Raw genomic sequence first — 54,781 nt, 5'->3', positions numbered from 1 at the left:
TGGGAAGAGGTCATCATCCACCTCGCCGATTCGGTGCGGGTGGTGGCGCTGTCGGCGACCGTGTCGAACGCCGAGGAGTTCGGCGAGTGGCTGAAGGCGGTGCGCGGCGACACCACGGTGATCGTGGACGAGCACCGGCCGGTCCCGCTGTGGCAGCACATGCTGGTCGGCACCCGCCTGTACGACCTGTTCGTGGACGACCCCCGCGAGAGCCGCGCCAAGGTCAATCCCGAGCTGCGCCGGATCTCCCTGGACGACGTCCGCAAGGCCAAGATCAATAACGGGAGGCGGTCCGGGCGCCGTCGCGACCACCGTCCCGTCAGGTTCCGGCCGCCGTCGCGGCCCGACGTGATCGAGCGGCTCGACCGGGCCGGGCTGCTCCCGGCGATCACCTTCATCTTCTCCCGCAACGGCTGCGAGGCCGCGGTCTCCCAGTGCCTGCACTCGGGCCTGCGGCTGACGTCCCGGGAGGACGCCCAGCTGATCCGGCGGATCGCCGAGGAGCGCACCGCCGACATCCCCGAGGCCGACAAGGCCGTCCTGAACTACCACGACTGGCTGACCGGCCTGGAGCGCGGGATCGCCGCGCACCACGCGGGCATGCTGCCGGTGTTCAAGGAGGTCGTGGAGGAGCTGTTCGCCAAGAACCTCATCCGCGCCGTCTTCGCCACCGAGACCCTCGCGCTCGGCGTGAACATGCCCGCCAGGACCGTCGTCATCGAGAAGCTCGACAAGTGGAACGGCGAGACCCACGCCGACCTCACCCCCGGCGAGTACACCCAGCTCATCGGCCGGGCGGGGCGGCGCGGCATCGACGTCGAGGGCCACGCGGTCGTGCTGTACCAGCCGGGCGTGGACCCGGGTGCGGTCGCCGGGCTCGCGGGGACCCGCACCTACCCGTTGAACTCCTCCTTCCGCCCGTCGTACAACATGGCGGTGAACCTCGTCGGCGCGGTCGGCCGGGAGCGGGCCGGCACCCTCCTGGAGGAGTCGTTCGCCCAGTTCCAGGCAGACCGGGCGGTCGTCGGGCTGGCCCGGCAGCTGCACAAGTCCGAGGAGGCGATGGCCGGGTACACCGAGGCCGCGACCTGCCACATGGGCGACTTCATGGAGTACGCGGCGCTGCGCCGGACCCTGTCGGACGCCGAGGCGAACCTCTCGCGCAGCCGGGCGGGCTCCCGCAGGCTCGAGGTCGCCAGGTCGCTGGAGCGGCTGCGGCCCGGCGACGTGGTGATCGTGCCGTCCGGGCGGACCCAGACCGTCGCGCTGATCCTCGACACCGGCCTGGCCAAGCGGTCCGACGGCCCGGCGCCGCTCGTGCTGCTGGACAGCCGCCAGGTCAAGCGGCTCACCCTCGCGGACTTCCTCGTGCCCGTCGAGCCGGTCGAGCGGGTGAAGATCCCCAAGTGGTTCTCACCGCGCAACCCCCAGCACCGCAAGGACATGGCCGCGACCCTGCGGAACAAGGTGCCGCACGCCGACGTCAAGCGGCACGGCGGCCGGGGCGGCGGCACCGAGGGCGACGACACCGAGATCCAGCGGATCCGCGCCGCGCTGCGCGCCCACCCCTGCCACGGCTGCGCGGACCGGGAGGATCACGCCCGCTGGGCCGAGCGGTACTTCCGGCTGGAGCGCGAGGCCGCCGGGCTGCGGCGCCGCGTCGAGTCGCGCTCCCAGGTGATCGCGCGGACCTTCGACCGGGTGTGCGGGGTGCTGGAGCAGCTCGGCTACCTCAAGGACGGCGAGGTCACCGACGCCGGGCGCAGGCTCGGCAGGATCTACTCCGAACTCGACCTGCTGACCGCCGAGTCGCTGCGCGAGGGCCTGTGGGAGGGCCTGTCCCCGGCGGAGCTGGCCGCGTGCGTGTCGGCGCTGGTGTACGAGTCCCGCCAGCCCGAGGACGCCGCGCCGCCCCGCATCCCGCCGGGCAGCCGCGACGCCCTGACGGCCATGGTCCGGGTCTGGCGCGAACTGGAAGGCGTCGAGAAGGACAACGACGTGGCCTTCCAGCGCGAACCCGATCTCGGGTTCGCGTTCGCCGCCTACCGCTGGGCGGGCGGCGAGGACCTCGACGAGGTCCTCGGCGAGGCCGGGATGACCGCGGGCGACTTCGTCCGCTCGGTCAAGCAGCTCATGGACCTCCTCGGCCAGATCGCCGACGCGGCGGGGGACGGCCCGGTCCGCCGCACCGCCCGCCAGGCCGCCGAGGCCATGCGCCGCGGCGTCGTGGCGTACTCCTCGGTCGCCTAGCGAGAACGTGGAACGGCCCGTCCGGAGGGACGGGCCGTTCCCGTTCGCGGGGGCACGACGGTGTGGCCGAAGATCGTCGCTCGAGATCGTCTTTGTGGCCGGGGCGCGCTAGAAGTCGTCGCGCAGGGCGCCCGCGTGGGCGCGCAGGGCGGCGGGGTCGCGGATGACGGTGCGGCGCCAGCCGGTCTCGACGAGGCCGAGGGCGCGCCAGTCCCGGAGGGCTCGGGCGACGGTCTCACGGGAGGCGTCGATGCAGCTGCCGAGCTCGGTCTGGGAGAGCGGCGGGATGAGGACGCCCCCGCCGGACAGGGGACGGCCGTTGTCGGCGGCCTGCTGGAGCAGGAACGCCGCGAGACGGCCCGCGAGATGGGGGCCGCCGCCCCCGGTGAGCCGCCCGTCGGACTGGGCGAGGCGCCGCGCGACCGTGCTGGACAGCTGGTGCCAGCCGTCGGGGGCCTCCTTGAGGAACGTGGAGAACCGCAGCCGGGGTACGGACAGCGCCTGGAGCGCGTGCAGCGCGGTGACGGTGGCGGTCCGCGGCTCACCGGTGATGAGTCCGGCCTCGCCGATGAGGTCGCCGGGGCCGCGGACCGCCACGACCGACTCGCGGCCGTCCTCTCCCGCGATGGTGACCTTGGCCCAGCCCTCCTTGATGACCAGGACGTGGTCGGGCACGTCGCCTTGGCGGCACAGGTGCTCGCCCGCCTTGAAGCGGCGGTGGCGGCCGCCGCGCTGGAGCGTGAGGCGGGACGCCTCGTCGAGACTCGTCCAGAAGGTGGGCCGGGGGGCGTCAAGCGGCATGGACTGCCTCCTGAGAGGGGGCGCCGGAATTCTCAGGCCTCCAGGAGAAACCAGGATGTGCCGGTCTGGCAAGCCGGAGGCTTCACCGGGCGAGGAACTGGACCGCGATCGTCCAGCAGCAGAAGAGGGCGGCGGTGCCGTAACTCCACAGCCGCGCCCGGAAGGTCCACATTCCGCGGGTCTCCAGTCCGGCGAGGATCTGACTGGCGTTCGCCGCCGCGCCGAGCGCGCCCGAGGCGCGGTCGAGCAGCAGCACGATCCGGGTGCCCGCGGCCAGCAGGGGCAGCAGCAGCACCGTCAGCGCGAGCTGGGCGAACGACGGCTCGGCCGAGGCGAGCATGCCGACCTGGACGAGGACGCCGACCGCCATCGCCGCCACGGTCGCGGAGGCCAGCGAGGTGTCGTGGTTGGAGGCGCGAACCGCGGCGGACAGTTCGTCGTCGGAATAAGGGCGATCGGGGAGAGCGGTGGGTCGGCTGTCGATGAGTGCCATGACGGGCCTTCCGTGAGGGGTCTCGGCGGGGCTCCCCAAAGGGAACACCGGTCCATGCCCTCAGCGTGCGCCTGTTCGCGTGCTCAGCGTGTGCCCGTTGACACAGGGCGGCGCACGTTCCCGATCACAGTGCGGCCAGGAGCCTGTTCACCGGTGACGCGAGGTTCCACCGGTCACTGAGCGCCAGGAGCGCCTCGGGGTCCTTCGGCGCCTTGGGCAGCGCGTCGGCCACGTCGAGCGGGAGGTCGGTGACGACCCGGCACACGAGCTCGGCGGGGCCGAGGTAGGCGCGGGCCGCCTCGATCTTCTTGCGGGCGCCCGCGGGGAAGCCCTCGGTGGTCCCGGCGTCCACCGCCTCCAGGATGCCCGCCAGCGAGCCGAAACGCGAGACCAGCGCCGCCGCGGACTTCTCGCCCACGCCCGGGACGCCGGGGAGGCCGTCGCTGGGGTCGCCGCGCAGCGTCGCGAAGTCGGCGTACGCCCGGCCCGGAATGCCGTACTTCTCCGACACCTCCGCCTCGCCGAACACCTGGAGGTTGCGGATCCCGCGCGCGGTGTAGAGGACCTTGACCTCGCGGGCGTCGTCGATGAGCTGGAACAGGTCCCGGTCGCCGGTGACGATGTCGACGGGGCCGGGGTCCCGGTGCGCGAGCGTGCCGATCACGTCGTCGGCCTCGTAGCCGGCGGCGGACGAGCGGGCGATGCCCAGGGCGTCCAGGACCGCGTCGATCACCGGGAGCTGGGGCAGCAGCGTGTCCGGGGTCTCCTCCACGTCGCCCGCGGGGCGCTCCTCGGCGACCCGGTGCGCCTTGTAGGAGGGGATCGCCGCGACCCGGAACGCCGGGCGCCAGTCGGCGTCGAAGCAGCACACCAGCCGCTCGGGGCGGCGGTCGGCGACCAGCCGGGCGATCATGTCGATCAGCCCGCGTACCGCGTTGACCGGGGTCCCGTCGGGGCCCTTCACCGACTCGGGCACCCCGTAGAACGCGCGGAAGTACAGCGAGGGGGTGTCGAGCAGCATCAGGCGGGACATGCGCCCCAGCCTAGCCCAGGAGGCGTCGCGGGCCCGGCCGCTCGATCACAGGTCCGGCTTGATCACGTCCGGCTTGATCGCCTCGGCTACCGTGGGGAGATGGACAACGACGCCACAGCCGTCGCGACGACGGCGCTGTACCCGTCCGAGCGGATCTCCAGGGTGCGCGAGGCGGTGGGGAAGGCCGGGCTCGGCGCGGTCGTCCTCACGCCCGGCTTCGACCTGCGGTACGTCACCGGCTACCCCGGCCATCTCTCCGAACGGCTCATGTGCCTCGTCGTGCCCGCCGAAGGCGAGGCGTTCCTGGTGGCGCCCCGCCTGGAGGTGCCGATCGTGCGGGTGTCGCCCGCGGGCTCCCTCGGGGTGGAGATCCTCGGGTGGGACGAGACCGACGACCCCTTCGCGCTGGTCGCCTCCAGGCTCGGGAAGGTCCCGAGCGTGGCGGTGGCCGACCAGATGTGGGCCGCGATGGCGTTCCGGCTGCGCGACGCGCTGCCCGGCGTCCCGCTCAGCGCGGCGGGCGGGGTGCTGCGGACCCTGCGGATGCGCAAGTCCGCCGCAGAGATCGAGGCGCTGCGCGAGGCGGGCGCGGCGATAGACAGGGTGCACAGGCTGGTGCCGCAGGTGCTCAAGGCCGGGCGCACCGAAGCGGAGGTCGGCAGAGACCTCGCGGAGGCGATCCTCGCGGAGGGCCACGTGACGGTCGACTTCACCATCGTCGCCTCGGGACCGAACGGGGCGAGCCCCCACCACGAGCTGTCGGACCGGGTCATCGGCCGCGGCGAGCCCGTCGTCGTCGACATCGGCGGGACCATGCCCTCGGGCTACTGCTCGGACTCCACCCGCGTGTACAGCGTCGGCGAGCCGCCGAAGGAGTTCCGCGACTACTACGCGGTCCTGCGCGCCGCCCAGAAGGCCGCCGTCGAGGCCGTCCGCCCCGGCGTGACGCCCGAGGCCGTCGACGCCGCCGCCCGGGACGTCATCACCGCGGCCGGGTACGGGGAGTTCTTCGTGCACCGCACCGGGCACGGGATCGGGCTGGAGACCCACGAGCACCCCTACATCGTCGAGGGCAACACCGAACCGCTCGACGCGGGCATGGCGTTCTCGATCGAGCCGGGCATCTACCCGGGCGCGCACGGCGCCCGCATCGAGGACATCGTGGTGTGCACCGCGACCGGGGCCGACCGGATGAACCTCACCACCCGCGATCTCGTCGTCATCGACGGCTGACCGCGGTCGTCGACGCGGAGCGTCCGGACACGGCACGGCCCGGCCGCCCCCGAGGCGACCGGGCCGTGTGCCGCCGGGACGTCAGACCTTCGCGACCTTCGAGACGCCGATCCGGGCCGCGGCGGCCACGGAGTCGGGGTGCCCGATCGCCAGGCCGGTGGCCGGGTCGAAGAAGTGCAGGCGCGAGCAGTCGATGCCGAGCTCCAGGGTGTCGCCCGGACGGGCGTGGGAGCGGGCGTTGACGCGCGCGGTCCAGAGCGTCTTGTCCTCCAGCAGCGGCAGGGTGCCGTCGCCCTCCTCGCCGTCGGTGGCGTCGCTGGCGAGGTCGGCGGTGTCCTTGTGCTGGACGGGCGGGCAGTCGATCGGGAAGATCACGTTGATCTCCGAGCCGAGCTCCTCGGTGACGCTCGCGGTGATCGAGACGCGCGGCCACTCGGGCTTGGCGTGCGAGGTGTCCTCGAAGTCCGACGGGCGGATGCCCAGGATGATGTCGGTGCCGACGTGGGAGGCGAGGTCCGGGCGGGCCTCGAACGCCTCGGCCGGGACCGGCAGGGAGAAGCCGGCGAAGTCGACCGTCCCGGAGCCGTCGGCGGCGCGGGTCAGCCGCGCGGTCGCGAAGTTCATCGACGGGGAGCCGATGAACCCGGCGACGAAGAGGTTCACGGGGTTCTCGAACAGGTACTGCGGGGTGTTGACCTGCTGGAGCTTGCCGTCGCGCAGCACCGCGACGCGGTCGCCGAGGGTCATCGCCTCGATCTGGTCGTGCGTGACGTAGATCGTGGTGACGCCGAGGCGCTTGTGCAGCTGCGACAGGGAGGCGCGCATGGACACGCGGAGCTTGGCGTCGAGGTTCGACAGCGGCTCGTCCATGAGGAACGCCTGCGGCTCGCGGACGATCGCGCGGCCCATCGCGACGCGCTGGCGCTGGCCGCCGGACAGGGCGGCGGGCTTGCGGGTCAGGTAGGGCTCGAGGCCGAGCATCTTGGCGGCCTCGCCGACCCGCTTCTTGATCTCCGCCTTCGGGGTCTTGCGCAGCTGGAGGCCGAAGGCCATGTTCTGCTCGACCGTCATGTGCGGGTAGAGCGCGTAGTTCTGGAAGACCATGGCGATGTCGCGGTCCTTCGGCGCGAGGTCGTTCACGACCTTCTCGCCGATGGTCAGGGTGCCGCCGGAGATGTCCTCCAGGCCGGCGATCATCCGCAGCGCGGTGGACTTGCCGCAGCCGGACGGGCCGACGAGCACCATGAACTCGCCGTCCTGGACGTCCAGGGACAGCCCGTCGACGGCCTTGACCCCGCCTGAGTAGATCTTGTCGATGCCGTCAAGGACGATCTGCGCCATCGTGCGGCCCTTCTTCCGTCTGTCCGATCGCCGCCCCAGGATGGAAACGTTTCCAATGGGGGTTTCGGCGGTGTGTCGCCCTATGTCTAATCGCAGTCGAGGTGGTTATGCAAGTCATCGTCCGGATTCTCAGTGATTGGAAACGTTTCCAATTCGGGAGGCGGGCGCCGCGTGGGAGGATGAGCCGAGGAGGTGGCCGGTGGCCGGAGTGACGATCAAGGACGTGGCGGCCGCCGCGGGCGTCGGCGTCGCCACCGTCTCCCGGGTCCTGTCGGGCACCGGCTCGGTCAGCGCGACCACCCGCGAGCGCGTCCAGGCCGCCGCGGCGACCCTCGGCTACCGCCCCAGCGCGCTCGGGCGCAGTCTGAAGACCCAGCGCACCGGCGGGATCGGCCTCATCGTCCCCGACGCCGCCGACCCCTTCTGCGCCGACTTCATCGCCGGGGTCCTGGAGACCGCCCGCGCCGAGAACTGCCACGTCCTCCTCGACGCCGCGGGTGAGGACCCCGCCCTCGAAGCCGAGATCGTCGACAGGTTCGCCCAGCAGCGCGTCGACGGGATCATCGCCATGCCCGTCCACGGCGACGCCGACACCTGGGCGGGGCTGGCCCGGCTCGGCGTGTCCGTCGTCTTCGCCGGCCGCGTCCCGTCCGGGGTCACCGGGGTGCCCGCCGTCCTGGCCGACGAGGCCGAAGGGGTCCGCACCGCCGTCGACTACCTGACCGGCCTCGGGCACCGCCGCATCGCCCACCTCGACGGCGACGCCACCCTCGGCGGCGCCCGGGAGCGCCGCGCCGCCTTCCGGGCCACCCTCGAAGAACACGGCATCGTCCCGGACGAGGGCCTGCTGGTCCGCGCCCGCGGCTCCGCCGACGCCGCCTACGCCAGCGCCGCGGGCCTCTTCCAGAGCCGGCCCGACCTCACCGCGATCGTCGCGGGCGGCCACCGGCTCGGTGAGGCCGCGATCCTCGCCGCCCGCGAGCTGAACCTCCGCATCCCCGCCGACGTGTCGATCATCGTCGTGGACGACGTGCCGTGGGCGGAACTGTGCGACCCGCCCCTCACCGTCGTGGCCCGCCCCGCCCGCGCGATGGGGGAGCGCGCCTGCGAACTCGTCCTGCGCGCGCCCGCCCGGCGCGCGGGCCGCCCCGTCGTCCTGCCGACGGAACTCATGGTCAGGGCGAGTTGCGGTCCGGTCACTCCTTCCGCCCGCCCAGGCCGATCACGGTAGATTTCTCCCGTGGAGGACACCGACCGGCAGATTCTGCTCCTGCTCGCCCAAGACGGCCGCATGAGCTTCACCGACCTGGCCAAGGAGACCGGCCTGTCCGTCTCCGCCGTCCACCAGCGGGTGCGCCGCCTGGAGAAACGCGGCGCCATCCAGGGCTTCACCGCCCGCCTGGACCCCGACCAGATCGGCCTGCCGCTCACCGCCTTCATCTCCATCAAGCCCATCGACCCCGCCGCCCCCGACGACGCCCCGGAGCGCCTGGCCCATCTGACGGAGATCGAAGCCTGCCACTCCGTGGCCGGCGACGAGAACTACATCCTCAAGGTCCGCGTGGCCACCCCCGCCGACCTGGAGGAACTCCTCAAGCAGATCCGCTCCGCCGCCAACGTCAACACCCGCACCACCATCGTCCTCAGCACCCCCTATGAAGGCCGCCCACCCCAACTCTGACGGCCCGGTCGGCGCGAGCCGACGGCGATCTCCGCGTCGGGGCGCCGGAGGACCGCGTCGCGGCGGGCTTCGACCCGCGGAGCGCGGACGGGCGCCGCGGCGTCCTCGATCGGGTGCGGACCCGGAGAGCCCCTCGGGCGGGCATCTGAGCCTCACGGCCGGTCGATGCGCGGCGCTGCGCCGTCGGCCGTCGGGCCCGCGCGGGTGGCCGTCCGCGGTCGGTTCGGGAGGCGGGTGGCGAGGCCGTCGAGGAGGGTTTCCAGGCCCCAGGTGTAGGTGTGCTCGGGGGAGGAGGCGGCGTTGAACTCGGCGCCTACGGTGGAGCCGACGCGGGCGGAGACGGTGAGGTCGGGGTCGGTCATGACCTGGGTGAGGGCCGGGGTGACGGCCTGCCACCACTCGGCGTCGGACATGCCGGAGTCGGTCTCGGTGCGGGTGGCGGCGCGGTGGGTGCGGGCCGAGCCCGCCACGTGGGTGAGGACCAAGGTGAGGGCGGTGTCCATCTCGACGTCGGACAGGCCGAGGCCGTCGAGGGCGCGGAGTTCGGCCTCGTACTTGCGGGCGGTGTGGGGTCCGAGGTTCGGGCGGGTGGCGTGCACGTCGAGCAGCCACGGGTGGCGCAGGTAGAGGTCCCAGTTGCGGGCGGCGACGTGGCGCAGGGCCTCGCGCCAGCCGTCCCGGTCGGCCGCGGCCCCGACGTCGTCGCCGTAGGCCTCGGCGTGGACGGCGTCGACCATGAGCGCGGTGAGGTCGTCCTTGCCGGGGACGTGCCGGTAGAGCGACATCGCGCCGACGCCCAGGTGGTCGGCGACCCGGCGCATCGAGACCGCGTCCAGGCCCTCGGCGTCGGCCAGTTCCAGCCCGGCCACGATGATCTTCGGCACGCTGAGGCCGGAGCGTCCGGGCGCTGGGTGGTGGCCCCACAGCAGGTAGACGCTGCGAGCCAGGTCCTGGACCGGCGGGCGTGCGGACACCGGGCGGTCTCCTCCGAGCGGGTTGCGTCTTGCGTACACCGTACCCTAGCCTGTCTTGCGTACGCCGTACCCGACGGTGTACGCAGGGGGGGCAGATGGAAATCGCGATAGATCTCGCGAACGTGCGCAAGTCCTACCCGTCCGGTCCCGCGCTGGCCGGACTCGACCTCCGGGTGCCCCGCGGCACCGTCCACGGGCTGCTCGGCCGAAACGGCGCGGGCAAGACCACCGCCGTGCGGATCATGGCCACGCTCCTGCGGCCCGACTCCGGGACCGTCCGCGTCGCCGGGCACGACCCCGTCCGCGAGGGCCGGGCGGTGCGCGCCAGGATCGGGCTCGTCGGCCAGGACGCCGCGGTCGACGAGGAGCTCACCGGACGCCAGAACCTCGTGATGTTCGGGCGGCTGTCCCGGCTCGGCCGCCGCCAGGCCGCGCGCCGGGCCGCCGAGCTGCTGGCGCGGCTCGGCCTCGGCGAGGCGGCCGACCGGGGCGTCGCCGGGTACTCCGGCGGAATGCGGCGCAGGCTCGACCTGGCCGCCGCCCTCGTCGTCGCCCCCGAGGTGCTGTTCGTCGACGAGCCGACCACCGGCCTGGACCCCGCGGCCCGCCGCGAGGTCTGGGACACCGTGCGCGAGCTCGCCGAAGGCGGCACGACCGTTCTGCTCACGACCCAGTACCTGGAGGAGGCCGACGCGCTCGCCGACCGCGTCTCGGTGCTCGCCCGGGGCCGCGTCGTCGCCGAGGGCACGCCCGCCGAGCTGAAGGCCGGGCTCGGCGCGGACGTCCTGCGCCTCGTCCCCCGCGATCCCGCCGACGCGGCCCGCGTCGCCGACCTGGCCCGGCCCTTCGCCTCGGGGGAGGTCGACTCCTGCGGGGAGGCGGTCCGGGTCCCCGTCGCCGACCGGGCCCCGGCGCTCCTGGCCACCGCGGCGGCCTTGCACGCCGCGGGCGTCGCCCTCGCCGACATCGAGGTCCGCACGCCCACGCTCGACGAGGCGTTCCTGCGGATCGTCGGCGACGCCGACGCGAGTGCCGACCCGAGTGCCGACGCGAACGCCGACGCCGCGAAGGGAGCCTGACATGACCGCCATGACCGTCGAAGCACGCGCCCTGCTCGCCGACAGCCGCACCCTGGCCGGGCGCCAGCTGCTGCACTGGCGCAACCGGCCCGGCGCCAAGGTGTTCGGGTGGCTGTTCCCCGTCCTGCTCATGGGCATGTTCACCGCGCTGCTCGGCGGTGCGGTCGGGGGTGCCACCGGCGGCTCCTACCTGGAGTTCGTGATGCCCGGCGTGCTCACGATGACCGTGTTCTTCGGCCTGGAGGGCACCATGCTCGGCGTCGCCTCCGACGCGGCCCGCGGCGTCAGCGACAGGCTCCGGTCCCTTCCGGTGAGCGGCCTCGCCGTCGTCGCCGGGCGCTCCGCGGCGGACCTGCTCGACTCCGTGATCGCCGTCGCCGTCGTCACCGCGACGGGCCTGGCGTTCGGGTGGCGGCCCGATACCTCGTGGGGGGCGGTCGCCGCGGCGGCCGGGCTGCTGCTCCTGCTGCGGGCGGCGATGCTCAGCGCCGGGGTGTGGCTCGGGCTGCGCGCGGGCGACCCGCAGACCGTCCAGACGGTGCAGGTCGCGGTGTGGCCCGTGCTGTTCCTCTCGGGGGTGTTCATCGACACCGCGACCATGCCGGGCTGGCTCGCCGCCGTCGCCGACGCCAACCCGCTGTCGGCGACGGCGGCGGCCCTGCGGGACCTGCTCGGCGCGCCCGCGGCGGGCGGCACCTCGTGGTCCGCCGACCACGCCGGAGTCCTGGCCGTCGTGGGCCCGGTGGCGCTGACCGCGCTGTTCGCCCCGCTCGCGGCCACCGCCTGGCGCGCCTCCTCCCGCTGATCCCGGGGTGCCGCGCGGGCGGGCCCGCCCGCGCGGGGTGGCCGACCAAGGTCACAGTCGTGCAGCCGGGTGGGCGCGCGGACGGTTCTGCGCGTCTAAAAGGTCGCGGTGCACACCCCCTGCGGCGGTCCTCCCACATCCGGCCGTCGCCACCGAGAATGGAGCGGCATTGAGATACTTGAAGGGGATCGGCGCGGTCGTCGCGCTCGTCGTCGCGGCCATGGTGCTCAGCGGATGCTCGGCCAGCATCGCGCCCGATCAGAAGGGGCTGGAGTACAACGCCGGTCCCTTCTCCTCGACCGAGTTCGACGACTGCGGAAGCGGGCGGATCTGGCACGGGCCCGCGGACAAGGTCTTCGCCTACCCCGTCGGGCAGCGGACGTACAAGTTCGGCAACAAGGGCGAGAGCGACGCCCTGAAGGTCGTCTCCCGGGACGACCTGGAGCTGACCGTCGAGGGCGTCGCCACGTTCTCTCTCAACGACTCCTGCGACACGCTGCGCAAGTTCCACGAGGAGATCGGCCTGAAGTACGAGGCCTACGAGGAGGAGGGCTGGTCGGAGATGCTGCGCACCTACATAGGCGCGCCGCTCGACCGCGCGCTGGACGAGGTGTCGAAGAAGTACCCGTGGCAGGACCTTTACTCCGACCCCGAGACCAAGCGCAAGTGGGAGACCGAGGTGGGCGCCGCGGTGGCCGCCCAGGTCAACGCGACCGCAGGCGACAACTTCTTCTGCGCCCCCACCTACACCGGCAGCGGTGACTGCGGAGCCTTCCTGCTCACCCTCCAGCAGCCCGTCCCGCCGGACAACGTGCGCAACGCCCTCGCCGCGGCCCAGCAGGCCATCGAGGACAACAACACCCAGGAGAACCGCAACAAGCAGATCAAGACCGAGATCCAGGCGCTCAAGGAGCTCGTGAAGGTCCTCGGCCCGAACGGCGCGGTCCTCTACCAGGCCATCAAGGACGGCCGCATCAGCGTCGTCCCCGTCCCCCAGGGCGGCAACCTCAACATCACCCCGTAACCCCGCGTACCGCCCGCCGCGGCACCCGCGCGGCGGGCGGCCTCACCTCTCCTTCCCGAACAGCCGGACGGTCCTGTCGCGGTAGGTCGTCACGGCGAGCATCGCCGCCCTCGGGTGGAACGCCACGGCGGTGGCGTCCGGGACGTCGAGACCGCCCAGTTCCGTCCCCGACGCCGCCGCGAACAGCCGGACCGGCCCTTCGCCGCAGGCCGTGGCGAGGGTCGCGCCGTCGGGCGAGAAGGCCAGGTCGTGGACGACGCCCGCGTGCCGCAGCGTGCGGACCCGGCGCCGCGTGGCGACGTGCCAGAGCCCTACGGTGTGGTCCTCCGACGCCGTCGCGACGAGGCTCCCGTCAGGGCTGAACTCGATCGCGCGGACCGCCTTCGTGTGCCCGGACAGCGGCCTGCCGGTCACCCGGTAGGTCGCCAGCGACCTGAGGTCGACGACGGGGCCCGCCGAGGTGGCGTACAGCCGTTCGGTCGGGTGGACGGCGACCTGCGAGTACCCGGGGTGCCCGCCGATGCCCCGGGTGAGGTTCAGCCGCACGCCGTCGCCGACGCGGAACACCGCGGCCTCGCCGAGGTCGTCGCCCGACACCAGGGTCCCGCTGTCGGCGGAGAAGGCCAGCGAGCGCACGCCGGAGCCCGTCCGAAGGGTCCGGACGCGACCCAGCGTCGTCGCGTCCAGCAGCCGGATCTCGGCGCCGCCGCCGATCGCGAGAAGGCGTCCGTCCGGGCTGTACTCCACGGCCCACACCCACGCGGAGTGGCGTCTGAGGCCCGGGATCGCCTTGCGGGTCGTGGTGTTCCACGCGCGGGCCCGCAACCCCTCGCCTCCGGCGACCGCGAACGCGCGCCCGTTCCTGCTGAACGCCACGCCCCTGCCCGCGAACTCGAGCGCCGGGATCTCCGCGATCTGGCGCAGGCCCGCGTACGAGCGTCCCGGGACGCCGGGAGGCGGCGGCGCGGACGACGTGGTGTCGCCCGGCGCCGTGCCGCCGGACCGCCCCCGGTCGATGAGGACCGAGGCCCCGCCTGCGGTGAGGACCGCGCCCACCGCGGTCGCGCCGGCGACCAGGACCTTGCGCCGGTCGAGCGGCGCGGACACCGGGTCGGCGGTGCGGGCCGCGAGGATCGCCGCCAGCCGCGCGGCGGTGTCGTCGAGCGAGGCCCGCTTCTCCGGGTCGCGCCTGAGCAACGCCCTGACGACGGGGGTGAACTCGGGGGACCTGGCGCATCGGACGCGGCGGCGCCCGGCGACCTGGGCGAGGACCTTCTCGTAGGACGTGCCGAACGGGGGGCGTCCCTCGACCATGTGGAACAGGGTGGCGCCGAGCGACCACAGGTCGGTCGCCCCGGTCACCGGCCCGCCGTGCAGCTGCTCGGGCGACCTGTAGGCGGGGGTGCCCATCACCCGGCCGAGCGAGGTCGTGGCCGGCTCGTCGTCGAGGTGGGCGATCCCGAAGTCGGTGAGCCTGGCCCGGGGCTCGTCGTCCTCGCGCCCGGGGTCGGGGAGCCGGTTCAGGATGCTGGAGGGCTTGACGTCCCGGTGGACGACGCCCATGCCGTGGCAGTACTCCAGCGCGCGCACCACATCGAGGCCGATGCGGGCGGCCTCGGCCGGATCGAGCGGGTTCTCCCTGATCAGGGACGCCACGGTGGGGCCTTCGACGTACTCCATGCTGATCCAGCAGGCGCCGTCCTCGATGAAGGCGTCGTAGACCGGCACGACGTTCTCGTGCGTCATGCGGCCCGCCGCCTTGGTCTCGCGGTGGATCCGCTCGCGCAGCCGGTCGCGGACGCCGGGGGAGAGGTCCGCGGGGATCTCGATCCGCTTGAGCGCCTCGCGCCGGTCGAGCGCCGGATGGGCGGCCAGCCAGACCTGCCCCGTCCCGCCCTCGCCGAGGAGGCGCAGCCGCTGGTAGCGATCGGTGATCAGGGGGTTCTTCTCGGTCACAGACGCACTGTAGTCGCAGCTTTACCGAGAGAGAGGGGAAATATGCGGACCGGTCGGGCCGGGCGCCGCCGCGGAGCGGTCAGGCGAGGGTGGCCGCCACGACGAAGGTGAGGTCGCCGAAGCCCAGCTGGTCGCCGGGGCGGACGGCGACGGGGCCGGTGAGGCGCCAGCCGTTGAGGCGGGTGCCGTTCATGGAGCCGAGGTCGCTGACGATCCAGCCGTCCTCGTTCGCCCGGATCTCGGCGTGGAAGCGGGAGACCGTCAGGTCCGTCAGGACGAAGTGGCAGCCGGGGGCGCGGCCGACGAGCACGCGGGGCTGCTGGGAGCCGGGGAGGATGAAGCGGGGCAGGCGGGGGGCCCGCCAGGCCGACTCCACCCGGGCGGTCGCGGCCGACAGCGACGACACGAGGCCGGTCAGCCGATCGACGACGCGGTTGCGCGGGGGCAGGTCGTGCAGCAGCTCCGCGAGCTCGGCCTCGTTGCGCGCCCTGAGCGCGCGTTCGACCCGCTGCTCGTAGGTGCCCTGCGACATGCGCCCCTCGACGAGCCTGTCGCGCAGCTCCTCGATCACCCTGTCCCGGCGGGTGTCGGAGGCCCGTACCGGGAATGCGGGCGGTCCGTCCATGAACGCGAGTATCCAGATCAATTCCCGCGATGTCCAGCGACCGCCCGCCTCCGGTTCACCGGCTCAGCAGGTCGCGGGCGATGTGCGTGATCTGAAGCTCGTCGGTGCCCGCGTAGATCTGGAAGACCTTCGCGTCGCGGGCGAGCTGCTCGACCCGGTACTCGGCGATGTAGCCGTTGCCGCCGAAGAGCTGGACGGCCTCCATGGCCACCTCGGACGCGGCCTGCGCGGAGTACAGCTTCATCGCGCTCGCCTCGGCCAGGGTCGGGTTCCGGCCCGCCTTGGCCAGCTCGATGTGCCGGAAGACCATGTTCTGGACGTTGATGCGCGCGACCTCCATCTTGGCCAGCTTGAGCTGGATGAGCTGGTAGTCGCCGATCGGCTTGCCCCACGCCACGCGGGACTTGGCGTAGTCGATGGACAGCCGCAGGCACTCCTCGATGACGCCGAGGGACATCGCCGCGACGCCCGCGCGCTCGGTGGTGAAGTTCTGCTTGGCCGACTCCTTGCCGCTGCCGCCGCCCGACAGCAGCCGGTCCCGGCCGACCTTGACGTCCTGGAGGAACAGCTCGCCGGTGGGGGAGGAGTGGCAGCCCATCTTGCGCAGCGGCTTGGACTGGACGAGGCCGTCCATGCCCTTGTCGAGCACGAAGCAGAGGATCTCGCGCTCGCGCATCGGACGGCCGTCGTCGAGCTTGGCGTAGAAGACGATCGTGTCGGCGTCGGGGCCGTTGGTGATGAAGGTCTTGTTGCCGTTGAGGAGCCAGCCGTCGCCGTCGACACGGGCCGAGGCCTTCATGCCGCCGAACGCGTCGGAGCCGGAGTCGGGCTCGGTGATGGCCCACGCGCCGACCTTGTCGAAGGTGAGCAGGTCGCGGCCCCAGCGCTCCTTCTGCTCGACGGTCCCGCGCTTCATGATCGTGCCGGCGGCCAGGCCGAGGGAGACGCCCATGGCGGTGACGAGGCCGGGGGCGACCTTGCACAGCTCGATGATGGGCAGCATGGTGAAGGAGGCGCCCGCGTCGGGGCCGCCTTCCTTCTTCTCCGGTGCGGGCTCGCCGGCCTTCTCCTTGGCGATGCGCTTGTCGAAGGAGGACGCGGCCATGTCGGCCATGCCGAAGGTCCGGTAGAGGTTCTGGATGATGGGGTACGGGGACACGTCGCCCGAGTCCAGGCCGTCCTGGTGGGGCCGGACCTCCTTGGCCACCCAGTCGCGCACCGCGTCGCGGATCATCAGCTCGTCCGCGGACCACTCGATCATGTGTGCCTTCCTCGGGCTCGTCGTTCCCGCAGCTCAAGCGAGCCGCCGTCGCGCAAGTTAGCGCTTACTGACAGTCTTTCACACTAGGGTCGGGGGATGAGCGTCTACGACCCCTGGCCGAGCGTCCGCCGCTTCGCCGCCCATCTGGACCAGGTGAACGGCACCGGCGACCACGAACGGGCGATGCGACTGGTGAAGCTCACCGAGGAGATCGGCGAGGTGTCGCAGGCGTATATCGGACTCGTTGGCCAGAACCCCCGCAAAGGCAGGACCCACACCCGCGAGGACGTCGCCGCTGAACTGTGCGACGTGGTGATCACCGCGATGGTCGCCCTGTGCTCGTTCTCCGACGACCCCGCCCGCGCCCTCCAGGACAAGATCGAGAAAGTGGACGCCCGGTACATGGAGGCCTGAGGCGAATCACGCCGCACAGGGCGCGCAGGAGCGGGATGATCTGGTCATACCGCGAAAGGAACCCCCTACCCATGACCGACCTCGTGGCCGCGCTCGGCGCGGCCGAGCCCAAGGAACGGCAGGCGCGCCTCATCGACGTCCTCGTCGACGCCTTCGCCCCCCTGATGCGGCGCAGCCCCGCCGAGTTCCGCCGCCGCTTCCGCAAGATGGCCTCCGACCCGTTCGCGTTCTACCGGGGCAGCGCGCCCATCTTCTACGCCGACATCGCCGGCGACGCCGACCCGTGGGCCAACGAGCGGACCTCCCGCGTCTGGATCCAGGGTGACCTGCACGCGCAGAACTTCGGTACGTACATGAGCGACGACGGCGTCTTCACCTTCGACGTCAACGACTTCGACGAGGCCTACATCGGCGCCTTCACCTGGGACGTCAAGCGGTTCGTCGCGAGCCTCGCCCTCCTGGCGTGGAGCAAGGCCATCTCCGACGCCGACATCACGCGCCTCATGGAGACCTACGTCCGCGCCTACGTGGACCAGGTCCGCTTCTACGCCAGGCACGACCCCGACGAGAGGTGGGCGCTCACCCTCGACTCGGCCACCGGGCACGTCTACGACGTCCTCGTCGAAGCCGTCTCCTCCACCCGGGTGGAGCTGCTCAACAGGCACACCGTCGTCGACGGGCACGTGCGCCGCATCCGCGACGGCGCGCACATCCGCCGCCTGGACGAGGCCGAGCGCGCGAGGGTCGAGGAGGCCTACGCCCACTACCTCGACACGATCCCGCAGGACAAGCGCTTCGGCAGCCTCACCTACAAGATCAAGGACGTGGTCGGGGCGTCCGGGTTCGGCATCGGCTCCGCGGGCCTGGCCGCCTACAACATCCTCGTCGAGGGCCACAGCCAGGCCCTGGAGAACGACGTCATCCTCTCGGTCAAGCAGGGCAACGTCGCCGCCCCGTCCCGCGTCGTGCCCGATGAGCGGATCGCCGCCTATTTCGAGCACCACGGCCACCGCACCGCGCTGTCCCGCAGGGCGCTCCAGGCCAACTCCGACCCCTGGCTCGGCCACACCGAGATCGACGGCGTCGGCTTCGTCGTCCAGGAGTTCTCGCCGTACGAGGCGGACCTCGACTGGGGCTCGCTCACCGAGCCCGACGAGATGATCACCCTCCTGGACGACCTGGGCCGTGCCACCGCGAAGATCCACTGCGTGTCGGACAGCGACTCCGACCACACCCTCGTGCCCTTCCAGGTCGAGGACGCCATCGACAAGGCCATCGGCGACGACGAGTCCGCCTTCGTCGCGGCGATGGTCGCCTTCGGCCACGGCTACGCCGAGATCGTCCGCCACGACCACGCCCTGTTCGTCGACGCCTTCCGCGAGGGCCTCATCCCCGGCCTCCAGCCCTCCGCCGACGCCTGACCACGACGGCCCTTACGGCCGGGACCCCATGGTCTCGGCCGGGGGCGGCGCTCAAGGAGCGTCGGGGAGCCAGTCGCGGGAAGGGGAGTGGTCCAGCCAGCGCCGGTCGCGGGCGCCCGAGGCGCACGCGGCGGCCAGCGCCGGCAGGCCGGGGTGGGCAGACCCGGCGGGGAACAGCAGCGACCAGGCGTACAGGGGCGTGGGCTCGACCAGGGGCACGGAGCGCAGCGCGGAGGTCCGCGGCAGGGGGAGGTCGGCGGGCAGGAGGGCGAAGCGGTCCGGATGGGCCGCCAGCCCGGCGAGATAGGGGGACAGCCCGAGGTTGGTGCCCTCGGCCCGGCGCCGGACGCCGAAGCGCTCGGCGAAGCGGTGCAGGAAGTCGAGGCGGTCCAGCGCGGCGGGCGCCCACAGGACGCCGTCGCGGAGCTGCTCGGGCCGCAGTGCGGGCTCGTCGGCCAGCGGATGGGCGCGGCTCAGCACCGCGTCGACGGGTTCGAGGCGGACCAGCCGGTGGGCCAGCCCGGCGGGCAGCGGCGGATGGACCCTGCCGAAGGCCGCGTCGATCTCCCCGTGCAGCAGCGCCGCGGTCACCGACGGCAGGTCGCGGCCGTGCCCCAGCACCAGCACGGGCGCCTCGGTCCGCTCCGCGACCAGCGCGAGCGTCCGCATCGGCGCGAACAGATGGCCCCACACGTCGACGCGCAGGGGCCGGTCGGTCCGCGCGACCGCCGCCACCGCGGCGTCGGCCGCGGTGAGGGTCCGCCTCGCCGGTTCGAGGAACCGCAGTCCCGCGTCGGTGAGCGCCACCCCGTGGCCGCCCCGCTGGAACAGCGAGGTCCCGAGCAGCGACTCGAGCCGGGCGATCCGCTTGGACAGCGCCTGCTGGGACACCGCGAGCGTCGCGGCGGCCCGGCCGAAGTGCAGTTCCTCGGCGGTGCGCACGAACGCGCGCACCTGCGCCAGGTCGAGATCCACCCGCTCACCATAGGCGACAACCGATGGTTGTCGGATATGCCCGGCGGTTGTTGGACCGGAGGGAGGCCGCGCCGCTTCGGTGGTCCCCATGCGAAGACTGATCCCCACGGGAGACGCGGCACGGCCCGTCGCGTTCACCGAAGCACCCCGGCCCGTCCCCGGGCCCGGCGAGGCGCTCGTCAAGGTCGAGGCGTTCGCGCCGAACCGCGGCGAGACCTTCCTGCTGGAGCGGCCCGAGCCCGGATTCCTGCCGGGCAAGGACCTCGCGGGGCTCGTCGTGCGGCCCGCCGCCGACGGCTCGGGACCCGAGGCCGGTGCCCGGGTCGTCGGGCACCCTCCGTACGGCGGCTGGGCCGAGTACGCCGCGGCGCCGACCCACTCGCTGGCCGTGCTCCCCGACGGCGTCGACGATGTGCGGGCGGCGGCCCTGCCGCTGGCCGGGATCACCGCCCTGCGGCTGCTGCGCGCGGCGGGCTCCCTGACCGGCCTGCGGGTGCTGCTCACCGGCGCCTCGGGCGGCGTCGGGCACTACGTCACCGAACTCGCGGCCGCGGCCGGGGCGGGGGTGACCGCGGTGACGGCCACCCCCGAGCGCGGCGCGCGGCTCCTCGAGTTCGGCGCGGCGCGGGTGGCGCACGACGTCGCGAAGGCGGACGGCCCGTTCGACGTCGTCCTGGAGTCCACCGGCGGGCCGCACCTGGCGGCGGCCCTCGCCCGCACGCGTCCGGGCGGCCTGCTCGTCTGGTTCGGCCAGGCCTCCCGCACCCCGGCGGCCCTCGACTTCTTCGACCTCCTCGGCGGCCCGGAGCGCGTCATGATCCAGCACTTCCACTACGCGGGAGCCCCCTACGGCGCCGACCTCGGGACGCTGGTCCGGCTCGTCGCCGAGGGAAGGCTGCATCCCGAGATCGGCCGGACCGACGACTGGTCGGACAGCGCGCGCGTCCTGGTGGACCTGCGCGAACGCCGGATCCGCGGCAAGGCGGTCCTGACGACGGGGGACGCCCGATGAGCGCCGCGGAGTTCGCCGCCATGCAGTGGACGCGCGCCACCGGCGTGGGTCTCGATCCGCACGAGTACCAGCAGGTCACCGGGAACCTGGCGGACCCGGCCGACTGGACCCCGGCGTTCGTGCGCGCCGCGCGCGGTCACCTCGCCCGCGCCGAGGCGGCCGGGTCCCCGCCGTCGGCGGGCGCGCACCTGCGCACCGCGGCCCGCTGGTTCCACATGGCCACCCTCGCGCCCCTCTGGACGGCGGGCGTCGGGGAGGCGGCGGCCGAGGCGGACGCGGCGCTGGCGGCGGCGCTGGCGCTGCTGGAGCCGGCGGCCCGGCGGATCGAGGGCGACGGGTTCACCGGCTGGCTGCGCGGGCCCGCCGACGCGGCCGCGACGGTGGTCGTCGTGCCGGGGCTGGACTCGGCGAAGGAGGAGTTCCTCGACGTGGCCGACGCGCTGCTCGCCCGGGGGCTCGCGGTGTTCGCGATGGACGGCCCGGGCCAGGGCGTCCTCGCGGCGGATACGACGGTCCAGGCCGACTGCCACCGGGTCGTCGGCCGCGTCCTCGACGCGCTCGGCGCCGAGCGCGCCGGGGCGGTCGGCCTCAGCCTCGGCGGCTACTACGCGGCCGAGACCGCGGCGCGCGAACCCAGGATCGCCGCGGCCGCGACCGTCAGCGGCCCCTTCCGGCTCGACTGGGACGACCTGCCGGCCTTCCTCCAGGGCGTCCTGGCCCGGCGCGCGGGCGGGGAGGCGGAGGCCGCGGAGTTCGCCCGCAGGATCGACCTGGCGGAGCTCGCGCCCCGGATCACCGCCCCGCTGCTGGTCGTCGACGGCGGCCGGGACGTCGTCCCCGGCGTGACGAACGGGGCGGTGCTGGCCGGGGCCGCCCCGCGCGGCGAGTACCTGTGCGTCCCGCACGGTGACCACCTCCTCGGCAATGCCCGCCCCGACTGGCTGCCCCAGCTGGCCGACTGGATCACCCGGGCGCTCACCGGAGCGCCGAAATGAACCGCCGCACTGGTAGGAAGCCTGACTTCGAGTCCGTATTCTGAGACGCCTCCGGAGTCTTCGCAGGCCCCGTCCGCATCACGCGGGCGGGGTCTTCGTCATGTGCGGGAAACACGGCGCGGGCGGCTCTGTCACGGGTTGGTTGCGAACGTGTCGGAGGGATGTACGCGCGCTTGACGGTCGGCCGATCGGGATCTACCTTCACCTCAATGATTAGGACACTTTCCTAATAGTTAATCTTCCGGGTGTGAGAGGAGGCAGGTCATGAGCGCGCACGTACCGGGCACACCGCAGCTGCTGCGCGCCATCAACGACCAGGCGGCCCTCCGCGCCCTCCTGGAACACGGGCCCCTCACCCGGCCCGAACTCGGCGACCTCATCGGCCTGTCCAAGCCGACCGCGCACCAGCTCCTCACCCGCCTGCGGGACTCCGGGCTCGTCGTGCGGGAGGGACGGCGAGGGGGAGGCCCCGGCCCGACCGCCGAGGAGTACGGCATCAACCCGTCCGCCGCGCACGTGTGCGGCCTCGACATCACCCCCGGCCGGATCGAGGCGGTCGTCGCCGGGCTCACCGGCCAGACCGTCGGCCGGTTCCGGCTGCCCAGCCCGTCGCGCGCCGGGGGCAAGGCCGCCGCCGAGGTGTCCACCGCCGTCACCGGGGCGTGCGCCGCGGCCGGAATCGACGTGCGCGGCCTCTCCCGGGTCGTCGTCGGCGTCCAGGGCGTCGTCGAACCCGGGACCGGCCGCCTCGGCTACTCCCGTCACCTGCCCGGCTGGCGCATCCCCGACCTCGCCGACCGGCTGCGCGCCGCGCTCGGCACCCGCGTCGAGATCGAGAACGACGTCAACCTCGCCGCGCTCGCCGAGGCCGAGCACGGCGTCGCCCGCGGCCACGCCGACTTCGTCGTGCTGTGGGCGGGCGCCGGCCTCGGCATGGCGCTGGTGCTGGGCGGCCGGCTGCACCGGGGCGCGGGCGGCGGCGCGGGGGAGATCGGCTTCATGCCGGTGCCCGGCGCGCCCACCGCCCGCGAGACCGGCCGGTTCGCCCCGCACGGGCTCCAGGCGCTCACCGCGGGCGCGGCCGTGCGGACCGTCCTGCGCTCGCACGGCTTCCGCGGCACCGACGCCGCCTCCGCGGTCCGCGCCGCGGCCGCGCGCGAACACGACCCCGCCGGACGCGACGCGCTCCGCGACGTCGCCGTCCGCCTCGCCACCGGACTCGCCTCCGTCACCGCGCTCCTCGACCCCGCCCTCGTCGTCCTCACCGGCGACGTGCTGATGGCCGGGGGAGAGGCGCTGCGCCGCCACCTCGAACACGAACTGCACCGGCTGACCATCCCCCGGCCGCCGCTGCGCCTGTCCACCGTCGGACCCGACCCGGTCCTCACCGGCGCGGTCGAACACGGGCTCACGCTCACCCGCGACGAGCTCTTCGCCTCGACCGTGCCGCCATGAACGCGCGGCGACCCCGCGTGACCCCGCATCCCTTGCCCCTGTCCCGTCCTCTTTTCCCCCTAGGGAGACAGCACTCATGACCGAGATCACCGGCCTCCTTCGCCGCGACGTCCTGAAGCGGCTCGGCCTCGTGGCCGTAGCCGCGCCCGGCCTGTCCCTGCTGAGCGCGTGCGCGACCGGCGGCGGCAGCGAGGAGGGCGGCACCGACGTCGCCTCCGACGGCGACGCCAAGAACCCGTTCAAGGTCGACGCGGCCAAGCCGCTCAACGTCGTCATCTTCAAGGGCGGCCTCGGCGACGACTACGCCACCCAGGTCCACGAGCCCATGTACGTCACGGCGTTCCCCGGCGTGAAGATCGAGCACGAGGGCATCGTCGAGATCGGCAAGGCCCTCCAGCCGCGGTTCTCCAGCGGCACCGACATCCCCGACGTCGTCGCCAACTCCGGCACCGACCTCATGGACACCGGCGCCCTCGCCGAGGCCGGCCACCTCCAGGACCTCACCGCCCTGTGGGACGCCCCCTCGGTCGACGACCCCGCCAAGAAGGTCCGCGACACCATCATGCCGGGCGCGGTCGAGGCCGGCCTCGTCGCGGGCAAGCCGTACCTGCTCCCGTACGTGTCCACCACCTACGGCCTCTGGTACGACGCCGAGCTGTTCAAGGCCAAGGGCTGGACCCCGCCGAAGACCTTCGAGGAGTTCAAGACCCTCGCCGAGACGATCAAGGCCGCGGGCCTCACCCCGTTCGCCTACGCGGGCAAGAACGCCTCCTACTACGCCTACTGGATGATCCTCATCTCGGCGGCGAAGATCGGCGGCAACAAGGTCCTGCTGGACATCGACAACCTCGTCGACGGCGCCTGGACGAACCCGGCCGTCGAGCAGGCCGCGGCCGCGTGGGCCGAGATCAACACCAAGTACTCCGACAAGTCCTTCGAGGGACTCATCCACACCGAGGTCCAGACCCAGCAGAACCAGGGCAAGATCGCCTTCTACCCGTCCGGTTCCTGGCTGGAGAACGAGCAGGCCCCGTCCACCCCGAAGACGTTCAAGTACGGGCTCGCCCCGACCCCGTCCGTCAGCTCCGCCGACGCGATGCCCTATGAGGCCGTCCGGGTCGCGGCGGGCGAGTACTACTTCGTGTCGGCCAAGGGTGAGAACCCGCAGGGCGGCATGGAGTACTTCCGCCAGATGCTGTCGAAGGCCGGCGCGAAGGGCTTCACCGAGAAGTCCGGCTCGCTCACCATCGTGAACGGCGCCGCCGAGGGCCTCACCCTCTCGCCCGGCCTCACCTCGGTGTTCGCCGCCCAGCAGGCCGCGGGGCAGAACGTGGTCACCACGAGCCTGTTCGAGAACTGGTACAAGGAGCTGGAGACCGAGCTCCGCCGCCAGACCAACAACCTCATGTACGGCCGCAACGACGCCAAGACGTTCTGCGCGGAGATGCAGAAGGCGGCCGACAAGGCCAAGGAGGACGCCGGCGCCGACATCCAGACCCGGGCGTCCTGACCTTATCCCCCCTGAGATCACGCCCAGATTCCGGAGAACCAGCCATGCGGCAGGGTAGATATCCCTTCATCATCGGGTTCCTCGCGATCCCGGTGGTCCTGTACGCCGTCTTCGTGATCGGCCCGTACGTCCAGGCCTTCCAGATCGCGCTCACGAAGTGGAACGGCTACAAGGCGCCCGAGTACGTCGGACTGAAGAACTTCCGAGACCTCTTCGAGGACGAGGCGTTCACCTCGGCGCTCTGGCACCACCTGTGGATCCTCATCACCCTGCCGCTGGCGACCCTCGTCATCGCGCTGTTCTTCTCGTTCCTGCTGAACGTCGGCGGGGGCGCGGGCAAGAGCGGCACGATGCGGGGGGTCCGGTTCTCCGGCTTCTACAAGGTGATCTTCTTCCTGCCGCAGGTGCTGGCGGTGGCGATCCTCGGCGTGCTGTTCCAGGCCGTCTACCGGCCGAACGAGAGCGGCATGCTCAACGGCCTGCTCGCCAAGGTCGGGGTCGCCCCCGTCCAGTTCCTCAACGACCCGAAGCTCGCCCTGTGGTCGATCATCGGCGTCGTCGTCTGGCAGGGCGTCGGCTTCTACGTCGTCCTGTTCTCCGCCGGGATGTCCTCCATCCCCAAGGACGTGTTCGAGGCCGCGGCCATCGACGGCGCGGGCAGGTTCACCCTCTTCTTCCGGGTGACGCTCCCGCTGCTGTGGGACACCCTCCAGGTCGGCTGGATCTACCTCGGGATCGCGGCGTTCGACATGTTCGCCATCGTGCAGGTCCTGTCGGTCGACCAGGGCGGCCCCGACAACTCCACCACCGTGGTGGCGCTGGAGATCTACCGCCAGGTCTTCCGCTACTCCGAGCTCGGCTACGCCTCGGCCATGGGCGTCGTCCTGTTCTTCATGACCCTGACCTTCGCGGCGCTCACCCTGCGCGTCACCCGCCGCGAACGCATCGAGTTCTAAGGCCGGCCGATGAAGACCAACGCAGAGACCACGAGCACCGATCTGCCCGCCCTGCCCGCGGACGCGCAGCCCGTTCGGAAGGGCGCCGCTTCCGGCCCGGGCGGAGGCAAGCCCGCCGCCAAGGTGGCGTCCGGGGTGTTCTCCGGGCTGTCCCATGTCGCCCTGGCGGTCTGGGCGCTGCTGGTGATCGTCCCGATCGTGTGGACGTTCGTCGCGGCGTTCAAGACCAACGCCGAGATCTTCGGCGACGCCTGGACGCTGCCGGCCTCCTGGCACTTCGACGCCTGGGGCCGCGCCTGGAGCGACGCGAACATCGGCCGCTACCTGCTGAACAGCGTGTTCGTCGTGACCATCAGCACGTTCCTGACGATGCTGCTCGGCGCGATGGCCGCCTACGTCCTCGCGCGGTACGAGTTCCGCGGCAGCAAGCTCATCTACTTCATGTTCGTGTCCGGGATGATGTTCCCGGTCTTCCTCGCCCTGGTCCCGCTGTTCAAGGTCGTGCAGAACCTGCACGTGCACAACACCTACCAGGGCCTCATCCTCGTGTACGTCGCCTACTCGCTGCCGTTCACCGTGTTCTTCCTGACCGCGTTCTTCCGGACCCTGCCGACGTCGGTGGCCGAGGCCGCCTTCATCGACGGCGCGGGCCACATGCGCACGTTCTTCCAGATCATGATGCCGATGGCCCGCCCCGGCCTCGTCTCCATCACGATCTTCAACGTGATCGGCCAGTGGAACCAGTACCTGCTCCCGATCATCATCGTCCCCGCCGACCAGGACAAATGGGTCCTCCCGCAGGCCATCGCCACCATCAGCACCTCGGCCGGCTACCGCCAGGACTGGCCCGCCCTGATGGCCGCCCTCAGCATGGCCATCATCCCGGTGATCATCGTCTACATCATCTTCCAGCGCCAGATCCAGGCCGGCCTCACCGCCGGCGCCGTCAAGTAGCCCTGACGACGACCGCTCCTTCGCGGCCCCGTGCCCCCGGACAGGACGGCATGGGGCCGCCGCCTCGGGCCGATGACCGGGCACGTCATCACCGGCGGCTCAGAGCACCGGTGGCTGCTGCGACGCCGCGAGTGCCGCGCCATGGGCCCGCCCGACGGAACCGACTTGGGCGGGGTCCGACCTTCGCAGGACGAACAGCGTCGCGAGCGCGAGCACACTCGGGCCGGCCAGCATGGCGGCGAGCCAAGGCTGGTCGTTGATGCCGACGATGACGGCTCCCGTGAGCATGCCGACGGCGATGAGGAAGCCCGTGATCAGACCCGCCATGTAGAGGCGGTGGGTCCTCTGCTCCGACTCGCGGCGCGCGCCGAGCCTGAGCTCCTCCATCCGGTACTCATGCGCGCGGACGTCCCTGGTCTCGACGGCCCGGACGGCGATCCTCAGATGGCCGACGGGCAACTCCGCCCACTGCTTGGCGATGTCGAACCACTCGTCCGGCCGGGGCTCATCCGGTGTCCGGTTCATCTGGCGGCCCCATGGTCGTGCGGCGTCGGGTCGGGTGAAGAATCGGCGGTGTCCTCCGATGGCGGAGGGCCGAGGTCGAGGAAGAACCGGGAGACGTCGGCGGCGAAGGCCGTTGCGGACTCGGCGGAGAGCGCCTGGGCAGGGCCTTCGGCGGTGCTCTGCGCCGAAGGCGCGTCACGCGGCGTCGCCCGCTCCTGCCGAAGAGGAGCCTCGGGCCGCTGGACGCGTCCTTCGATGGGCCACCGGGATCCGACCGGCAGGGGTTCTTTCAGACCTGATGGTCCCCAGGGTGGGGTGACGGGTTGCCGGCCGGGTCTGCTGAGGAGTAGTGCTTGGCGGGCGACGGCCATGAGGTTGAGCAGTTGGGTGCGGCGGGTGGTGAAGAAGTCGGTTTCGATGACTCCGGCGTCCAGGCGTTTGTGGAGCAGGACGAGTTCGGTGGCGCCCAGTTGGTAGTCCGACATGGCGCGGGCTGCGCCTTTGCCGCCGACTTTTCTGGCCCAGCGGCGGGCGTCGCGGCGGCGCTGGATGTGGCCGAGCATGACGATGTCCTGTGGTGAGACCAGGCCGGTCGGGACGTAGGCGGGCAGGTGCCTGCCGATCTGGTGCACCAGCGCGCGGCGTTCGAAGAAGACCAGTGTCAGCAGTACCAGCAGCAGGCAGAAGTCCAGCACGTACACGACCGCGAGGCCCCTGACCCCGTAGGCCGCCGCGCCGTTCCACAGCGCGTGCAGCAGGATCGCTCCCGCCAGCCCCGCCATGACGGCCGGGATCCGCCCGCGCCGGTGGTTGGCCGCCCACGCCACGCCCAGGCCCGTCATCGCGGTGAACAGGGGGTGGCCGAGGGGGGAGATCAGCCCCCGGAGGATGAACACGGCCTCCAGACGGCCCTGGCCCCCGGCGTCGATGGCCTGCATGTAGTAGGAGATGTTCTCCATCATCGCGAAGCCGAGCGCGACCATCGCGGCGTAGACGATCCCGTCGGTGATCCCATCGATCTCGTTGCGCCGGAACCACAGCAGCACGAACAGGACCGCGCCCTTCAACGACTCCTCGATGACCGGAGCGCCCACCGTCGCGGTCCACACCAGGCCCTTGTCGTCGCCGAAGAAAGACACGGAGGCGAAGCTGTAGCCCAAGGTGTTCAAGATCAGCCCACCGACCGCCGCCGCGCCCGCGCCCCACAGGAACGCGGACACCAGGCCTCTGACGGGCTTGGGTTCGAGTCTGTCGAGCAGCAGGACCGCCGACAGCAGGATCGGCACCGGCAGCAGGGCCAGCGCGAGCCCGACGAAGAAGGTGCCTCCATCGCCGAGGAAGGCGAAGACCGCGAGCGCGGCGAGGGCGCAGGTCGAGGTGACGACCATCCCGACGATCAACTTCAGCGAAGGACGGCCGGGGGTCCGGCCGTCCAGGATCGCCTGGGGATCGAGCGTCGTCATCCTGCTCATGGTAGGACGCCGTTCGAGGGCGAATCAGAGCCATTCATGAATTTCGCGATTTAGCCGGTTTCGGGCAATATCAAGCCGATGTTTCGGCTCATGGGAAAGGGCCTGCGGCCTCTTCCCCGGATCAGGGGCGGGAGATGCGGTGGTGGGCGAAGGCGCGGATGGACTGGAGGTCCTCGCGGTAGGTGGGGGAGTCGGAGCGGGGGGCGGGGAGGCGGTAGGCGGAGCCGTCCTTGAGGTGGAGGGCGGGGACGTGGAGGACGCCTGAGGCCTGGGCATAGGAGCCCTCGCCGAAGCCGGAGACCGTGGGCCAGGCGGCGGAGCGGGCGCGGAACATGCGGGAGGAGACGCCCTCGGCGTCGAGACGCAGGTACATGCGGCGCAGCAGCCGGTGGAGGAAGGCGGTGAAGGCCGCGCCGATGAGGAGCATGATCCCGAGCGTCGCCACCGATCCGTCGACGACGGCGAAGAGCAGGCCGACCCCTGCGCAGAGCTCGACGGGCAGGAGCACCGGCTTCCAGAACTGCTTGCCGGTCAGGCGGAATTCGAGGGACGAGGGGACTTCGGTCACGGTGATCACTCCGGAGAAGGAGGCGCTTTTCCGGAGGATCGCACGGGAAAGGAAGGCGTGTCGCCGCCTCCCGGAGGAGACGGGACGGTGCTCCCAGAAAGGGGGGACGGTCAGCGGCCGAAGCGCGAGCGGATGCCCCAGGCGGTGACGCGGAGCATGGACTCCGCGATCACCGAGCTGTTCATCTTGCTGGAGCCGTGCACCCGGTCGACGAAGGTGATCGGGACCTCGGCCACGCGCAGGCCCGCCCGGTGGGCGCGCAGCGCGAGATCGACCTGGAAGCAGTAGCCGCGCGAGTCGACGTCCTCCAGGTCCAGCTTCTCCAGGGTCTCGCGGCGGAAGGCGCGGTAGCCGCCCGTGGCGTCGTGCAGGGGCATGCCGAGCATGAGGCGGGCGTAGGTGTTGGCGCTCCGGGAGAGGATCTCGCGGCGCTTCGGCCAGTTCTCGACCTCGCCGCCGGGCACCCAGCGGGCGCCGATCACCAGGTCGGCCTCTTCCAGCGCCTCCAGCAGCCGGGGGAGCTGCTCGGGCTGGTGGGAGCCGTCGGCGTCCATCTCGACCATGATGTCGTAGCCGTGCTCGATCGCCCACCGGAAACCGGCGAGGTAGGCGGCGCCCAGGCCGTTCTTGGCCGTGCGGTGCAGCACGTGGACGTGGTCGTCGGCCGCGGCGAGCTCGTCGGCGAGGAGGCCGGTGCCGTCGGGGCTGTCGTCGTCGACCACCAGCAGGTCGGCGCCGGGCACCGCGGCCCGGACCCGCGCGGTGATCAGGGGGAGGTTGTCCCGCTCGTTGTACGTCGGAATGATCACGACGATCGCGTTCATGCTGCCTCTCCGGGGCCTGTTCTCGAGGCCCGCCTCCGCGCGGTGAGCGCCAGGCCCACCCCGGCGACGCCGACCAGAGCGAGCAGCCATTCGGGCAGCCCGCCGAGGCGGTCACTGATGGTAACCGAGGTGCGGAGCGGCACGGAGGCCACCTGCACATCGGGGGTGAATTCGCGGGACCGGTCGATCAGGGTGCCGTCGGGGGCGACGATCGCGCTGATCCCGCTGGTGGCCGCGACGAGCACCGTCCGGTCGTGCTCGACGGCCCGCAGCCGCGACATGGCGAGCTGCTGCCACGGCAGGCTGGTGTGCCCGTAGGTGGCGTTGTTGGTCTGGACGACGAGGATCCGAGCCTCGGCCGCGTCCCGGACGATCCCGTCGTAGGCGACCTCGAAGCAGATGACGTCCCCGACGGGGACGCCGTCCATGACCAGGGTGTTGTCCTGGGTGCCCCGCGCGAAGTCCCGGGGGACCCGGTCGAGCCGAGAGATGATCTTCGTGAGCACGCCGCGGAAGGGGATGTACTCCCCGAACGGGACGGGGTGCCGCTTGGTGTAGTACTCGCCGGGGCCGGTCTCGGGGTCCCAGGCGATCCCCCGGTTCTCGACCATGGTCCCGTCGGGGGTCGAGGTGAGCGCCCCGACCAGGACGGGGGCGCCGACCTCCTTGACGACGGCGTCGATCAGCGCGCGGGCCTCGGGGTCGTTGTAGGGGTCGAGGTCGCTCGCGTTCTCCGGCCAGACGACGAGGTCGGGCTGGGGCACCTCGCCCGCCTTGACCTGCGCGGCGAGCTCCCGGGTGCGCGCGATGTGGTTGTTGAGCACCGCCTGGCGCTGGCCGAGGAAGTCCATGCCGGACCGCGGCACGTTCCCCTGGATCACGGCCACGGTCGCGCTCTCGCCCGCCGCGGTGCCGGAACCGCCGGTGCCGCCCGAGCCGGTCGGCACCCCGAGGCCGACCAGCGGGACGGCCAGGGCCCCGGCGACGGCCAGGGCGGCCGTCCGCAGGCCCTTGGCCGCCGCGGCGAGGACCGCGAAGGCGAGCAGGGTCCCGGTGAGGGCCGTGGCGAAGGAGACGAGGGGGGCGCCGCCGAGCGCGGCGAACGCGGTGTAGGGGGTGTCGGTCTGGGAGAACGCCAGCCGGGCCCAGGGGAAGCCGCCGAGCGGCACCCGGCCGCGCACCAGCTCCTGGGCGACCCACAGTCCGGCCACCCAGAGCGGCCACAGGCGGGTCTTGGAGACGTAGGCCATCGCCGCGCCCATGGGCGCGAAGTAGAGCGCCTCGGTGAGGCTCAGCCCCAGCCAGACGTCGGTGCCGATGGGCCGAAGGCCCGGCAGGACCGGGACGAAGAAGAAGAGGCCGCACACCAGGCCGCCCAGCGCGCCCGCCCAGGGGCGCAGGCCCCGCAGCGCCAGCGCCAGGAGCGCCACGCCGACGGGGGCGAGCGGCCAGATGCCGGTGGCGCCGCCCTCATCGGGGCCGAGGACATTGGGCGGGAAGGCGAGGTACATGATCAGGCCGGCGGCCGCGCACAGCGCGATCCGCGGCGCCCGTCGCGGCCCGCCTGCGGCCTGCGGCTCGCGGGGGGCCTCTCGGGACTCGGCCGTCACCGTCTCCTGCGTCACACCATCTCCAGCGTTCCCGGCGCGCCCCGTCGCATGAAAGGTACCGGCAAAGGACGCGGGCCCGGACATCCGTCGGGCCGGACGCGTCCCCACAGGCAGTGGAGGCGGTGTCCGTTGTCTATAGGATGCCCGAGCCCGTCGGGTCCGGTCTGGACCAGACGGCTCAAACTACCGGAATCCATTGCCCTGTCAAACATGAACCAGCAGTTCGGACACCGCACATCATCGGGGATGATGAAGACATGTGGCCGCTGCTTCTTCCGCTTCTGTTCGTCCTCCTGCCGATCATCGAGATCTATGTGATCATCCAGGTCGGCCAGGCGATCGGCGGCTGGTGGACCCTTCTGCTGCTGGTGGCCGAGACCCTTCTCGGCCTCTGGTTCGTCAAGCGCGAGGGCAAGCGCGCGTGGTCGAGCCTCAACGCCACGCTCGCCCAGGGCCGCATGCCGGACCGGGAGCTCGCCGACGGGTTCCTCATCCTCGCGGGCGGCGTCCTGCTGATCGTCCCGGGCTTCGTCACCGACGTCTTCGGGTTCCTGTGCGTCCTGCCCTTCACCCGTCCGCTGGTCCGCAGGGTCCTCATGGTCTGGGCCGAGCGCCGCGCCGCCAGGATCGGCCCGGTGGCGGGCTTTCCCGGCGGGCCGGTGTTCCCCGGTCAGGGTGACGTGATCCGCGGCGAGGTGGTCGACGAGGAGGACGACGGGCCGGGCCAGGGCCCCGTCCAGGGGCAGATCCTGCGCGGCGACGTCCTGCGCGACGACGAGGGCGACGCCGGCTCGGGGCGGCGCTGAACCGGACGGAGCCGCACAGGTCCGGGCGGAGCGCGGAGAAGGCCCGCACCGGGGACTCCGGTACGGGCCTTCCATGATGTCGCGGCTCTTGTCGGTGTTGCTCTGACGGGCTATGCGGTCTTGCGCCGTCCCGCGCGAAGGATCTCCAAGCGCTCGGCGAGGACCTCCTCCAGATCCTCGATCGACCTGCGCTCGAGGAGCATGTCCCAGTGGGTGCGCGGCGGCTTACCCTTTTTGGCGACCGGCACCTCTCCGTCCATCAGGAGGGCGGGGACACCGCAGTTGCGGCAGTCCCAGGTCATCGGCACCTCTACCTCGGCGGCAAGGGTGACGGTGAACTGGTGGCCCTTCGGGCAGGTGTACGACACCTCCTGGCGTGGTGCCAGATCGGTGTTCCGGTCGTTCTCATAGCTCGTCGCCCCGAGCCGGGTGCCGCGAAGTGCGCGCTCTGCCATCGAAAAACGCCTCCCAGACGGCTAGCGGTCCTGCTGTGACCAACGCTGGATACCGCTACAAGATTCCCGCTGGCGGCCTTTCCAACCCTGCCTGTTACGCTCCCGCCCCGCTCCAGAGGCCGCGTCCGGCCATGACCTCCCGCAACGCCTCCAGATCGTCGGTCATGATCCCGTCCACGCCGCTGTCCAGGAGCCTGCCCATCGCGGTCCGGTCGTTGACCGTCCAGGCGTGCACGGCGAGCCCGACGGCATGGGCCTGGGCGACGAACGAGGCGGTCGCGAACGGCAGCGGGCCGAGCACGTGGGGGATCTGGGCGCAGGCGACGCCCTCGGCGGCGATCCGGGCGGCCCGGCCGCCCAGCCGGACCGCGGCGACCCCGCCGGGGCCGAGCGCGGTGCACACGGGCTCGCGGGTGAGCGGCGCGGCCTGGGCCCGCGCGCGGGCGAGGCGGCGGGTGGAGAAGGAGGTGATGCAGACCCGGTCCCAGGCGCCGGTGCGGTGCAGGACGCGGATCAGCGGGGTGATCGCGGGCCGGTCCTTGATGTCGATGTTGAAGCGGACCGCGGGGAAGGCCGCGAGGACGTCCTCCAGCAGGGGGATCGGCTCGGTGCCGTGGATCCGGGCGCGGGCGACGCGCCGGTAGGGCAGTCGCGCGATCTTGCCGGGCTCGCCGGTGACCCGGGTGAGGTCGGCGTCGTGGAAGGCCAGGAGAGCGCCGTCGGCGGTGGCCTGGACGTCGGTCTCGATGTACCGGTAGCCGAGGTCCACCGCGCGCTGGAAGGCCGCCATCGTGTTCTCGGGCGCGCCGAGCGCCCCGCCGCGGTGGGCGAACGCGATGGGGCCGTCGTGGTCGAGGAAGGCGTAGCGCATCTCGCCTCCAGTATGACCCGGCCTTACTACGTCAAGGCGGTCGCCCGGGTAGTGCGGCGAGTCACGGGGACCGCGCTACCCGGCCCATTCGCGGCGGCGGATCTCCGAGAGCGCGACGGCCGTGGCCACCGCGACGTTCAGCGAGCCGACCCGGCCGACCTGCGGGATATAGGCGACGGCGTCGGCCGCGGCGAGCAGGCCGGGGGAGCAGCCGTGGTCCTCGCCCCCGACGGCCAGGCACACGTTCCCGGTGAGGTCGGCCTCGTGCAGGGGGCTCGCGTCGCCCGTCAGCTCCAGCGCGACGATCCTGAACCCGGCCGCGCGGGCCTTCTTGACGGCGTCGCCGACCGTGCCCGCGTGCTCCCAGGGGACGAGCCGGTCGGTGCCGAGCGCGGTCTTCTGCGCGTTCGGGTGGGTGGGCTCGGTGGCGTTGCCCGCCAGCCACAGGTGCTCGACGCCGAACACCGCGGCGGTGCGGAAGATCGAGCCGATGTTGAACGGCTGCGTCACCGACTCCACGAGCAGGCCCAGCCGCCCCTCGGTGGCCCGCCGCCAGGTGCGGTTGAGCCGTTTGACGTCGGTCGCGCGGAGCTGCCGGCGTTCAGGGGTGTTCACGGGCCTGGACCTCCAGGATGCGGTAGGACGAACGGGACGCGAGCCGGGAGGTCGCCAGCCCGGACTCGGTGAGCCAGCGCTGGAGGGAGTCGCTCCCGAGGTGCTTCTGGACGACCAGGTAGGCCCGGCCGTCCGGGGCGAGCCGGGACAGCCACGTCTCCAGGAGCTCGTGCAGGGCGGCCTTGCCGATCCGGATCGGCGGGTTCGACCAGATCACCGCGAAGCGCAGTTCGGGATCGAGCGCCTCGGGCTCGGTGAAGGACACGTTGGCCAGGCCGGCCGCGGCGGCGTTCCGCCCGGCCAGCTCCAGGGCCCGCCGGTTGACGTCGACGCCGTGGACGGTCGCGCCGGGGGCGCGCGCGGCGAGGGTGAGCGCGATCGGCCCGTACCCGCAGCCGACGTCCAGGAGGTGCCCCTCCTGGGGCGGCGGGGGCACCGAGTCGAGCAGGATCCGGGTGCCCGCGTCGACGCGGTCGGGGGAGAACATGCCCCGGTCGGTCTCCAGGCGCAGGTGCAGATCGCGCAGCACCAGGTCGACGGCGGCCGGCCGGCTGGCGGCGCCCGGTTCGGCCGAGAAGTAATGATCCCCCACGGCCGTCAAGCCTAGTGGCGGCGCGGGGCCCGCCCGACCGGCCGGGCCCGTCGTCAGGGCAGGCGGGAGTACCAGGTGAGGGACAGCGCGCCGCCCGCGAGCGCCAGCAGCGCGGCGAGCGCGGTGAACCAGGAGGAGATGTCGCGGCTCTCGGGCCGCCAGCCGAGCGAGGTGCCGATGCTCTCGTAGACCTCCGAGAGCTGGGCGGAGTCCTCGGCCTCGTAGGCGTGCCCGTCGGTCTGCGTCGCCAGCGCCCGCAGGGTCGCCTTGTTGACGTCGACGGTCGTCGTCTCGCCCTCGATCGTCACCGTGCCGTAGGGGGTGCCGAACGCGATCGTGGAGACCGGGATGCTCGCCGCCCGGGAGGCGTTGACGGCCGAGGCGACCGACCGCCCGTAGGTGTTGTCGCCGTCGGACAGCAGGACGATGTGGGCGGGCGGCGGGTCCGAGCCGTTGCCCGCGTCGAAGGTCTTGATCGCGGTGATCGAGGCGAAGACCGCCTCGCCGATCGCGGTCCGCCGCTCCAGGCCGATGTTGTCGATCGCGCTGAGCGCCGCGACCCGGTTCGCGGTCGGCGACGCCACCACGTTGGCGGTGCCGGCGAACGAGACGACCCCGACGTTGAACCGCTGGGGCAGCGCCTCGATGAACGCCTTGGCCGACGCCTTGGCGGCCTCGAACCGGGACGGGGCCACGTCGGTGGCCTGCATCGACAGGGACACGTCGATCGCGACCATGATCGTCGCGCGTTCGCGGGGCACCTTCACCGTGGCGGCGGGCTGGGCGGCGCCGACGACCAGGACCGTCAGCAGGGTGAGGAACATCCCCGCGAGCAGGTGCTTGCGCCAGGCGGGGTTGCGCGGCGCGACCGTGCGCAGGGTGGGCAGGTTGGTGAACCGGACGGCCTGGCGGGAGCCGCGGCGCAGCATCATCAGGTAGGCCAGCAGCATCGCCGGGACCAGTGGGAGGAGCAGCAGCCACCAGGGGGACATGAAGCTCATGCGCGGCCCCCCAGCCTGCGCCGCCGCAGGGCGAACCTGGCGATGTCGGTCACCCAGTCGCGGTCGGTGCGCAGCACGAGGTGGCTCGCCCCGGCGCGGCGCAGCGCGGCCGCGGTGGCGGCGCGCTGGGCGGCGGCGGCCCGCCGGTAGTCGTCGGCGACGCGGGCGTTCAGCAGGAACTCCTGAACGGCGCCGGTCTCGGGGTCGGCGAACTCGATCATCCCGGTCGCGGGCAGTTCCAGCTCGCGGGGGTCGATGATCTCGACCGCGAGGACCTGGTGCCGCGCGGCCATCCGGCGCAGCGGCCGCTCCCAGTCCGGCGGGTCGAGGAAGTCGCTGATCACCACGCGCAGGCCGCGGCGGCGCTGGCCCCGGTCGAGCGCGGTGATCGCGTCGGCGAGGGTGAGCGGGCCCGGCTCGCTCGGCGCCTCCTCGACCTCGCGGAGCAGCGCGTACAGGCGGCTGCGGCCCGTCCTCGCGGGTCTGCGGCGCAGCGTGGGACCGGTCATCAGGTAGGCGCCGACCCGGTCGCCGAGGCGGGTCGCGGTGAACCCCACGGCGGCGAGGGCGGCGACGGCCAGGTCGCGTTTCAGGAGGTCGGTGGTGCCGTAGTCCATGCTCGGGGTGAGGTCGACCAGTGCCCACGCCTCGAGCTCGTGGTCGGCGATCACGTCGCGCACGTGCGGGACCGCGGTCCTGGCGGTGACCGACCAGTCCATGTGCCGGACGTCGTCCTCGCCCGGCTGGTAGGCGCGCGCCTCGGCGAGTTCGCTGCCCGGGCCCGGAAGGAGGCCGAGGTGCTCGCCGCCGAGCATCCCGTCGAGGCGGCCGGTCACCCTCAGTTCCAGCCGCCGGAGCCTGTCCTCGGGGATCCGCATCAGACCGCGCCGTGGTTCCACATGACCCGCGGCGGCGGCACGCAGGCCAGGACGCGGGCGACGAGCTCGCCGGGCGACACCCCGTCGGCGATCGCGTCGAAGGTCAGCACGAGGCGGTGCACCAGGACGTCGCGGGCCACGTCGTGGACGTCCTCGGGCAGCACGAAGTCGCGGCCGCGCAGCAGCGCAAGGGCGCGCGCGGAGGAGACGAGGCCGAGGGTCGCGCGAGGGCTCGCGCCGAACTCGATCAGCGGCGCGAGGTCGGGCATCCGGTAGGCCTCGGGCTGCCGGGTCGCCATGACGAGCCGGACGACGTAGTCGGCGACGAGTTCGTGCACCGACACCCGGGCGGCGGCCTTCTGGAGGTCCAGGAGGGTCTCCGGGTCGAGGACCCGCTCTGCCACGGGAGGGTCGACGCTCATCCGGCGCAGGATCGCCATCTCGTCGGCCGCGTCGGGGTAGGAGACGTTGATCCGCATGAGGAACCTGTCGCGCTGGGCCTCCGGCAGCGGGTAGACGCCCTCGGACTCGATCGGGTTCTGGGTCGCCAGCACGATGAACGGGCGCGGCAGGGGATAGGTCTTGCCCGCGAGGGACACCTGGCGCTCGGCCATGACCTCCAGCAGGGCCGACTGGACCTTGGCGGGGGCGCGGTTGATCTCGTCGGCGAGGATGAAGTTGGCGAAGACCGGGCCGAGCTCCACGTCGAACGCCTCGCTGGACGGCCGGTAGATGCGGGTGCCGACGATGTCGGAGGGCACGAGGTCGGGCGTGAACTGGATGCGGGCGAACGAGCCGCCGGTCACCTGGGCGAGGGAGGAGACGGCGAGGGTCTTGGCCACGCCGGGCACGCCTTCGACGAGGCAGTGGCCGCCCGCGAGGAGCGCGACGATGAGCCGCTCGACCATGTGCTCCTGGCCGACGATGACCTTCTTCACCTCCGAGAGCGCGCGCTCCAGCAGCGCGGACGCCTCTTTGGTCCCTGCGGTGACGGTCAACCCAGCCCCTTCGCCCCGAAATCCAACAGCTCGACTGACAAGTCCGACCCTACGTGAACTACCCGGTGCCCCGCCGACGACACAGGTGATCGCCCCGGTGTCGCAGTAGGGTCGTGGTCATGACAGCGCCGCCGCCGTCCCCGCCGTCACCCGGCCCCTACCGGCTGACGGGCGCGCTCCGCCAGACGCCCGCCGGATACGTGTTCGGCGCGGTCGACGGCATGGGCAGGGCCGTGCAGGTGGTGCTGCTGAGCAAGGGCGCGGCCGGGGACGCCGCGGCCCGGGACCGCTTCGCCGCGGCCGTGCGCGGGGAGAAGGGCAGGCTGCTGTCTTACGACGTCGCCAATCCCGGCCCTTGGGCGGTCGGAGAGGGCGACCTGAGCGGGCTGCTGGACTCGGTCGCGCTGCGCGAGCGCGGCGGCGGCCCTCCTCTGGCCCACCACTGGGTCGGTGCGGAGGAGCCCGCCTACCCCGTCACCGAGTCGGGCGCCACTCCGCGGGGGTCCGGCGGCCCGTACCTGGTCTTCCCCCGCTACACCGCCTCCGGCGCCAAGGGAGGCGCGGGCGGGGCGGGCGGCGGCACGCCGCGCCGGGACACGCTGCTCTTCGGCGGCACGCCCGGCCCCGGCGGGAACACCGGGCCCTGGGGGACGATCCTGGCGGCCGTCGCCGTGATCATCATGCTCCTGCTGATCCTCGGCGCGGTGATCTGGCTGTGGCGCTCCCAGCCCGAGGAGCTGCCGCCGGAACCGGTCGAGACGATCACCACCCCGACCCCGTCCCCGGGCCAGACCGGCTCGCCGCGCCCCACCCCGTCGCCCACCGGGACGAACTCCCCGACCCCCGGCGAGGACGGCAGCCCCGGCCAGGGCGACCCCACCGACGACAATCCCCTCTGACCGACGCCTCGCGACGGCGGTCGGAGCGTCCCCCCGTGACGGGCGGCGGGGTTTCCGCGAAGATGTCGGGACCGCCGACCACCGCGGCGGGGACGGCAGTGGGCAGCAGGGACCAGGAGGCAGCCGGTGTACGTGGCCGCGATCGACCAGGGGACGACTTCCAGCAGGTGCATGGTCTTCGACTCCGCGGGCACGGTCGTCGGCGACGCCCGGCGCGAGTTCGCGCAGCTCTTCCCCAGGCCGGGCTGGGTCGAGCACGACCCGGCCGAGATCTGGGCGTCGGTCCAGGCGTGCGTGGCCGAGGCGCTGGACCGGGCCGGGCTGGTCCCGGGCGATCTCGCCGCGGCCGGGATCACCAACCAGCGCGAGACGACCGTCGTCTGGGACGCGCGCACGGGCGAGCCCGTGCACAACGCGATCGTCTGGCAGGACACCCGCACCGACCGGCTGTGCAAGGAGCTGGCCGGCGAGGACGGCCCCGAGCGCTTCGCCGCCTCGTGCGGGCTGCCCCTGGCCACGTACTTCGCCGGTCCGAAGCTGCTGTGGCTGCTGCGCGAGGTCCCCGGTCTGCGCGCGCGGGCCGAGCGCGGCGAGGTGCTGTTCGGCACGGTCGACTCGTGGCTGATCTGGAACCTCACCGGACGGCACGTCACCGACGTCACCAACGCCTCCCGCACGATGCTCATGGACCTGAAGACCCTCGACTGGGATCCGGCGACCCTTGAGGCGTTCGGTATCCCCGAGGCGGTCCTGCCCGAGATCCGTTCGTCCGCGGAGGTCTACGGGACGGGCAGGGGAGTCCTGGAAGGGGTGCCGATCGCGTCGGCGCTGGGCGACCAGCAGGCCGCCCTGTTCGGCCAGTGCTGCTTCGCGCCCGGCGACGCCAAGAACACCTACGGCACGGGAAGCTTCCTCCTGCTCAACACCGGCGAGCGGCCCGTGGCGTCGCAGCACGGCCTGCTCACCACGGTCGGCTACCGGATCGGCGACGCCCCGGCCGTCTACGCGCTGGAGGGCTCGGTCGCGATCACCGGGGCGCTCGTGCAGTGGCTGCGCGACAACCTCGGCGTGATCTCCTCCTCCGCCGAGATCGAGGAACTCGCCGGATCCGTCGAGGACAACGGCGGCTGCTACTTCGTGCCCGCGTTCTCCGGCCTGTTCGCGCCGTACTGGCGGTCCGACGCGCGCGGCGCGATCGTCGGGCTCACCCGGTTCGTGCACAAGGGGCACCTCGCCCGCGCGGTGCTGGAGGCGACGGCCTGGCAGACCCGCGAGATCGTCGACGCGATGAACCGGGACTCCGGCTACGCCCTCACCGAGCTGAAGACCGACGGCGGCATGGTCGTCAACGACCTGCTCATGCAGATCCAGGCCGACGTGCTGGGCGTCCCCGTCGTCCGCCCGCGGATCAACGAGACGACCGCGCTCGGCGCCGCCTACGCCGCGGGCCTAGCCACCGGCGTCTGGCACGGCGAGGCCGAACTCGCCGCCCAGTGGAAGGCCGACCGCCGCTGGACCCCGGACATGCCCGAGGACAAGCGCGAACGCGAATACGCCCAGTGGCTCAAGGCCGTCACCCGCACCTTCGACTGGACCGACTGACCCCCGCCCGCCCCGTCGGAGCGGGGTGGGCGGTCAGGCGCCCGGGAGCCAGGAGGCCTTTCCGGCGAGGGCGACCCAGCCGACGAAGGCCACGATGTCGATCAGGGCGTGCGCGACGAGCAGGGGCATCACGCGGCCCCAGCGGCGGTACAGGAACGCGAAGATCAGGCCCATGACGAAGTTGCCGACGAACCCGCCGAGGCCCTGGTAGAGGTGGTAGCTCCCGCGGACGGCGGCGCTCGTCAGGTCGGCCTTCCAGCGGGACCAGCCGAGCTGGTCGAGCCGGTGCAGGAGGTAGCCGAGGACCAGAACCTCTTCCAGTACCGCGTTCTCGATGGCCGAGAGCACCAGCACCGGGACCCGCCACCACACGTCCCCGAGCGTCGTCGGCACGATCGTCAGGTTCGCGCCGACGGCGTTCGCGACCAGGTACAGCGCGAGGCCCGAGCCGCCGATGGCCGCCGCGACGCCCGCGCCGCGCAGCAGGTCGAGCCCGCGCGGCACCCACGTGACGCCGAGGGTCCGGCCCATCGGCTCGGCCGAGCGCGCCATGAGGTGCGCGACCAGCGCGACCGGCACGAGCGCGGCGGCGATGCCGTACAACTGCCAGGACAGGCCCAGCCAGGGCCGTCCGGCGTAACGGTCGGTGACGAGCGAGGCGGTCTGCTCGGCGAGTTCCTTCTCCGCGGTGAGCGAGCCGGTGAAGGAGATCAGCGCGGCGAGCGCCGACGCGCCGAGCGACAGGGCGAAGACCAGCCAGATCTCGTGGGTGAGGGTCCTGCGGTCGGGCAGAAGGGCGGGCGGCTTGGTCTCGGCGGTCACGGCACCGATCGTCGCACGCTTCGCCTGCGGGAGCCGCACGGGGCGGCCGGGTGGCAGTAGAGTCCTGGAATGCGCCAAGATCCGGCATAGGTCTGCCTAAATCGAAAGTGGTCGAGCATGGACGATCCCCGGCCCGGCAGGGCGCTGCCGGCGGGTGTCTACCGGCTGTTCGCCGACGGCGGCAACGGCCGCACGCTGAACGTGCCGCTGCCCGAAGGGGCGGTGGTGTGGCCCGACAGGTCCTACCGCCGCGACCATCCGGTGACGCGCCCCGCGTTCTGGCTGAGCGACGCGCCGGTCACCGCCGACGTCTGGCGGAGCCTGGCCGCCGAGCACCCGTACTCGGGCCTGTGGCCGCTGCTCCTGGACGAGACGGCGCAGCCGTGGGCCGCCGGGCAGATCGCGCCCGAGCCCGAGACGGAGATCGACGTCTACGAGCCCGCCCAGTTCATGGCCGAGGTCTGGCAGGACATGATCGAGCCGCGGCTGCGCTACGGCGACGACTTCGAGGACCTCGCCCCGTTCGGCAAGTTCTGCCCCGGCCTGGCCGCCCCCGGAGAGCCGATGGCCGAGCCGCACGAGGCCGCGGACTGGCTCGCCGGGCGGCTCGCCGACGGCCGCAGCACCCTCCTCGGACTGGTCGCCGCCACGCGCAGCGCCGACTCCCTGGCCGTCATGGGCTGGCAGGGCGCGCTCAACCACAACCCGTGGACCGCGCCGATGGCCGCGGTCGCGCGCGGCTGGGAGGACCGCTTCGGCGCCCGGCTCGTCCGGGTCGGGTTCAACACGATGGACTTCAGCGTCGCCGCGCCGCCGCGGGACGCCGAGCACGCCGTGCACGTGGCCGCCGAGCACTGGGCGTTCTGCCCGGACGTCGTCGTGCAGGGCGCGGGCACCCTGGAGGGCTACGCCGCGGAACTGGTGGGCCGCAACGCCTGGTCCTTCTGGTGGGACTGACCGTCACGACGGCCTGGGCGTCCGCGATCCGGCGGTCGGCCGCCGCTCGGGCGGGCACCTCGAAGGGGTCCATCGGGGCGGTCGGCGCGTGGAGCCGTACCTCGCCGCCCCGCGCCACCTCGCGCTGACCCTGACGCCCCTCGCGGAGCCGGTCGGCGCGGGGGCCTGACGGGGGCGTCAGCGCTCGCGGCCGCGGGCCTTGAGGGGGACGGTCGGCAGGGCCGGGGCCGGGACGCGGTCGCCCGCGTAGCCGTGCACGACGCCGAGGGAGTCGCCGGTCATCCAGGCGTCGCGGGCCGCGGCGATCTCCGCGCCGGTGCGGCCGACGAAGTTCCACCACATCACCAGCTTCTCCTCGAACGGGACACCGCCCAGCAGCAGGAAGCGGGTCGTCGAGCCCGCCTCGACCGGCAGTTCGTCGCGGCCGCAGCCGAGGTAGAGGAGGCGGCCGACGGGCGCGTCGGCGCCGTCGATCCGCACGTCGCCGGTCATGGTGAGGACCGCGTACTCGAAGTCGAACTCCAGCGGCAGCCGCGCCTCGCCGCCCGCCTCGACGGTGACGTCGGCCCCGGTGATCGGGGTGAACACCTCGCCCGGCGAGATCGCGCCGTCCAGCTCGCCGAGGAACACCGTCGCTCGCAGGCCCGGCGCGGTGACCACGGGCAGGTCGGTGTGGTGGCCGAACGCGGGGGCCTTGTGCCGCGCGGAGTCCGGCAGCGCCGTCCACAGCTGGGCGCCGTGCAGGATCGGCCGGTGCGGGACCGGGGACTCCTCGGAGTGCGCGATGCCCCGCCCGGACGTCATCAGGCCGAGTTCGCCGGGCCGGATCGTCGCGAGGCTGCCGAGGCTGTCGCGGTGCAGGACATCGCCGGCGTGCAGCCAGCTGACGGTCTGGAGGCCGATGTGCGGGTGCGGCGGCACCTGCATGCCCGGCTCGTTCGCGATGTCGTCGGGGCCGTAGTGGTCGAGGAAGCACCACGCGCCGACCATGCGGCGGCCGAACGAGGGGAGCAGCCGCCGGACCGCCGTGCCGGCGCCCAGCACGACCTCCTTCATCGGCAGCAGCTCGCGGACCGGCGTCGCCTTCACGTCGGCGGTGCCGCCGGTGCTGACGGGCTCGGGCGCGGTCTCGAGATTGCTCATGGGATCACCGTACTCGGCCGGGAGCGCCCGCCCGCGAGATCGTCCGGAGTGATCGGGATTGCCCCGTCCACCGCAGGGGATACCCTCTTCGCCGCAGGTCGGCCGGGGGGCCACCCCATCCCGGCCGGGGTGGAGCGACAGCGAGGAGCGGGCGATGGAGGCGGAACACACCGGGGGCGCGGACCTCCGGCGGGAGGTCGCCGACCTCTGGCGGCTCGGCTCCCGCATCACCCGCCCGGTCCGCGATCTCGGCAGGGACGTCACCGTCGCCGCCGCGCGCACCGGCCTGGAGCGAGCCCTGGATCTGCCCTCGGTGCGCGCGCCCGTCGAGCGGGCCGCGCAGGCCGCGGCGCAGCGCCTCGCCGTCGCCGTCGCCGAGCAGGCCGCGGGGCAGCTCGCCACCGCCGCGGGCGCCAACGCCGTCACCGGGGCCGCCTACGGGGTCACCGCGACCGCGCTGGCCGTCGCCGGGCAGGCCGCGGGGCACCCGCTGTCGAAGGCCGCGCGCCGCCTCGCGCTGCGCAATCCGCTGACCCGCGCGACCGCCTCCACCTGGGTCGGGATCACCGAGCGGGCCGCGGGCAGCGCGCTCGCCAGGACCGCGGTGGACGCCGCGCTCGACTCCGTCACCGACGTGGTCGCCGACGTCGTCATGGACGTGGTGATCGAGGTCGGGCCGGAACTCGCGCTCGAGGTCGCCGAGAGCGTCGCGCGGCACGCGGCGGGGGAGGTCGCCGCCCGGCTCGTCGAGGCGGGGGTGCTGCCCGCCTCGGCCGTCGGCTGGGCCGGTGAGGTGGCGCGCAGCGAACCCGTCCGGGTGGTCGTGGAGTTCGCCGGGTCCGCGGGCCTGGCCGACCTGGCCGGGCGCGGCGCCTACGGCGCGGCCTCCTGGGCCGCGGGCACCGAGCTGGGCCGCGCGCTGACCGAGATGGCCGAGGAGGTCGCCCGCACGACCTTGCGCGAGCGGATGAAGGACAGCGCCCGCGAGTCGGTCCGCCTCGCCTGGACGGGCGCCGTCGGCGTCCTGCGCGGCGACCCCGTCCCCGCCACCGGGCCGGTCACCCGCGCCACCCGCAAGATCACCGAACTCGTCGTCCGCGGCCCCGCGGGCGAGGCGGCCGCCGCCATCGCCGTCCGCGTCACCCTTCGCACGGCCCCCGCCGCCGTCCCCCGCCTGGCCGCCAGCGCGGCCAGGAGCAGCACCCAGCGGGCCCTGCGCCTCCTCGGCCCGGCCGGCGACCGCTGAGCCGCGCCGAGGACCGTGCGGCGGCCGCGGCGCGTGGCGTGCGGCCCGGCTAGGCGGGGCGGGGTTCGCCGCGGCCCAGGAAGCCCGCCGCGAGGGTCATGAGGACGGCCATGGCGGTGATCACGCCGAAGGAGACCGGGAGCGAGGTCACCGAGGCGAGGCCGCCGACCAGCGCGGGGGAGACGAGCAGGCACGAGTAGGTGATCGTGGCGACCGCGGCGACGCCCTCGTTGGGCACGTCGGCCGCGCGGCCCGCCGCGGCGAAGGCCAGCGGCACCACGACGGCGATGCCGAGGCCGATGAGCGCGAAGCCCGCGATCGCCGGGACCGGTGCCCGGCCCGTCACCACCAGGACGCCGCCCGCGATCGCCATCACCCCGCCGAGCCGGACGGTCCGGACCGTGCCGAGCCTGGCCACGACCGCGTCGCCGACGAGGCGGCTGACGGCCATCGTCACCGCGAACGCCGTGTAGGAGGCCGCGGCGATGCCGGGGTCGGCGCCGACCACGTCGCGCAGGTAGACCGCGCACCAGTCGGCGGTCGCGCCCTCGGCGAAGACCGCGCAGAATCCGACGAACCCGATGCCGAGGACCTCGCGGCCGGGCAGCGTGAACCTGGCGGGCTCGGCCGCGCCGGGCGGCGGGTCGGGCAGGCCGCGCCCGGCGGCCAGCGCCAGCAGGGCGAGGACCAGCGCCGCCCCCGTGAAATGGGCGCGCGCGTCGAGTCCGGCCGCCGCGGCGAGCGCGCCCGCGCCCGCGCCGACCAGCGCCCCGACGCTCCACATGCCGTGCAGGCTCGACATGATCGGCCTGCCGAGACCGCGTTCCACCTCGACGCCGAGGCCGTTCATCGCCACGTCGCAGACGCCGCCGAGCACGCCGTAGCCCAGCAGGAGCACCCACAGCACGGCGAGGTCCGGGGCGAGCGACGGAGGCACGAGGGCGAGGGCGAACAGCAGGGCCGTGGCCCGGGTGACGGTCCGGGCGCCGCGCCGGTGAATGAGGCGGCCGGTGACGGGCATCGCGAGGAACGCGCCGAGCGCGGGGGCGAGGAGCGCGAGGCCGAGTCCGCCGGGCCCGGCGTCCACCCGGTCCTGGATCCACGGGATGCGCGTGGCGAACGAGCCGCCGACCGCACCGTGAAGGGCGAACACCGCCGCGACCGACATCCTGGGGGTCCACATGGGCGTCCATAATAGGTAAGTTTGTTAACTATTGGAAGACCGGGTGCGAAGGGTTCCCCGGTCAGGCCCCGTGGCGGGGCCGTCCAGGCGGCCTTATATGACTGTTTCTCCTGATCTTCGGAAGTGTCACGGGACATAGTCTGATTGAGCAACAAAATGCAGCCGAGGGAAAATGACCGTGGGAAATGGCGTTGTAAGGGCGCGCGGTTTAAGGTCTGCAACGTGCAGTCGAACCCCCCGCTCTGCCAGGCGCCTGAAGAACTCGCCTTCGTGCGGGCGCACACGCGCCTGAGACCTGTCCCGTTCCTTCCAGAAATGGTGCTCCACCAGGCCGATGACCCCTATGGGCTCTGGGAGCGCACCGAAGACACCGGCCTGCCTTACTGGGCTTTCGCCTGGACCGGCGGCCTCGCCCTCGCCCGGCACGTCCTGGACCGGCCCGAGCTCGTGCGCGGCCGCCGCGTCCTCGACTTCGCCTCCGGCTCCGGCGTCGTCGCCGTCGCCTCGGCCCTCGCGGGCGCCCGCGAGGTCCTCGCGGCGGAGGTCGACCCGTACGCCGCGGCGGCCGTCACCGCGAACGCCGAGGCCAACGGCGTCACCGTGACGGCCGTGTGCGCCGACCTCCTCGACGAGGGCGCCCGAGACCCGGGCCCCTGCGACCTCGTGCTCGCCGGAGACGTCTTCTACGACAAGGCGATGTCCCGTAGGGTCGAGCCGTTCCTCCGCCAATGCGCGGCACGGGGCGCGCTCGTCCTCGTCGGCGACCCCGGACGGCGCTACCTGCCGCGCGGCACCTACACCGCGCTCGCCCGGTACGACGTGCCGGTGAGCCGCGCGCTGGAGGACGCCCGGCACAAGCGGACCACCGTGTGGCAGGTCCCGGCATAGCGAGGAGGCCCCGATGGCCGACGAGGAGGCGTTCCGGCAGTTCGTCGCCGAACGCTCCCCGGGGCTGCTCCGGCTGGCCTACCTGCTCACCGCCGACCGCGCGGGCGCCGAGGACCTGGTGCAGAACGCCCTGGTCAAGGCGTATCTTCGGTGGAAGCGCATCGAGACGAACCCGGAGGCCTACGTGCGCCGGATCCTCGTCACCGTCGCCGCCGACGAGCGCCGCCGACCCCACCGGCGGCACGAGACCGCGACCGACGCGCCGCCCGAGCACGCCGGGTCCGACCCGTTCGCCGCGGTCGACGGCAACGTGCGGCTGCGCGCGGCGCTCGCCGCGCTGCCCGCGGGCCAGCGCGCCGCGGTCGTGCTCCGGCACTGGGTCGGCCTCGAGGTCGCCGAGGTCGCCGAACTCCTCGGCTGCTCGGCCGGCACGGTCCGCAGCCAGACCCTGCGCGGCCTGGACAAACTCCGCGACGCCTACGGCACGGTACGGGACGACGCCCATGGATGACCGGACCCTCCTCGACCTGCTCGCCGCCGACGCGCCCGGCCCGTCACCGGCTTTCGCCGACGCCGTCGTCGGCAGGGCCCGCCGTGTCCGGCGCAGGCGCCGCCTGACCGTCGCGGCGTCGGCCGCCGTGGTCTGCGCGGCGGCGGCGGTGCTCCCCGTGCTGTGGACCGAGCAGACGGCGGGGGTGGACTCCGCGGTGTCCGCGACCTCCGCGCGGGGCGGCTACGACCGCCAAAGCGACGAGCAGGCGAAACCCGCGGCGAGTGGTGCGCCCACGCCGCTCGCCGGCGGCGCGCTGGAGAGCGGCGACGCGTTGCAGGACGACATGGGCCAGAAGCCGGGAGCCCGGCCGGAGGTCCCGGACGCCCCCGCCTACGCGGTGGCGCTGACGGCCTCCGGAGCGGGCCGCGCCGACCCCCTCGTGGTCCTGGACGCCTTCTGTTCCGGCATGGACTCCTGCGCACCCGGAAGGCTCCCCGGACCCTTCAAAGCGGCCCTGAAGGTCTTCCTCCCGTCCGTGGCCTTCACCACCGCCCGGACGGATCGCACGGCCGTCCGGCTCGGTCCGGCGGCCCCGGAGGGCGACGACCTCGTCATCGTCGTCAACGGCAGGCCCGTCCGCGTCAGCCCCACCGCCGACGGGGGCTGGACGGCGGTCTGAGCACCGCTCGGCTCAGCTCAGCAGCTCCCGCGCCCGCATCAGCGCGAAGCCCAGCAGGTTCAGCCCCCGCCACCGCGCGGGCTCGGCCGCGTCCGGCGAGTCCGCCGCCAGCCCGATCCCCCAGATCCGGTCGAGCGGACTGGCCTCCACCAGTACCCGGTCGCCCGTCCCGAGCAACCGCCCCCGCAGCTCCGGCGTGGCCGAGAACTTCGCGACGCTCACCCCCGTCACGAGCTCGAAGCGCCGCTCGGCCCACACCTCCTCGTCGAACCCCCGCACCTCACGCCCCGCCGCCTTCGCCGCCCCCGGATGCCCCGCCCCCATCACCTTCGCCAACGCAGCCTCATCCCCGAACAACCGCGCCTTCCCCGCCATCATCGCGTGCTCCGCCGACGGGTAGCGCACCCCCTCCATCTCGAACGCCTCCTCCCACCACTGCGAGAACACGTGGTTCCCACTCGCCTTGGGCGTGTGCCCCCAAAAGAACACGAACCGATGCCGCACCCCCTCCTCCCCGGCACGAATCAGAGCGGCGACATCAAGCGGAACAGAAGACACCTGGAGGCCTTTCACCGTCGTCCACCCGGCCGGACCGCGATCGGCACCGGCCGTCCCCGGGTCAAGGTACGGGTACCACCGGGGGGTTGGGAAAGTACCCCATCGGCCGTGATCCCGGGTGAACCAGCGTCCACGGACGGCACGCCACGGACGACTCTTATCGCCAGGTGGGCGTCCTGGCCGGCATGCGAGCGGCGGTTCGGGGCTATTCGGGGCCCTTCAGGGTCCAGCCGGGGGCGGTGACGGTGAGGCGGAGGGTTTCGGGGGTGGCCTTCTCGTGGCAGTGGGCGCAGGTGGGGACGGTTTCGGCGGGGTGGCCGCAGGTGTGGGTCGCGGTGACGGGCGGGGGGCCGGGGAGCCAGTGGTCGCCCCAGTCGCGGAGGGCGGTGAGGACGGGGGCGAGGTCCCGGCCGGCCTCGGTGAGGTGGTACTCGTAGCGGGCGGGACGGTCCTGGTAGAGGCGGCGGGTGAGGACGCCGGTGGCCTCCAGGGAGCGCAGGCGGGCCGTGAGGATGTCGCGGGACGCGCCGGTGTTGCGGGCGATCTCGTCGAACCTGCGGTTGCCGAACATGATCTCGCGGACGGCCAGGAGCGCCCAGCGCTCGCCGACGATCTGGAGCGCCCCGGCGATCGAGCAGGGGCGCGCGGTGCTGCTCATTCTTCCAGGTTGCCATATCCAACTCACTGTTCGTACAGGGTCGGGCCGGGTCCTCCGCTGTTACCCTGCGCGAAGGGGCGCGGTGCACGTCCCAGGGGCGTTGCCACGGGGGGCCGGGGGATGGGGCGCTGGAAGACCGTCGTCGCTTGGGTGATCGTCGCGCCGTTCGCGCTGTGGGCCGCGGTGCGGCTGTCCGGGTGGGACGCGACGTTCCGATGGGTGCAACTCGTCTCGTTCACCCCTTATGTCGCAGCGGCGTCCGTGGTGGTGCCCGTGATCGCGCTCGTGCTGCGGCGGCGTGCCCCGGCCGTCGCGGGGGCCGCCGTGGTCGCGGTGTTCGCCGCCCTCCTCGCGCCCCGCGTCGTCCCCGACGGCGAACCGCGCGCCGAAGGGCCGGAACTGCGCGTCCTGGCCGCCAACCTCCTGTTCGGCCGCACCCCCGCCGCCGACGTCCTCCGCCTCGTGCGCACCCTCGACGTCGATGTCCTCGCCCTGTCGGAGCTGCCTTCGCCCGCGAAGGACACGCTCGAGAAGGCGGGCATAGGCGAGTACTTGCCTTATTCACAGGACGGCACCAACGAGACGACGCTCTACTCGGCCTACCCCCTCAAAGTGCCGGGACCGTCCCCGGCGGGCGCCGTGCGCGCCCAGGTCGAGGTGCCCGGCGCGGGCGGGATCGTCGAGGTCGTGGCGGTCCACACCTGCGCGCCGCTGTATCCGGGCCTCGACCAGTGCTGGCGGGACAGCCAGGCCGCCCTCCCCGCCGCCACGCCCGACGGCGCCGTGCGCGTCCTCGCCGGAGACTTCAACGCCACCCTCGACCACGCCACCCTGCGCGCGGTGCTTGCCACCGGCTACCGCGACGCGGCCGAGGTGCGCGGCGCCGCCCTGCGGTCCACCTGGCCCGCCGACGGACGCCCGCTGCCCGGCGTCGCCATCGACCACGTCTTCGCCGACCGGCGCGTCGCGGTCCTCGGCTACTCCGTGCACACCCTGCCCGACAGCGACCACCGAGGGGTTTTCGCCCTACTGCGCCTGCCTTGACGCTGCCTGACCGGCTAAGTGGGGACCCTCCCGCTTGTCGTCCGCATCTGGTTTGTCATGATCGTGCTATGACGTTGCGTGTGGTCCTCATCGGATACGGGCTCGGGGGTGCGGCCTTCCACGCCCCGCTCATCAGCTCGGTGCCGGGGATGATGCTGGTGGCCGTCGTGACGGGGAACCCCGAACGGCAGGAGGCGGTCCGGCAGCGCTACCCCGGCGTCGCGGTGCTGCCCGACGCCTCGGCGGTCTTCGCCGAGCCGCAGCACTGCGACCTCGTCGTGGTGTCCACCCCCAACCGCACCCACGTCCCGCTCGCCACCGCGGCGCTCAAGTCGGGACTGCCGGTCGTGGTGGACAAGCCCGTCGCGGTGACCGCGGCGCAGGCCCGGGAGCTGGAGTCCTACGGGCCGCCCGTCTTCCCCTACCACAACCGCCGTTGGGACGGGGACTTCCGGACGGCCAGAAGGCTCATCGCCGAAGGCGCCCTCGGTAAGGTGCAGCGGTTCGAGTCCCGCTTCGAACGGTGGAGGCCGGAGGTCACCGAGTCGTGGAAGGAGTCCCGCGACCCGTCCGACGCGGGCAGCATCCTGTACGACCTGGGCACCCACCTCGTCGACCAGTCGATCTGCCTGTTCGGGCCGCCCACCCACGTGTACGCCGAGGTGGACACGCGCCGGGAGGGCGCGCAGGTGCCCGACGACGTGTTCCTCGGCCTCACCCATGAGGGCGGCGTCCGCTCCCACCTCTGGATGAGCGCCACCGCCGCCGACCTCGGACCCCGCTTCCGCGTCCTCGGAAGCGAGGCCTCGTACGTGATCCAGGGCATGGACGGGCAGGAGGCGGCCCTCCGCGCCGGGCGCAGCCCCCGGGAACCCGGATGGGGCCAGATGCCGCCCGAGAGCTACGGCCTCCTCGGCGTTCCCGGAAGGGCCCGCCCCGTCCGCACCGACGCGGGCGCCTACCAGGACTTCTACCGCGGGGTCGCCGCCACGCTCCAGGAGGACGCCCCGCCCCCGGTCCCCATGTCCGACGCCATCGCCGGCCTCGAGGTCATCGAGGCGGCGCTGCGCTCGGCCGTCGGACGCTGAGGTGAGGGGCCGAGGGCCCCTCACCTGATCAGGCGTCGCGCTCCGCGGACGTCGCCTCGTCGTCGGGCGCCTTCTCGTCGGGCGCCTCTTCGGCCGTGGCGTCCTCGGGAGACCCGCTCTCGGGCTCGGGCTCGGGGGAGCCCTCGGCTTCGGCCGCCGCCTCCTCCGCGGCCGCGCGGCGGCGGTCGACGATGATCGCGCCCGCGATGACCGAGACGATGGCCAGGGCCGGGACGAAGAGGGCGATCGCCTCGGTGGCGGAATGGTCGGCGAGAATCATGACCGAGACCGTACATCGGGACGTTCCCGGGTGGCACGGGCGATCCGCTGCGTGCCCCAGCCGAGGGAGACGACGAGCGTCAGCGAGCACACCAGGACGACGAGTGAGGCGGTCCCCCAAAGCCAGCCGGGGACGTCGGTCTTCAGCTCCCGCTGGAGGATGAGCTTCTCCGACTGGGCGGGCCGGGTGAACGACGGCTCGGCGGGCAGCGCCTCGGCGCCGATCGCCGGGTCCTTCGGCAGATAGATGGGCACCGCCGACAGTTCCCGCCCGTCGTGGACGCGGACGAGGGTCTTCCACTCGCCGTCCACGGGCATCGGCGAGGTCGTGCGGTAGACCGTCGGGCCCGTCCGCTCCAGCGGGTCGACGTGCAGGTCGCCGCCCTGCCAGGCGGTCACCTGCACCCACGCGGGGTCGTCCACGGGACGGCTGAGGGTGATGACGGCGTTGCCGTCGGGGCTCATCTCGACCTTCGCCGACAGGTCGCCCGGCACCGTCGCGATGAGGCCGTTGGCGACGCATCCGGCGATGACCAGCAGCGCCCCCGCGAACAGGCTCCGGGAGACCGCAGGGCGGGGCGGCCGTCCGGCCAGCCCCTCGGCGAGCAGAACGCCCAGGACCGCCCCCGAGAGGCCCCCGGCGACGGCCATGGCGACGCCCTCCGGCACGAGGTCCGGCGTCCAGGCGAGCCGGTAGGCGACGCCCGTCCACAGGTACTCGGCGGCGAACCCCGCGGTCCCGATGACGAGCCCGGAGGCGACGGCGAAGGCGTACGGCCGCCGGATGAGGAACAGCGCGACGACCTCCACCAGGAGCGCCTCGGCCAGGTACATCGGCACCGCGGCCGTCAGCTCGCCGATGACCGGGCCGACGAGCAGCGTGACGCCGCCGCGGACCAGCAGGTAGAACGCGGCGGCCATGAGCGCGCCGCCGCGGCCGACCCACAGCCGGGCGACGACGAGCGCGCCGCCCGCCGCGAGCGCGATGAGGAACGGCTGGTTGACCAGCCGGAACTGCGGGACGCCGAAGTCGAACTCGGCCTGGAACACCGACAGCCCGACGAGCAGGCCGCCCGCCATGCTGCCGCGGCGGAGGTAGCCGATGACGGCGTTCCCGGGCGTCCCGGCGGCGCGGCCTTCGCGCTCCAGGATCATCATGCCGACGAGCGACAGGCCCGCGCCGCCGATGAGCATCAGGTGGGTGGGGCCCCAGAGGGTCACGTCCTGGCCGAAGATGCGGTGCCACACGTCGTCCAGCGGGAAGCCGAGCAGCGCGTAGAACCCGGCGCCCGCGACGAGCGCGCCGCCCGCCGGGACGTACCAGTCGCGCGTGATGCGCAGCGGCGCGGGTCCGGGCTTCTCGCGCAGCGGCAGCACCAGGGCGAGGACGCCCGCGGCGAAGATCCCGAAGAGCCCGATGAGGATCGGGTAATGCGCGATGTTCGCCAGTGGCCCCTCGTCGCGGCCTCGGGTGATGTGCAGGGAGATGTCCCAGTACATCCCGAGCAGTGCGGTCAGCAGGGACACCAGCGAGACCATCGACGGCAGGGCCGCCCATCCCGGAATGCCCAGTTTGCCGTTCCGGTTCGCCACCGACGCCGCGGCGGTCAGCGCGGTCATTCTGCCCGTCCGGTGGCCCCAGCCCAGCGCGAGCAGAACGACGGCCAGGACCAGGCCCGCCCCGCTGGCGATGAACACCTGGTCGAGTGCGGCCCCACCCGCCGGCTTCAGTTCCTCGGCGAGAACGCCCATGTGCCCTCCTCGTCGTCCGCGATTTCCGGCACCGTAACGCATCACTTCCCTATGTGTCATTACTCAATGTCTCGTTCTGGAGGAAACCAGTGCGCGATGTTCACCACACTCGCCGAACCCCTGGAAAACCAGGTGCGCGCGGGCCCGTCGAGTGCTGCGATGGGCGTGTGACGGAACTGCACCTCTTCGACATGGACGGCACGCTCCTGCGCGGCACGAGCGCGAGCCTCCAGGTCGCCACGCTCCTCGGCGTCGGCGCCGAACTCCTCGCGATGGAGGCCGACCTCGCCGCCGGGCGCCTCGACCCGCCGGGCTTCGCCGTCGGCATCCACGCCCTGTGGCACGCGCTGACGCCCGACCACGTCGCCGAGGCGTTCGCCGCCTCCCCATGGCTCAGCGGCATCACCGAGGTCTGCGCCGACATCAGGGCGCGCGGCGGCCGCACCGCCGTCATCACCCTGTCGCCGGACTTCTTCGCCACGCTCCTGTGCGGCCTGGGCGTCGACGAGGTCGTCGCGTCCCGGTTCCCCGCGCTGCCCTTCCGGACCCCCATCGACCCGGCCGGCATCCTCGTCCCCGAGGCCAAGGTCCGCGCCGCAGAGGAACTCCGCCTCCGCCACGGCCTGCCCGTCTCCCGCGTCGTCGCCTACGGCGACTCCCACTCCGACGTCCCGCTCTTCCGCCACCTCGACCACACCGTCGCCGTCAACGCCGACTCCCACCTCACCGCCCTGGCCGCCCTCTCCTACGAGGGCGACTCCCTTCCCGACGCCTACGCCCTCGCCCGCACCCTCCTCGACCCCACCTGACCCGCCCGCACCAGCCCAGGCCGGACGCCGCGCCCCGCCTCGCGCCCGCCGATCCCGCGCCCGGCCCGAGCACGATCGGCCCGGACGGCTCAGCGCTGACCCGCCCGGCTCGAACAGGACCCGGGCCACCGGAGCGGCACCCTCGGCACACCGCCCCTCGGCGCCTCGCCCGCGCAGCCGCGAGGGCCGGGCCCCCGCCGACCGCCTGGGAGCCGTCCGTGCGGTCGTGCGGAGCCGGGTCGGATCCCTGCCGGCCGTCTGGGTCTCGTCCGCGCAGCCGCCAGGAGCCGGGTCAGGCCCCCGCCGGCCATCTGGCGCTCGTCCGGGAGGCCGTCAGGACGCGGACCGCGCCCGCCCGATCGGTCCGGGGTCGCCCGGGGGCTTTCGGGAGGCCCTGTGGAGGCGGGTCCGGGCGGAGACCGTCCGGGGGCGGGACCGTGTTGCCGCCCGCGCCGCTTCGGGGTGGGGGAGGGATCAGGAGACGAGCTGGGAGTTCAGGGCCTTGGTGTCGGCGGGGGTCCAGCCGTGGGCGGTGAGCCAGGGGAGGGGGCCGCCGTGGGCGGCGTCGAGGTCGGCGAGGAAGCGGGCCATGACGTCGACGCGGGGCTCGTGGGTCTCCTTGGGGCGGCCGCTCAGGCTCTGCCGGTAGGTGTCGGAGGCCAGGAGGCGGCGGAGGATCGCGTCGAGGCGCTCGGAGGTCAGCGCGTAGTCGGCGATGACGGCGTCGCGGGTCACGCCCACGGCCGACAGGGCCAGCGCCGCGATGACGCCGGTGCGGTCCTTGCCCGCGGCGCAGTGCACGATCGAGCCGCCCTCGGCGTGCGCCATGACGCGCAGCGCGGCGATCACCGAATCGGCCCGGTCGCGCAGATACCCCTGGTAGGCGGCCACGGAGCGATCGCCCTTGACCTCCTGGGCGTCCCGCTTCTGCCACGGCAGCACCGCGTCGACGTCGACCTCCTCGGGGTCGTCCTCGACGCTGAACAGCGACAGGTGGTGGTGGACGACCCCCGCGCGCTTGAGCGGCCCCGGCCCTTCCTTCTGGACCTCCGCCTCGGTGCGCAGGTCGAGCACGTGGCCGATCCCGATGGTGCCCGCGAGGAGTGTGACGTCGGCCTCGGTGAGGTCCTGGAGGTTGTCCGAGCGGAGCACCCTGCCGAACCGGGTGACGCCGCCGTCACCGGTGGGCAGCCCGCCCAGGTCGCGGACGTTGACGGCGCCTTCGAGGGGTATCCAGCG

General features: G+C 73.0%; 55 protein-coding genes (2 of these 55 running past the window's edge). 26 read left to right on the top strand and 29 right to left on the bottom strand.

Annotated elements, in window-relative coordinates; genetic code table 11:
• Nucleotides 1-2,250: the 3' portion of a DEAD/DEAH box helicase gene (locus EDD29_RS29985; protein WP_123667668.1), read on the top strand. Its footprint begins 480 nt before the window's first position; 2,250 of the gene's 2,730 nt are visible here — the last part of the coding sequence; its start codon lies off the left edge, out of view; the stop codon is at nt 2,248-2,250.
• Between the two features lie 108 nt (nt 2,251-2,358).
• Here the strand turns inward: EDD29_RS29985 and EDD29_RS29980 are convergent, their stop codons facing one another.
• The 3 genes from EDD29_RS29980 to EDD29_RS29970 all read right to left on the bottom strand — a co-directional run bounded on the left by EDD29_RS29980 (nt 2,359) and on the right by EDD29_RS29970 (nt 4,577).
• Nucleotides 2,359-3,051 carry a Crp/Fnr family transcriptional regulator gene (locus tag EDD29_RS29980; RefSeq protein WP_123667667.1) on the bottom strand — a complete coding sequence of 231 codons (693 nt, stop codon included), beginning with the start codon at nt 3,049-3,051 and terminating at the stop codon, nt 2,359-2,361.
• Between the two features lie 82 nt (nt 3,052-3,133).
• A complete protein-coding gene (locus EDD29_RS29975) occupies nt 3,134-3,544 on the bottom strand; it encodes a hypothetical protein (RefSeq protein ID WP_123667666.1) in 411 nt (136 codons plus the stop codon).
• Between the two features lie 124 nt (nt 3,545-3,668).
• Nucleotides 3,669-4,577: a 5'-3' exonuclease gene (locus tag EDD29_RS29970; protein WP_123667665.1), complete on the bottom strand. Its 909-nt coding sequence runs from the start codon at nt 4,575-4,577 to the stop codon at nt 3,669-3,671.
• Between the two features lie 99 nt (nt 4,578-4,676).
• Here EDD29_RS29970 and EDD29_RS29965 point away from each other — a divergent pair, with 99 nt between their 5' ends.
• Nucleotides 4,677-5,810: a M24 family metallopeptidase gene (locus EDD29_RS29965; protein ID WP_123667664.1), complete on the top strand. Its 1,134-nt coding sequence runs from the start codon at nt 4,677-4,679 to the stop codon at nt 5,808-5,810.
• A gap of 81 nt (nt 5,811-5,891) precedes the next feature.
• Here the strand turns inward: EDD29_RS29965 and EDD29_RS29960 are convergent, their stop codons facing one another.
• Nucleotides 5,892-7,151, bottom strand: a complete 1,260-nt coding sequence (locus EDD29_RS29960) for an ABC transporter ATP-binding protein (protein ID WP_123667663.1) — start codon at nt 7,149-7,151, stop codon at nt 5,892-5,894.
• A gap of 199 nt (nt 7,152-7,350) precedes the next feature.
• Between EDD29_RS29960 and EDD29_RS29955 the strand changes: the two genes are divergently transcribed.
• Both EDD29_RS29955 and EDD29_RS29950 read left to right on the top strand, forming a co-directional pair.
• Nucleotides 7,351-8,382, top strand: coding sequence for a LacI family DNA-binding transcriptional regulator (locus EDD29_RS29955; RefSeq protein WP_123667662.1), 1,032 nt, complete (start codon nt 7,351-7,353; stop codon nt 8,380-8,382).
• A gap of 9 nt (nt 8,383-8,391) precedes the next feature.
• Nucleotides 8,392-8,832, top strand: a complete 441-nt coding sequence (locus EDD29_RS29950; RefSeq protein WP_123667661.1) for an Lrp/AsnC family transcriptional regulator — start codon at nt 8,392-8,394, stop codon at nt 8,830-8,832.
• A gap of 152 nt (nt 8,833-8,984) precedes the next feature.
• Here the strand turns inward: EDD29_RS29950 and EDD29_RS29945 are convergent, their stop codons facing one another.
• On the bottom strand, nt 8,985-9,806 hold the full coding sequence (locus tag EDD29_RS29945) for a TetR/AcrR family transcriptional regulator (protein WP_123667660.1): 822 nt from the start codon (nt 9,804-9,806) through the stop codon (nt 8,985-8,987).
• A 95-nt stretch (nt 9,807-9,901) separates the two neighbouring features.
• Between EDD29_RS29945 and EDD29_RS29940 the strand changes: the two genes are divergently transcribed.
• The 3 genes from EDD29_RS29940 (at nt 9,902) to EDD29_RS29930 (ending at nt 12,714) form a co-directional block, all read left to right on the top strand.
• Nucleotides 9,902-10,885, top strand: a complete 984-nt coding sequence (locus tag EDD29_RS29940) for an ATP-binding cassette domain-containing protein (protein ID WP_123667659.1) — start codon at nt 9,902-9,904, stop codon at nt 10,883-10,885.
• Nucleotide 10,886: 1 nt separating this feature from the next.
• On the top strand, nt 10,887-11,690 hold the full coding sequence (locus tag EDD29_RS29935; RefSeq protein ID WP_123667658.1) for an ABC transporter permease: 804 nt from the start codon (nt 10,887-10,889) through the stop codon (nt 11,688-11,690).
• Nucleotides 11,691-11,859: 169 nt separating this feature from the next.
• Entirely contained in the window at nt 11,860-12,714 is an 855-nt protein-coding gene (locus EDD29_RS29930) for an SPFH domain-containing protein (RefSeq protein WP_246053077.1), read from the top strand.
• A 42-nt stretch (nt 12,715-12,756) separates the two neighbouring features.
• Here the strand turns inward: EDD29_RS29930 and EDD29_RS29925 are convergent, their stop codons facing one another.
• The 3 genes from EDD29_RS29925 to EDD29_RS29915 form a co-directional block, all read right to left on the bottom strand.
• A complete protein-coding gene (locus EDD29_RS29925; RefSeq protein ID WP_123667657.1) occupies nt 12,757-14,670 on the bottom strand; it encodes a WD40 repeat domain-containing serine/threonine protein kinase in 1,914 nt (637 codons plus the stop codon).
• A 79-nt stretch (nt 14,671-14,749) separates the two neighbouring features.
• Nucleotides 14,750-15,295 carry an FHA domain-containing protein gene (locus EDD29_RS29920; protein ID WP_123670759.1) on the bottom strand — a complete coding sequence of 182 codons (546 nt, stop codon included), beginning with the start codon at nt 15,293-15,295 and terminating at the stop codon, nt 14,750-14,752.
• Between the two features lie 55 nt (nt 15,296-15,350).
• Nucleotides 15,351-16,556: an acyl-CoA dehydrogenase family protein gene (locus tag EDD29_RS29915; RefSeq protein WP_123667656.1), complete on the bottom strand. Its 1,206-nt coding sequence runs from the start codon at nt 16,554-16,556 to the stop codon at nt 15,351-15,353.
• 96 nt (nt 16,557-16,652) lie between these two features.
• Here EDD29_RS29915 and EDD29_RS29910 point away from each other — a divergent pair, with 96 nt between their 5' ends.
• Together EDD29_RS29910 and EDD29_RS29905 are read left to right on the top strand one after the other, a co-directional pair.
• Nucleotides 16,653-16,970 carry a MazG-like family protein gene (locus EDD29_RS29910; RefSeq protein ID WP_123667655.1) on the top strand — a complete coding sequence of 106 codons (318 nt, stop codon included), beginning with the start codon at nt 16,653-16,655 and terminating at the stop codon, nt 16,968-16,970.
• A gap of 71 nt (nt 16,971-17,041) precedes the next feature.
• Complete coding sequence (locus EDD29_RS29905) at nt 17,042-18,391, top strand: DUF2252 domain-containing protein (RefSeq protein ID WP_123667654.1); 1,350 nt, start codon at nt 17,042-17,044, stop codon at nt 18,389-18,391.
• A 51-nt stretch (nt 18,392-18,442) separates the two neighbouring features.
• Here the strand turns inward: EDD29_RS29905 and EDD29_RS47225 are convergent, their stop codons facing one another.
• Nucleotides 18,443-19,366, bottom strand: a complete 924-nt coding sequence (locus EDD29_RS47225) for a LysR family transcriptional regulator (RefSeq protein ID WP_123667653.1) — start codon at nt 19,364-19,366, stop codon at nt 18,443-18,445.
• Nucleotides 19,367-19,454: 88 nt separating this feature from the next.
• On the opposite strand from EDD29_RS47225, the gene EDD29_RS29895 reads away from it, so the two are divergent.
• From EDD29_RS29895 to EDD29_RS29870, 6 genes are all read left to right on the top strand, one after another.
• Nucleotides 19,455-20,378, top strand: coding sequence for a zinc-binding dehydrogenase (locus EDD29_RS29895; RefSeq protein WP_123667652.1), 924 nt, complete (start codon nt 19,455-19,457; stop codon nt 20,376-20,378).
• Complete coding sequence (locus EDD29_RS29890) at nt 20,375-21,373, top strand: alpha/beta hydrolase family protein (protein WP_123667651.1); 999 nt, start codon at nt 20,375-20,377, stop codon at nt 21,371-21,373. The genes EDD29_RS29895 and EDD29_RS29890 overlap by 4 nt, the downstream gene beginning before the upstream one ends.
• A gap of 264 nt (nt 21,374-21,637) precedes the next feature.
• Entirely contained in the window at nt 21,638-22,828 is a 1,191-nt protein-coding gene (locus tag EDD29_RS29885) for an ROK family transcriptional regulator (protein WP_123667650.1), read from the top strand.
• 76 nt (nt 22,829-22,904) lie between these two features.
• Nucleotides 22,905-24,338, top strand: a complete 1,434-nt coding sequence (gene ngcE / locus EDD29_RS29880) for an N-acetylglucosamine/diacetylchitobiose ABC transporter substrate-binding protein (RefSeq protein WP_123667649.1) — start codon at nt 22,905-22,907, stop codon at nt 24,336-24,338.
• A 44-nt stretch (nt 24,339-24,382) separates the two neighbouring features.
• Entirely contained in the window at nt 24,383-25,294 is a 912-nt protein-coding gene (locus EDD29_RS29875; protein ID WP_123667648.1) for a carbohydrate ABC transporter permease, read from the top strand.
• A gap of 9 nt (nt 25,295-25,303) precedes the next feature.
• Entirely contained in the window at nt 25,304-26,248 is a 945-nt protein-coding gene (locus EDD29_RS29870) for a carbohydrate ABC transporter permease (RefSeq protein ID WP_123667647.1), read from the top strand.
• Between the two features lie 99 nt (nt 26,249-26,347).
• Here EDD29_RS29870 and EDD29_RS29865 read toward each other — a convergent pair whose 3' ends face one another.
• The 5 genes from EDD29_RS29865 to lnt form a co-directional block, all read right to left on the bottom strand.
• On the bottom strand, nt 26,348-26,773 hold the full coding sequence (locus EDD29_RS29865; RefSeq protein ID WP_123667646.1) for a hypothetical protein: 426 nt from the start codon (nt 26,771-26,773) through the stop codon (nt 26,348-26,350).
• Entirely contained in the window at nt 26,770-28,215 is a 1,446-nt protein-coding gene (locus tag EDD29_RS29860; RefSeq protein ID WP_123667645.1) for a PrsW family intramembrane metalloprotease, read from the bottom strand. The genes EDD29_RS29865 and EDD29_RS29860 overlap by 4 nt, the downstream gene beginning before the upstream one ends.
• A 130-nt stretch (nt 28,216-28,345) precedes the next feature.
• Complete coding sequence (locus EDD29_RS29855; RefSeq protein ID WP_148086139.1) at nt 28,346-28,792, bottom strand: hypothetical protein; 447 nt, start codon at nt 28,790-28,792, stop codon at nt 28,346-28,348.
• Nucleotides 28,793-28,902: 110 nt separating this feature from the next.
• Nucleotides 28,903-29,616 (bottom strand): polyprenol monophosphomannose synthase, encoded by a 714-nt coding sequence (locus tag EDD29_RS29850; RefSeq protein ID WP_123667643.1) that lies wholly within the window; start codon nt 29,614-29,616, stop codon nt 28,903-28,905.
• Complete coding sequence (gene lnt, locus EDD29_RS29845; RefSeq protein ID WP_246053076.1) at nt 29,613-31,241, bottom strand: apolipoprotein N-acyltransferase; 1,629 nt, start codon at nt 31,239-31,241, stop codon at nt 29,613-29,615. The genes EDD29_RS29850 and lnt overlap by 4 nt, the downstream gene beginning before the upstream one ends.
• A 242-nt stretch (nt 31,242-31,483) precedes the next feature.
• Here lnt and EDD29_RS29840 point away from each other — a divergent pair, with 242 nt between their 5' ends.
• Nucleotides 31,484-32,032: an FxsA family protein gene (locus EDD29_RS29840; protein WP_123667642.1), complete on the top strand. Its 549-nt coding sequence runs from the start codon at nt 31,484-31,486 to the stop codon at nt 32,030-32,032.
• 110 nt (nt 32,033-32,142) lie between these two features.
• Here the strand turns inward: EDD29_RS29840 and EDD29_RS29835 are convergent, their stop codons facing one another.
• From EDD29_RS29835 to EDD29_RS29805, 7 genes are all read right to left on the bottom strand, one after another.
• Nucleotides 32,143-32,487, bottom strand: a complete 345-nt coding sequence (locus EDD29_RS29835) for an RNA polymerase-binding protein RbpA (protein WP_123667641.1) — start codon at nt 32,485-32,487, stop codon at nt 32,143-32,145.
• A gap of 94 nt (nt 32,488-32,581) precedes the next feature.
• Complete coding sequence (locus EDD29_RS29830; RefSeq protein ID WP_123667640.1) at nt 32,582-33,358, bottom strand: glycerophosphodiester phosphodiesterase family protein; 777 nt, start codon at nt 33,356-33,358, stop codon at nt 32,582-32,584.
• 75 nt (nt 33,359-33,433) lie between these two features.
• Nucleotides 33,434-33,973 (bottom strand): TrmH family RNA methyltransferase, encoded by a 540-nt coding sequence (locus tag EDD29_RS29825; protein ID WP_123667639.1) that lies wholly within the window; start codon nt 33,971-33,973, stop codon nt 33,434-33,436.
• Nucleotides 33,960-34,565 carry a class I SAM-dependent methyltransferase gene (locus EDD29_RS29820; RefSeq protein WP_123667638.1) on the bottom strand — a complete coding sequence of 202 codons (606 nt, stop codon included), beginning with the start codon at nt 34,563-34,565 and terminating at the stop codon, nt 33,960-33,962. Before EDD29_RS29820 ends, EDD29_RS29825 begins: the two co-directional genes overlap by 14 nt.
• A gap of 53 nt (nt 34,566-34,618) precedes the next feature.
• A complete protein-coding gene (locus EDD29_RS29815) occupies nt 34,619-35,566 on the bottom strand; it encodes a VWA domain-containing protein (RefSeq protein WP_123667637.1) in 948 nt (315 codons plus the stop codon).
• Nucleotides 35,563-36,444: a DUF58 domain-containing protein gene (locus EDD29_RS29810; RefSeq protein WP_123667636.1), complete on the bottom strand. Its 882-nt coding sequence runs from the start codon at nt 36,442-36,444 to the stop codon at nt 35,563-35,565. The genes EDD29_RS29815 and EDD29_RS29810 overlap by 4 nt, the downstream gene beginning before the upstream one ends.
• On the bottom strand, nt 36,444-37,442 hold the full coding sequence (locus tag EDD29_RS29805; protein ID WP_246053075.1) for an AAA family ATPase: 999 nt from the start codon (nt 37,440-37,442) through the stop codon (nt 36,444-36,446). Before EDD29_RS29805 ends, EDD29_RS29810 begins: the two co-directional genes overlap by 1 nt.
• A gap of 119 nt (nt 37,443-37,561) precedes the next feature.
• On the opposite strand from EDD29_RS29805, the gene EDD29_RS29800 reads away from it, so the two are divergent.
• Nucleotides 37,562-38,341, top strand: a complete 780-nt coding sequence (locus EDD29_RS29800; RefSeq protein WP_123667635.1) for a hypothetical protein — start codon at nt 37,562-37,564, stop codon at nt 38,339-38,341.
• 126 nt (nt 38,342-38,467) lie between these two features.
• Complete coding sequence (gene glpK, locus EDD29_RS29795; protein ID WP_281280957.1) at nt 38,468-39,943, top strand: glycerol kinase GlpK; 1,476 nt, start codon at nt 38,468-38,470, stop codon at nt 39,941-39,943.
• Between the two features lie 33 nt (nt 39,944-39,976).
• Here the strand turns inward: glpK and EDD29_RS29790 are convergent, their stop codons facing one another.
• Nucleotides 39,977-40,765 carry a CPBP family intramembrane glutamic endopeptidase gene (locus EDD29_RS29790; RefSeq protein ID WP_123670755.1) on the bottom strand — a complete coding sequence of 263 codons (789 nt, stop codon included), beginning with the start codon at nt 40,763-40,765 and terminating at the stop codon, nt 39,977-39,979.
• Between the two features lie 117 nt (nt 40,766-40,882).
• On the opposite strand from EDD29_RS29790, the gene EDD29_RS29785 reads away from it, so the two are divergent.
• The gene (locus EDD29_RS29785; RefSeq protein ID WP_123667634.1) at nt 40,883-41,722 is read left to right on the top strand and encodes a DUF4253 domain-containing protein; all 840 of its coding nucleotides are present in this window, start codon (nt 40,883-40,885) and stop codon (nt 41,720-41,722) included.
• A 177-nt stretch (nt 41,723-41,899) separates the two neighbouring features.
• Here the strand turns inward: EDD29_RS29785 and EDD29_RS29780 are convergent, their stop codons facing one another.
• Nucleotides 41,900-42,865 (bottom strand): pirin family protein, encoded by a 966-nt coding sequence (locus EDD29_RS29780; RefSeq protein ID WP_123667633.1) that lies wholly within the window; start codon nt 42,863-42,865, stop codon nt 41,900-41,902.
• Between the two features lie 154 nt (nt 42,866-43,019).
• Here EDD29_RS29780 and EDD29_RS29775 point away from each other — a divergent pair, with 154 nt between their 5' ends.
• A complete protein-coding gene (locus EDD29_RS29775; protein ID WP_123667632.1) occupies nt 43,020-44,111 on the top strand; it encodes a hypothetical protein in 1,092 nt (363 codons plus the stop codon).
• A 49-nt stretch (nt 44,112-44,160) separates the two neighbouring features.
• On the opposite strand, the gene EDD29_RS29770 is transcribed toward EDD29_RS29775, so the two are convergent.
• A complete protein-coding gene (locus EDD29_RS29770) occupies nt 44,161-45,294 on the bottom strand; it encodes an MFS transporter (protein ID WP_123667631.1) in 1,134 nt (377 codons plus the stop codon).
• Nucleotides 45,295-45,609: 315 nt separating this feature from the next.
• Between EDD29_RS29770 and EDD29_RS29765 the strand changes: the two genes are divergently transcribed.
• From EDD29_RS29765 to EDD29_RS29755, 3 genes are read left to right on the top strand one after another with little or no spacing between them, the layout of a single operon-like run.
• Nucleotides 45,610-46,182 carry a class I SAM-dependent methyltransferase gene (locus EDD29_RS29765; protein ID WP_211360004.1) on the top strand — a complete coding sequence of 191 codons (573 nt, stop codon included), beginning with the start codon at nt 45,610-45,612 and terminating at the stop codon, nt 46,180-46,182.
• A gap of 13 nt (nt 46,183-46,195) precedes the next feature.
• Entirely contained in the window at nt 46,196-46,693 is a 498-nt protein-coding gene (locus EDD29_RS29760; protein ID WP_123667629.1) for a SigE family RNA polymerase sigma factor, read from the top strand.
• Nucleotides 46,686-47,354: a hypothetical protein gene (locus EDD29_RS29755; RefSeq protein WP_123667628.1), complete on the top strand. Its 669-nt coding sequence runs from the start codon at nt 46,686-46,688 to the stop codon at nt 47,352-47,354. The genes EDD29_RS29760 and EDD29_RS29755 overlap by 8 nt, the downstream gene beginning before the upstream one ends.
• 12 nt (nt 47,355-47,366) lie before the next feature.
• On the opposite strand, the gene EDD29_RS29750 is transcribed toward EDD29_RS29755, so the two are convergent.
• Both EDD29_RS29750 and EDD29_RS29745 read right to left on the bottom strand, forming a co-directional pair.
• A complete protein-coding gene (locus tag EDD29_RS29750; RefSeq protein ID WP_342774450.1) occupies nt 47,367-47,843 on the bottom strand; it encodes a riboflavin biosynthesis intermediates N-glycosidase in 477 nt (158 codons plus the stop codon).
• A 274-nt stretch (nt 47,844-48,117) separates the two neighbouring features.
• Nucleotides 48,118-48,570, bottom strand: a complete 453-nt coding sequence (locus EDD29_RS29745; RefSeq protein WP_123667626.1) for a winged helix-turn-helix transcriptional regulator — start codon at nt 48,568-48,570, stop codon at nt 48,118-48,120.
• Nucleotides 48,571-48,690: 120 nt separating this feature from the next.
• On the opposite strand from EDD29_RS29745, the gene EDD29_RS29740 reads away from it, so the two are divergent.
• Entirely contained in the window at nt 48,691-49,614 is a 924-nt protein-coding gene (locus tag EDD29_RS29740) for an endonuclease/exonuclease/phosphatase family protein (protein ID WP_123667625.1), read from the top strand.
• Nucleotides 49,615-49,682: 68 nt separating this feature from the next.
• Nucleotides 49,683-50,702: a Gfo/Idh/MocA family protein gene (locus EDD29_RS29735; RefSeq protein ID WP_123667624.1), complete on the top strand. Its 1,020-nt coding sequence runs from the start codon at nt 49,683-49,685 to the stop codon at nt 50,700-50,702.
• Nucleotides 50,703-50,730: 28 nt separating this feature from the next.
• Here EDD29_RS29735 and EDD29_RS29730 read toward each other — a convergent pair whose 3' ends face one another.
• Nucleotides 50,731-50,982, bottom strand: coding sequence for a DUF6479 family protein (locus EDD29_RS29730; RefSeq protein WP_123667623.1), 252 nt, complete (start codon nt 50,980-50,982; stop codon nt 50,731-50,733).
• On the bottom strand, nt 50,979-52,733 hold the full coding sequence (locus EDD29_RS29725; RefSeq protein ID WP_123667622.1) for a hypothetical protein: 1,755 nt from the start codon (nt 52,731-52,733) through the stop codon (nt 50,979-50,981). Before EDD29_RS29725 ends, EDD29_RS29730 begins: the two co-directional genes overlap by 4 nt.
• 167 nt (nt 52,734-52,900) lie before the next feature.
• On the opposite strand from EDD29_RS29725, the gene EDD29_RS29720 reads away from it, so the two are divergent.
• Nucleotides 52,901-53,542 (top strand): HAD family hydrolase, encoded by a 642-nt coding sequence (locus EDD29_RS29720; RefSeq protein WP_123667621.1) that lies wholly within the window; start codon nt 52,901-52,903, stop codon nt 53,540-53,542.
• A 474-nt stretch (nt 53,543-54,016) separates the two neighbouring features.
• Here EDD29_RS29720 and EDD29_RS29715 read toward each other — a convergent pair whose 3' ends face one another.
• Nucleotides 54,017-54,781, bottom strand: partial view of a tyrosine-protein phosphatase gene (locus EDD29_RS29715; RefSeq protein WP_123667620.1) — the 3' portion only. 9 nt of this gene lie beyond the right edge of the window; only the last 765 of its 774 coding nucleotides appear in the window; its start codon lies off the right edge, out of view — the gene reads right to left on this strand; the stop codon is at nt 54,017-54,019.

The organism is Actinocorallia herbida (genome assembly GCF_003751225.1).
GTDB classification, from domain to species: Bacteria; Actinomycetota; Actinomycetes; order Streptosporangiales; family Streptosporangiaceae; genus Actinocorallia; species Actinocorallia herbida.
The sequence above is the reverse complement of the archived record's forward strand: the minus strand, read 5'-3'. Positions and strand labels throughout refer to the sequence as shown.

What these genes read in the sequence shown, in the direction of transcription:
- EDD29_RS29815 (WP_123667637.1), bottom strand. Translation starts at nt 35,566, where the DNA reads ATGAGCTTCATGTCCCCCTGGTGGCTGCTGCTCCTCCCACTGGTCCCG.
- EDD29_RS29745 (WP_123667626.1), bottom strand. Translation starts at nt 48,570, where the DNA reads ATGAGCAGCACCGCGCGCCCCTGCTCGATCGCCGGGGCGCTCCAGATC.
- EDD29_RS29740 (WP_123667625.1), top strand. Translation starts at nt 48,691, where the DNA reads ATGGGGCGCTGGAAGACCGTCGTCGCTTGGGTGATCGTCGCGCCGTTC.
- EDD29_RS29735 (WP_123667624.1), top strand. Translation starts at nt 49,683, where the DNA reads ATGACGTTGCGTGTGGTCCTCATCGGATACGGGCTCGGGGGTGCGGCC.
- EDD29_RS29775 (WP_123667632.1), top strand. Translation starts at nt 43,020, where the DNA reads ATGGAGGCGGAACACACCGGGGGCGCGGACCTCCGGCGGGAGGTCGCC.
- EDD29_RS29895 (WP_123667652.1), top strand. Translation starts at nt 19,455, where the DNA reads ATGCGAAGACTGATCCCCACGGGAGACGCGGCACGGCCCGTCGCGTTC.
- EDD29_RS29850 (WP_123667643.1), bottom strand. Translation starts at nt 29,616, where the DNA reads ATGAACGCGATCGTCGTGATCATTCCGACGTACAACGAGCGGGACAAC.
- EDD29_RS29890 (WP_123667651.1), top strand. Translation starts at nt 20,375, where the DNA reads ATGAGCGCCGCGGAGTTCGCCGCCATGCAGTGGACGCGCGCCACCGGC.
- EDD29_RS29770 (WP_123667631.1), bottom strand. Translation starts at nt 45,294, where the DNA reads ATGTGGACCCCCAGGATGTCGGTCGCGGCGGTGTTCGCCCTTCACGGT.
- EDD29_RS29785 (WP_123667634.1), top strand. Translation starts at nt 40,883, where the DNA reads ATGGACGATCCCCGGCCCGGCAGGGCGCTGCCGGCGGGTGTCTACCGG.
- EDD29_RS29915 (WP_123667656.1), bottom strand. Translation starts at nt 16,556, where the DNA reads ATGATCGAGTGGTCCGCGGACGAGCTGATGATCCGCGACGCGGTGCGC.
- ngcE (WP_123667649.1), top strand. Translation starts at nt 22,905, where the DNA reads ATGACCGAGATCACCGGCCTCCTTCGCCGCGACGTCCTGAAGCGGCTC.
- EDD29_RS29920 (WP_123670759.1), bottom strand. Translation starts at nt 15,295, where the DNA reads ATGGACGGACCGCCCGCATTCCCGGTACGGGCCTCCGACACCCGCCGG.
- EDD29_RS29780 (WP_123667633.1), bottom strand. Translation starts at nt 42,865, where the DNA reads ATGAGCAATCTCGAGACCGCGCCCGAGCCCGTCAGCACCGGCGGCACC.
- EDD29_RS29800 (WP_123667635.1), top strand. Translation starts at nt 37,562, where the DNA reads ATGACAGCGCCGCCGCCGTCCCCGCCGTCACCCGGCCCCTACCGGCTG.
- EDD29_RS29810 (WP_123667636.1), bottom strand. Translation starts at nt 36,444, where the DNA reads ATGCGGATCCCCGAGGACAGGCTCCGGCGGCTGGAACTGAGGGTGACC.
- EDD29_RS29970 (WP_123667665.1), bottom strand. Translation starts at nt 4,577, where the DNA reads ATGTCCCGCCTGATGCTGCTCGACACCCCCTCGCTGTACTTCCGCGCG.
- EDD29_RS29910 (WP_123667655.1), top strand. Translation starts at nt 16,653, where the DNA reads ATGAGCGTCTACGACCCCTGGCCGAGCGTCCGCCGCTTCGCCGCCCAT.
- EDD29_RS29980 (WP_123667667.1), bottom strand. Translation starts at nt 3,051, where the DNA reads ATGCCGCTTGACGCCCCCCGGCCCACCTTCTGGACGAGTCTCGACGAG.
- EDD29_RS29725 (WP_123667622.1), bottom strand. Translation starts at nt 52,733, where the DNA reads ATGGGCGTTCTCGCCGAGGAACTGAAGCCGGCGGGTGGGGCCGCACTC.
- EDD29_RS29835 (WP_123667641.1), bottom strand. Translation starts at nt 32,487, where the DNA reads ATGGCAGAGCGCGCACTTCGCGGCACCCGGCTCGGGGCGACGAGCTAT.
- EDD29_RS29730 (WP_123667623.1), bottom strand. Translation starts at nt 50,982, where the DNA reads ATGATTCTCGCCGACCATTCCGCCACCGAGGCGATCGCCCTCTTCGTC.
- EDD29_RS29935 (WP_123667658.1), top strand. Translation starts at nt 10,887, where the DNA reads ATGACCGCCATGACCGTCGAAGCACGCGCCCTGCTCGCCGACAGCCGC.
- EDD29_RS29830 (WP_123667640.1), bottom strand. Translation starts at nt 33,358, where the DNA reads ATGCGCTACGCCTTCCTCGACCACGACGGCCCCATCGCGTTCGCCCAC.
- EDD29_RS29870 (WP_123667647.1), top strand. Translation starts at nt 25,304, where the DNA reads ATGAAGACCAACGCAGAGACCACGAGCACCGATCTGCCCGCCCTGCCC.
- EDD29_RS29940 (WP_123667659.1), top strand. Translation starts at nt 9,902, where the DNA reads ATGGAAATCGCGATAGATCTCGCGAACGTGCGCAAGTCCTACCCGTCC.
- EDD29_RS29965 (WP_123667664.1), top strand. Translation starts at nt 4,677, where the DNA reads ATGGACAACGACGCCACAGCCGTCGCGACGACGGCGCTGTACCCGTCC.
- EDD29_RS29840 (WP_123667642.1), top strand. Translation starts at nt 31,484, where the DNA reads ATGTGGCCGCTGCTTCTTCCGCTTCTGTTCGTCCTCCTGCCGATCATC.
- EDD29_RS29960 (WP_123667663.1), bottom strand. Translation starts at nt 7,151, where the DNA reads ATGGCGCAGATCGTCCTTGACGGCATCGACAAGATCTACTCAGGCGGG.
- EDD29_RS29885 (WP_123667650.1), top strand. Translation starts at nt 21,638, where the DNA reads ATGAGCGCGCACGTACCGGGCACACCGCAGCTGCTGCGCGCCATCAAC.
- EDD29_RS29860 (WP_123667645.1), bottom strand. Translation starts at nt 28,215, where the DNA reads ATGACGACGCTCGATCCCCAGGCGATCCTGGACGGCCGGACCCCCGGC.
- EDD29_RS29905 (WP_123667654.1), top strand. Translation starts at nt 17,042, where the DNA reads ATGACCGACCTCGTGGCCGCGCTCGGCGCGGCCGAGCCCAAGGAACGG.
- EDD29_RS29875 (WP_123667648.1), top strand. Translation starts at nt 24,383, where the DNA reads ATGCGGCAGGGTAGATATCCCTTCATCATCGGGTTCCTCGCGATCCCG.
- EDD29_RS29760 (WP_123667629.1), top strand. Translation starts at nt 46,196, where the DNA reads ATGGCCGACGAGGAGGCGTTCCGGCAGTTCGTCGCCGAACGCTCCCCG.
- EDD29_RS29765 (WP_211360004.1), top strand. Translation starts at nt 45,610, where the DNA reads ATGGTGCTCCACCAGGCCGATGACCCCTATGGGCTCTGGGAGCGCACC.
- EDD29_RS29975 (WP_123667666.1), bottom strand. Translation starts at nt 3,544, where the DNA reads ATGGCACTCATCGACAGCCGACCCACCGCTCTCCCCGATCGCCCTTAT.
- EDD29_RS29865 (WP_123667646.1), bottom strand. Translation starts at nt 26,773, where the DNA reads ATGAACCGGACACCGGATGAGCCCCGGCCGGACGAGTGGTTCGACATC.
- EDD29_RS29755 (WP_123667628.1), top strand. Translation starts at nt 46,686, where the DNA reads ATGGATGACCGGACCCTCCTCGACCTGCTCGCCGCCGACGCGCCCGGC.